The organism is Siccibacter colletis, assembly GCF_000696575.1.
Taxonomy (GTDB): domain Bacteria; phylum Pseudomonadota; class Gammaproteobacteria; order Enterobacterales; family Enterobacteriaceae; genus Siccibacter; species Siccibacter colletis.
The window spans coordinates 111,558-159,543 of record NZ_JMSQ01000015.1 but is presented as its reverse complement, the minus strand read 5'-3'; the positions used below and the strand labels follow the sequence as shown (position 1 = coordinate 159,543).

38 protein-coding genes, 2 tRNA genes and 2 other RNA genes (1 of these 42 running past the window's edge) are annotated in these 47,986 nt (G+C 59.0%); 17 read left to right on the top strand and 25 right to left on the bottom strand.

The features are described from left to right. Positions 1–1,703: iron-containing alcohol dehydrogenase (locus tag ET34_RS0115735; RefSeq protein ID WP_031523650.1), on the top strand; the 1,703-nt coding region annotated here is incomplete at its 5' end. Positions 1,704–1,767: 64 nt separating this feature from the next. Here the strand turns inward: ET34_RS0115735 and tdk are convergent. Further along, the gene (gene tdk / locus ET34_RS0115730) at positions 1,768–2,370 is read right to left on the bottom strand and encodes a thymidine kinase (RefSeq protein ID WP_031523648.1); all 603 of its coding nucleotides are present in this window, start codon (positions 2,368–2,370) and stop codon (positions 1,768–1,770) included. 545 nt (positions 2,371–2,915) lie between these two features. On the opposite strand from tdk, the gene hns reads away from it, so the two are divergent. Next, the gene (hns, locus tag ET34_RS0115725; protein WP_031523647.1) at positions 2,916–3,329 is read left to right on the top strand and encodes a histone-like nucleoid-structuring protein H-NS; all 414 of its coding nucleotides are present in this window, start codon (positions 2,916–2,918) and stop codon (positions 3,327–3,329) included. Between the two features lie 419 nt (positions 3,330–3,748). Here the strand turns inward: hns and ET34_RS0115720 are convergent, their stop codons facing one another. The 3 genes from ET34_RS0115720 to rssB form a co-directional block, all read right to left on the bottom strand. After that, positions 3,749–5,089, bottom strand: coding sequence for a UDP-glucose dehydrogenase family protein (locus tag ET34_RS0115720; protein WP_031523645.1), 1,341 nt, complete (start codon positions 5,087–5,089; stop codon positions 3,749–3,751). A 24-nt stretch (positions 5,090–5,113) separates the two neighbouring features. Continuing rightward, positions 5,114–6,022, bottom strand: coding sequence for a UTP--glucose-1-phosphate uridylyltransferase GalU (gene galU / locus ET34_RS0115715; RefSeq protein ID WP_031523643.1), 909 nt, complete (start codon positions 6,020–6,022; stop codon positions 5,114–5,116). 199 nt (positions 6,023–6,221) lie between these two features. Beyond that, positions 6,222–7,235 (bottom strand): two-component system response regulator RssB, encoded by a 1,014-nt coding sequence (rssB, locus tag ET34_RS0115710; RefSeq protein WP_031523641.1) that lies wholly within the window; start codon positions 7,233–7,235, stop codon positions 6,222–6,224. A 368-nt stretch (positions 7,236–7,603) separates the two neighbouring features. Here rssB and ET34_RS0115705 point away from each other — a divergent pair, with 368 nt between their 5' ends. The 6 genes from ET34_RS0115705 to ET34_RS22020 all read left to right on the top strand — a co-directional run bounded on the left by ET34_RS0115705 (position 7,604) and on the right by ET34_RS22020 (position 9,695). After that, positions 7,604–8,062, top strand: coding sequence for a YchJ family protein (locus ET34_RS0115705; RefSeq protein ID WP_072002045.1), 459 nt, complete (start codon positions 7,604–7,606; stop codon positions 8,060–8,062). A gap of 54 nt (positions 8,063–8,116) precedes the next feature. After that, on the top strand, positions 8,117–8,959 hold the full coding sequence (gene purU, locus ET34_RS0115700; RefSeq protein ID WP_031523638.1) for a formyltetrahydrofolate deformylase: 843 nt from the start codon (positions 8,117–8,119) through the stop codon (positions 8,957–8,959). Positions 8,960–9,120: 161 nt separating this feature from the next. Continuing rightward, positions 9,121–9,205 (top strand) — tRNA-Tyr (locus ET34_RS0115695). Between the two features lie 42 nt (positions 9,206–9,247). Further along, a non-coding RNA gene (locus tag ET34_RS22025) (RtT sRNA) lies at positions 9,248–9,378 on the top strand. Between the two features lie 53 nt (positions 9,379–9,431). Continuing rightward, positions 9,432–9,516, top strand: a tRNA-Tyr gene (locus ET34_RS0115690). A 48-nt stretch (positions 9,517–9,564) separates the two neighbouring features. Continuing rightward, positions 9,565–9,695, top strand: a non-coding RNA gene (locus tag ET34_RS22020) — RtT sRNA. Positions 9,696–9,863: 168 nt separating this feature from the next. Here the strand turns inward: ET34_RS22020 and narI are convergent. The 5 genes from narI to ET34_RS0115665 form a co-directional block, all read right to left on the bottom strand. After that, a complete protein-coding gene (gene narI / locus ET34_RS0115685) occupies positions 9,864–10,541 on the bottom strand; it encodes a respiratory nitrate reductase subunit gamma (protein WP_031523636.1) in 678 nt (225 codons plus the stop codon). Next, positions 10,541–11,251: a nitrate reductase molybdenum cofactor assembly chaperone gene (gene narJ / locus ET34_RS0115680; protein ID WP_031523634.1), complete on the bottom strand. Its 711-nt coding sequence runs from the start codon at positions 11,249–11,251 to the stop codon at positions 10,541–10,543. Before narJ ends, narI begins: the two co-directional genes overlap by 1 nt. Further along, complete coding sequence (gene narH, locus ET34_RS0115675; RefSeq protein WP_031523633.1) at positions 11,248–12,783, bottom strand: nitrate reductase subunit beta; 1,536 nt, start codon at positions 12,781–12,783, stop codon at positions 11,248–11,250. The genes narJ and narH overlap by 4 nt, the downstream gene beginning before the upstream one ends. Then, the gene (locus tag ET34_RS0115670; RefSeq protein WP_031523631.1) at positions 12,780–16,526 is read right to left on the bottom strand and encodes a nitrate reductase subunit alpha; all 3,747 of its coding nucleotides are present in this window, start codon (positions 16,524–16,526) and stop codon (positions 12,780–12,782) included. The genes narH and ET34_RS0115670 overlap by 4 nt, the downstream gene beginning before the upstream one ends. Before the next feature lie 411 nt (positions 16,527–16,937). Further along, positions 16,938–18,326, bottom strand: coding sequence for a NarK family nitrate/nitrite MFS transporter (locus tag ET34_RS0115665; protein WP_031523629.1), 1,389 nt, complete (start codon positions 18,324–18,326; stop codon positions 16,938–16,940). Positions 18,327–18,639: 313 nt separating this feature from the next. On the opposite strand from ET34_RS0115665, the gene narX reads away from it, so the two are divergent. After that, the gene (gene narX / locus ET34_RS0115660; protein WP_031523627.1) at positions 18,640–20,436 is read left to right on the top strand and encodes a nitrate/nitrite two-component system sensor histidine kinase NarX; all 1,797 of its coding nucleotides are present in this window, start codon (positions 18,640–18,642) and stop codon (positions 20,434–20,436) included. Then, the gene (gene narL / locus ET34_RS0115655; protein WP_031523625.1) at positions 20,429–21,079 is read left to right on the top strand and encodes a two-component system response regulator NarL; all 651 of its coding nucleotides are present in this window, start codon (positions 20,429–20,431) and stop codon (positions 21,077–21,079) included. The genes narX and narL overlap by 8 nt, the downstream gene beginning before the upstream one ends. A gap of 1 nt (position 21,080) precedes the next feature. On the opposite strand, the gene ET34_RS0115650 is transcribed toward narL, so the two are convergent. Continuing rightward, a complete protein-coding gene (locus tag ET34_RS0115650) occupies positions 21,081–22,490 on the bottom strand; it encodes a YchO/YchP family invasin (RefSeq protein ID WP_031523623.1) in 1,410 nt (469 codons plus the stop codon). Between the two features lie 178 nt (positions 22,491–22,668). Between ET34_RS0115650 and ET34_RS0115645 the strand changes: the two genes are divergently transcribed. Then, positions 22,669–23,220, top strand: coding sequence for a YbhB/YbcL family Raf kinase inhibitor-like protein (locus ET34_RS0115645; RefSeq protein ID WP_031523622.1), 552 nt, complete (start codon positions 22,669–22,671; stop codon positions 23,218–23,220). Here the strand turns inward: ET34_RS0115645 and ET34_RS0115640 are convergent, their stop codons facing one another. The 8 genes from ET34_RS0115640 to chaB form a co-directional block, all read right to left on the bottom strand. Further along, positions 23,221–25,827, bottom strand: a complete 2,607-nt coding sequence (locus ET34_RS0115640) for a nitrate reductase (protein WP_031523621.1) — start codon at positions 25,825–25,827, stop codon at positions 23,221–23,223. Continuing rightward, positions 25,824–29,882, bottom strand: a complete 4,059-nt coding sequence (nirB, locus tag ET34_RS0115635) for a nitrite reductase large subunit NirB (protein WP_081826946.1) — start codon at positions 29,880–29,882, stop codon at positions 25,824–25,826. The genes ET34_RS0115640 and nirB overlap by 4 nt, the downstream gene beginning before the upstream one ends. A gap of 9 nt (positions 29,883–29,891) precedes the next feature. Next, positions 29,892–30,680 (bottom strand): ABC transporter ATP-binding protein, encoded by a 789-nt coding sequence (locus ET34_RS0115630; RefSeq protein WP_031523619.1) that lies wholly within the window; start codon positions 30,678–30,680, stop codon positions 29,892–29,894. A gap of 10 nt (positions 30,681–30,690) precedes the next feature. Continuing rightward, a complete protein-coding gene (gene ntrB, locus ET34_RS0115625; protein ID WP_051640558.1) occupies positions 30,691–31,575 on the bottom strand; it encodes a nitrate ABC transporter permease in 885 nt (294 codons plus the stop codon). Beyond that, a complete protein-coding gene (locus ET34_RS0115620; protein WP_031523616.1) occupies positions 31,572–32,837 on the bottom strand; it encodes a CmpA/NrtA family ABC transporter substrate-binding protein in 1,266 nt (421 codons plus the stop codon). Before ET34_RS0115620 ends, ntrB begins: the two co-directional genes overlap by 4 nt. A 223-nt stretch (positions 32,838–33,060) precedes the next feature. Then, positions 33,061–34,260 carry a nitrate regulatory protein gene (locus tag ET34_RS0115615; protein ID WP_031523614.1) on the bottom strand — a complete coding sequence of 400 codons (1,200 nt, stop codon included), beginning with the start codon at positions 34,258–34,260 and terminating at the stop codon, positions 33,061–33,063. Between the two features lie 161 nt (positions 34,261–34,421). Beyond that, the gene (locus tag ET34_RS0115610) at positions 34,422–35,081 is read right to left on the bottom strand and encodes a gamma-glutamylcyclotransferase (RefSeq protein WP_031523612.1); all 660 of its coding nucleotides are present in this window, start codon (positions 35,079–35,081) and stop codon (positions 34,422–34,424) included. A gap of 199 nt (positions 35,082–35,280) precedes the next feature. Then, the gene (gene chaB / locus ET34_RS0115605; RefSeq protein WP_031523610.1) at positions 35,281–35,511 is read right to left on the bottom strand and encodes a putative cation transport regulator ChaB; all 231 of its coding nucleotides are present in this window, start codon (positions 35,509–35,511) and stop codon (positions 35,281–35,283) included. 272 nt (positions 35,512–35,783) lie between these two features. Here chaB and chaA point away from each other — a divergent pair, with 272 nt between their 5' ends. Then, entirely contained in the window at positions 35,784–36,878 is a 1,095-nt protein-coding gene (gene chaA, locus ET34_RS0115600; protein WP_031523608.1) for a sodium-potassium/proton antiporter ChaA, read from the top strand. A gap of 50 nt (positions 36,879–36,928) precedes the next feature. Here the strand turns inward: chaA and kdsA are convergent, their stop codons facing one another. From kdsA to hemA, 6 genes are read right to left on the bottom strand one after another with little or no spacing between them, the layout of a single operon-like run. Then, a complete protein-coding gene (kdsA, locus tag ET34_RS0115595; protein ID WP_031523606.1) occupies positions 36,929–37,783 on the bottom strand; it encodes a 3-deoxy-8-phosphooctulonate synthase in 855 nt (284 codons plus the stop codon). Between the two features lie 30 nt (positions 37,784–37,813). Continuing rightward, the gene (sirB1, locus tag ET34_RS0115590; RefSeq protein WP_031523604.1) at positions 37,814–38,623 is read right to left on the bottom strand and encodes an invasion regulator SirB1; all 810 of its coding nucleotides are present in this window, start codon (positions 38,621–38,623) and stop codon (positions 37,814–37,816) included. A gap of 3 nt (positions 38,624–38,626) precedes the next feature. After that, positions 38,627–39,016, bottom strand: coding sequence for a SirB2 family protein (locus ET34_RS0115585; RefSeq protein WP_031523603.1), 390 nt, complete (start codon positions 39,014–39,016; stop codon positions 38,627–38,629). 3 nt (positions 39,017–39,019) lie between these two features. Further along, a complete protein-coding gene (prmC, locus tag ET34_RS0115580) occupies positions 39,020–39,865 on the bottom strand; it encodes a peptide chain release factor N(5)-glutamine methyltransferase (protein ID WP_031523601.1) in 846 nt (281 codons plus the stop codon). Continuing rightward, positions 39,865–40,947: a peptide chain release factor 1 gene (gene prfA / locus ET34_RS0115575; RefSeq protein WP_031523599.1), complete on the bottom strand. Its 1,083-nt coding sequence runs from the start codon at positions 40,945–40,947 to the stop codon at positions 39,865–39,867. The genes prmC and prfA overlap by 1 nt, the downstream gene beginning before the upstream one ends. Positions 40,948–40,991: 44 nt before the next feature. Then, on the bottom strand, positions 40,992–42,248 hold the full coding sequence (gene hemA / locus ET34_RS0115570; RefSeq protein ID WP_031523598.1) for a glutamyl-tRNA reductase: 1,257 nt from the start codon (positions 42,246–42,248) through the stop codon (positions 40,992–40,994). 200 nt (positions 42,249–42,448) lie between these two features. Between hemA and lolB the strand changes: the two genes are divergently transcribed. The 4 genes from lolB to dauA all read left to right on the top strand — a co-directional run bounded on the left by lolB (position 42,449) and on the right by dauA (position 46,814). Next, the gene (lolB, locus tag ET34_RS0115565; RefSeq protein WP_031523596.1) at positions 42,449–43,072 is read left to right on the top strand and encodes a lipoprotein insertase outer membrane protein LolB; all 624 of its coding nucleotides are present in this window, start codon (positions 42,449–42,451) and stop codon (positions 43,070–43,072) included. After that, positions 43,069–43,938, top strand: a complete 870-nt coding sequence (gene ispE, locus ET34_RS0115560; RefSeq protein WP_031523594.1) for a 4-(cytidine 5'-diphospho)-2-C-methyl-D-erythritol kinase — start codon at positions 43,069–43,071, stop codon at positions 43,936–43,938. Before lolB ends, ispE begins: the two co-directional genes overlap by 4 nt. 127 nt (positions 43,939–44,065) lie before the next feature. Then, the gene (prs, locus tag ET34_RS0115555; RefSeq protein ID WP_031523592.1) at positions 44,066–45,013 is read left to right on the top strand and encodes a ribose-phosphate diphosphokinase; all 948 of its coding nucleotides are present in this window, start codon (positions 44,066–44,068) and stop codon (positions 45,011–45,013) included. A gap of 124 nt (positions 45,014–45,137) precedes the next feature. Further along, complete coding sequence (dauA, locus tag ET34_RS0115550; protein WP_031523590.1) at positions 45,138–46,814, top strand: C4-dicarboxylic acid transporter DauA; 1,677 nt, start codon at positions 45,138–45,140, stop codon at positions 46,812–46,814. 136 nt (positions 46,815–46,950) lie between these two features. Here dauA and ychH read toward each other — a convergent pair whose 3' ends face one another. Then, positions 46,951–47,223 (bottom strand): stress-induced protein YchH, encoded by a 273-nt coding sequence (ychH, locus tag ET34_RS0115545; protein ID WP_031523588.1) that lies wholly within the window; start codon positions 47,221–47,223, stop codon positions 46,951–46,953. Between the two features lie 271 nt (positions 47,224–47,494). Between ychH and pth the strand changes: the two genes are divergently transcribed. After that, a protein-coding gene (gene pth / locus ET34_RS0115540) for an aminoacyl-tRNA hydrolase (protein ID WP_031523586.1) crosses the window boundary here: on the top strand, positions 47,495–47,986 show its 5' portion. It continues 93 nt past the right edge of the window; 492 of the gene's 585 nt are visible here — the first part of the coding sequence; it begins with the start codon at positions 47,495–47,497; its stop codon lies off the right edge, out of view.

Genomic DNA, 47,986 nt, shown 5'->3' with positions numbered 1-47,986 from the left:
TGGATGAGAGCGAGCCGTTTGCACACGAAAAACTCTCCCCTACTCTCGCTATGTATCGCGCCAAAGACTTTGATAATGCGGTAGAAAAAGCGGAGAAACTGGTGGCAATGGGCGGTATCGGTCACACATCCTGTCTCTACACTGACCAGGACAACCAGCCGGAACGCGTCGCTTACTTTGGTCAGATGATGAAAACCGCGCGTATTCTCATCAATACTCCGGCGTCTCAGGGCGGTATCGGTGACCTGTATAACTTCAAACTTGCGCCTTCTCTGACTCTGGGTTGTGGTTCATGGGGTGGTAACTCCATCTCTGAAAACGTTGGTCCGAAACACCTGATCAACAAGAAAACCGTTGCTAAGCGAGCTGAGAACATGTTGTGGCATAAACTTCCGAAATCAATCTACTTCCGCCGCGGCTCGCTGCCGATTGCGCTGGATGAAGTGATTACTGATGGTCACAAACGCGCCATCGTCGTCACTGACCGCTTCCTGTTTAACAACGGCTATGCAGACCAGATTACCTCTGTGCTGAAAGCCGCTGGCGTCGAAACAGAAGTGTTCTTCGAAGTCGAAGCTGACCCAACCCTGAGCGTGGTGCGCAAAGGTGCCGAGCTGATGAACGCCTTTAAACCGGACGTGATCATCGCGCTGGGCGGTGGCTCCCCGATGGACGCCGCGAAAATCATGTGGGTCATGTACGAGCATCCGGAAACCCATTTCGAAGAGCTGGCGCTGCGCTTTATGGATATCCGTAAACGTATCTACAAGTTCCCGAAAATGGGCGTGAAAGCGAAAATGATCGCCGTGACCACCACCTCCGGTACCGGTTCAGAAGTCACCCCGTTTGCCGTGGTGACCGACGATGCAACCGGGCAAAAATATCCGCTGGCAGACTATGCGCTGACTCCGGATATGGCGGTGGTTGACGCGAATCTGGTGATGGACATGCCGAAATCGCTGTGCGCCTTCGGTGGTCTGGATGCGGTTACTCACGCTCTGGAAGCTTACGTATCGGTACTGGCCTCTGAATTCTCTGACGGTCAGGCTCTGCAGGCACTGAAACTGCTGAAAGAGAATCTGCCGGCGTCTTACCATGAAGGGTCTAAAAACCCGGTGGCGCGTGAGCGTGTTCACAGTGCAGCGACTATCGCCGGTATCGCGTTTGCTAACGCCTTCCTCGGTGTATGCCACTCAATGGCGCATAAACTTGGCTCCCAGTTCCATATTCCTCACGGTCTGGCGAACGCCCTGCTTATCTCCAACGTGATTCGCTACAACGCTAACGATAACCCGACCAAACAGACGGCATTCAGCCAGTACGACCGTCCGCAGGCACGCCGTCGCTACGCTGAAATCGCAGACCACCTGGGTCTGAGCGCACCCGGCGATCGCACCGCAGCGAAAATCGAGAAGCTGCTGGCATGGCTGGAGAGCATCAAAGCTGAACTGGGTATTCCGAAGTCAATCCGTGAAGCGGGCGTGCAGGAAGCAGACTTCCTGGCCCACGTGGATAAACTTTCTGAAGATGCTTTTGATGACCAGTGCACCGGCGCTAACCCGCGTTATCCGCTGATTGCCGAGCTGAAACAGATCCTGCTCGACAGCTTCTATGGCCGTGAATTCACCGAAGGTGATACCCCGGCTAAACAGGAAGCGCTGCCAGTGGTAAAAGCAGACAAGAAAGCGAAAAAAATGGCATAACCGTAATGCCCGTAAAAAACCCGCCGGAAGGCGGGTTTTTTTATGGCTGGAACATGCCTGTACGTTACGCGTTAATCGCCTGTAGCGAGCCTCTGGCGAGCGCTTCTTTATAGTGTTTACGACACACCGAGACATAGCGTTCATTCCCCCCTATAACTACCTGCTCGCCCTCAGCATAGGGTTTACCCGTCTGGTCAAGCCGCAGCACCATGCTTGCTTTACGGCCGCAGAAACACACGGTTTTTAATTCAACCAGCTTATCCGACCATGCCAGCAAATACTGGCTGCCACTAAACAGTTCCCCACGGAAGTCGGTACGCAGCCCATAGCACAACACCGGGATATCCAGCACATCCACCACTTCTGACAGTTCATGGACCTGCTGACGCGTCAGAAACTGACTCTCATCCACCAGCACGCAATTAATGGGATTACGCTCGTGCTCACAACGAATATCCTCAAACAGCGCGGTATCCGTGTTAAAAAGGCTGGCGGGCGATGACAGCCCGATACGAGAACTTACTTTCCCCGCCCCAAACCTGTCGTCAATTTCCGCGGTGTAGACCAGGGTGCGCATACCCCGCTCCTGATAATTGTACGAAGACTGCAGCAACGCCGTGGATTTACCGGCATTCATTGCGGAGTAATAGAAATATAGTTGCGCCATTTACAGCGTCGCTCCTCGGATATTACGATGCGCGCGATTGTAGCATATACATTGTCATAAACAGCCGCTAATCCCGCGGCGCTGTCAGGGTTTTACGTTAAGCGAGGCCATAAAATATATAGCGCTGGCGCATTACCGGGCGTGCCGCCACGCGGGTTCCCCCGCCACCATTACCGGCGGCAGGCAAAGGGTCTGGTGCCAGTTTTATATAAAATGAAAGCACAGAATGCGTAAAATAATAATCACGCTCACACTTACTCAGGCGGATACAACGCGCTAATACTTAAGGTTGATATTTATCCATACTCACAATATTAGCGGGTCAGTGAGCGCCAGTCGCCAGCTGTTTCAGGATATGAATTTGCCTTGCGGAACGCCTTTTCGGTGTGACAGAGCGCGCTGAAATTAAGAAACGGCTATTTAAAAACGGGTCATTAATTCAGGTATTTTGAATTCCTTACATTCTCAGCTATTGCAGAACGTAAATTAAGACTCTATTATTAGCAGAACAAACCACCCCCAATATAAAGTTTGAGATTACTACAATGAGCGAAGCACTTAAAATTCTGAACAACATCCGTACTCTTCGTGCCCAGGCCAGAGAATGCACTCTCGAAACGCTTGAAGAAATGCTGGAAAAATTAGAAGTTGTTGTTAATGAGCGTCGCGAAGAAGAAAGCGCTGCTGCTGCGGAAATCGAAGAGCGTACTCGCAAACTTCAGCAATACCGTGAAATGCTGATTGCTGACGGCATCGATCCTAACGAACTGCTGAACAGCATGGGTGCAGCTAAAACCGGCGCTAAATCCAAACGCGCTGCTCGCCCGGCTAAATACAGCTACGTTGACGAGAATGGCGAAACTAAAACCTGGACCGGCCAGGGCCGTACTCCGGCTGTCATCAAGAAAGCCATGGATGAGCAGGGTAAACAGCTTGATGATTTCCTGATCAACGAGTAATGCTCTGGCGTTAATTCGTTAACCAAAATCCCGCTCCGGCGGGATTTTTTGTTTCTGTGGTACACCATGTTATAGCCCCTGCTCAGTTCCCCCCGCGTTAAGGTTAATTTTTGCACACCATTGTGTGGGCGCATCAGATGATTTCGCTGCGTTACGATAAATAAACTATATAAAATTAATGTTGGACACCGCACATTTTCGTTATAGCTCTCAGCTGTTGTTATCTCGTATGAAATTTTAGCTGGTGATAATTCTGCCAGCCGTAGCAGGTTTATTTTGTACAGATGTGGATACAGCTTTGTGAGAACTGACTGGCAGCAGGCGGCCATCGTAAGAAATGGAACATCAGCGACAGAGTACTGGCAAAGAAAAAGGGGCAGAAAGCCAGAACGCTTTCTGCCCCTTATTTAAGGGATCAATCAGGCAATATTGAGGGATGCCCCACGGCCAATACCGTAATAGGTGAAGCCGCGTTTACGCAATCTTTCCGGATCGAACAGGTTACGTCCGTCGAAAATTACCGGCTCTCTGAGAACGTTTTTGATGATATCGAAATCAGGCGCTTTAAAGCTCTGCCACTCGGTGCAAATAACCAGCGCATCTGCGCCCTGCATGGCGGCTTCTTTGGTACCCATCAGACGTAAATCAGTGCGGTGACCATAAATACGCTGCGCCTCATCCATCGCTTCCGGATCGTAGGCCTGCACGGAGGCGCCGCGTTTCCACAGCTCTTCCATCAGCACGCGACTGGAAGCTTCACGCATATCATCGGTATTGGGTTTAAATGACAGCCCCCAAAGTGCGAAGGTTTTGCCGTTTAAATCCTCACCGAAATGACGGCGAATGAAATCAGGCAGCTTCATTTTCTGATCGTCGTTGACGTCTTCCACCGCTTTGAGCAGACGCGGCACATAGCCGATATGCTCTGCGGTACGGATCAACGCCTGCACGTCTTTCGGGAAGCACGAGCCGCCATAGCCGCAACCGGGATAGATGAAGCTGTAGCCGATGCGGGAGTCGGAGCCGATGCCCTGACGCACCTTCTCAACATCCGCGCCCAGACGCTCTGCAAGGTTAGCGATTTCATTCATAAAGCTGATTTTGGTCGCCAGCATGCAGTTGGCCGCATATTTGGTCAGCTCTGCGCTGCGGATATCCATCAGGATCATACGGTCGTGATTGCGGTTAAACGGCTCATACAGCTCGCGCAGCAGATCGACCACATCCTCGTTATCAGTACCGACGACAATGCGCTCAGGGCGCATACAGTCGGCCACCGCCGCACCTTCTTTAAGGAATTCCGGGTTGGAAACCACATCGAAGTTCAGCTCCACGCCGCGTTGCTTAAGCGCTTCCAGCATCACGCCGCGCACTTTATCTGCGGTGCCTACTGGTACCGTCGATTTGTCGATAACGACTTTATGCGAAGTCATGTATTTCGCAATGGTCTGCGCCACGGCGACAACATATTTAAGATCGGCGGAACCATCTTCATCCGGCGGCGTGCCAACGGCGATAAACTGCATCACGCCGTGATTAACCCCTTCTTCCGGATTGGTACTGAAATGCAATCGACCCTCTTCATAGTTTTTCTTCACTAAGGGAGTCAGACCAGGTTCATAGATAGGGATGATCCCCTGCTTCAGGTTCTCTACTTTAGCCTCGTCCACGTCGATGCACATTACGTCATGCCCGACTTCCGCAAGCACGGCTGCCTGCACCAGACCTACGTAGCCAATACCAAACACGGTTACTTTCATTGCTTTATCCTGCGATAAATGAGATTACTTTTTGTCGCCTACAGTCTCGTTGAGCCAGGCAGTGAATTCTGCGCCCAGAGTTTTGTGACGAACGCCGTATTCAACAAATGCCTGCATGTAGCCCAGCTTGTTACCGCAGTCGTGGCTCTTGCCTTTCATGTGGTAAGCCTCAACAGTCTCTTTATCCATCAGCATTGCGATGGAGTCAGTCAGCTGGATCTCGTCACCGGCTCCCGGAGGGGTTTTGGCCAGCAGAGGCCAGATATCAGCGCCGAGAACGTAACGGCCTACGACAGCCAGATTGGACGGCGCTACATCAGCTTTAGGTTTCTCAACGATACCGACCATCGGCACACTGTCTCCTGCTTTCAGCTCCACGCCTTTGCAGTCAACCACGCCGTATGCGGTCACGTCTTCTACAGGCTCAACCATGATCTGGCTGTTGCCAGTCTCATCGAAGCGCTTGATCATCTCGGCAAGGTTGTCCTGAGAGAGGTCAGATTCAAACTCATCAAGGATAACGTCAGGCAGGATCACCGCGACCGGCTCGTCACCCACAACCGGGTGGGCACACATCACCGCGTGACCGAGGCCTTTCGCCAGCCCCTGACGCACCTGCATGATGGTCACGTGCGGCGGGCAAATAGACTGAACTTCTTCGAGCAGCTGACGCTTCACGCGTTTTTCCAGCATGGCTTCCAGTTCGAAGCTGGTATCGAAGTGGTTTTCAATGGAGTTTTTTGAAGAGTGGGTAACCAGAACAATTTCGGTAATGCCGGCAGCGATACACTCGTTAACAACATATTGAATTAACGGTTTATCAACCAGTGGCAGCATTTCTTTCGGGATCGCCTTAGTAGCAGGCAACATCCGGGTTCCTAATCCCGCGACAGGGATTACTGCTTTTTTCACTTTCGAATTAATGGCAGCCATGTAAATTCTCCTGGACCTTTCAAGTTTTACACTTGTACGTCAATTAAAAACGCGTTCGAGTATATCAGGTTAGAAATTAAATCCGCGCCCGAATACCCGCCGCAGCGGCAATTTAGGACTAATACGAATAAAGCTGACGAGATATTACCACCGGCTCAGACAGCCCGGAAAAGCTATCTGAGATCCCCGGTTCAAATGCTCATTCCGCAGACAGCATCAGGCGCAGACGCCCGCCAGCGCCCCAGATCTGGCACTGCCAGGAGTCGCTGCGCTGGCTGATTTGGTTTAAGTAAGTATTTCCTAATGTTCCAAGCGGAACACCGTTACTTAACTGAATTTGATGCTCACCAGTATTGAGGGTGGCGTTAAGGCCTGCGGAAACTAATATCAGATTTTTTAACCCGCTATGGTAATAACCAACCAGCAGCGGAAATTGCCCCGGTAAATTTGCCTGGCGCAACAGTTGGTTAACCTGCTTAAGTAAATTACCCAACTCCGGTAAGCGCTGACGCTGGCGTGAAAGCTGCTCCTGTAATAACCCGTTAAATAAAGCGCGCAATAATAAAGCAGCCAGTACGCCATTATCTCCGGCGCGGGTTACATCAAGACAATAAAAGGCTAAATCCTGGTCAGAGAGCGGTGCGATATCCAGCACCAGGCCAGGCTCATCGGCAGCCACCAGCTGGCGATAGTTAATACGACAGCTGGACATCACCTGCTGAACCGGCGGCTGCAGCTCCTGCAACAGCTTTGCCGCGGCGCTCGGGTTGGCGACCAGCGCATCCCAGTCCTGAAACAGCTGGTCCTCTTCTTCAACCCGGGAATTAAACATTGTTGGATAGAGGCAGGCGAACACGGTTTCCCGCAGGCGGGTAAAATCTTTCACGGGTTTAAGCAGCACATCCTGCACCCCGAGACGCAGTGCTTTAGCGATATCCGACATATTATCGGTGCCGGAAATCACCAGAATCGGCGTCTGGTTACCCTCATTCCGAACCTGTTCAACCAGCTTCAGGCCGTTCATACGCGGCATCTCAAGATCGCAGATCATCAGATCCGGTATCCACTCCGCCAGTCTTTCAAGCGCTTCTACGCCATCGAATGCAAGCTGGGTAGTCGCACCCAATGACGTTAACCATGAATCCAGCAGTGAGCGGAAAACGGGCTCGTCCTCAACGATCAATATCTGTTTTCCGGTCAATGGTTGCGTCATTTTCTCTCCCCTGACGTGCGTTATCTCAATAGTGGCATGCTATAGCCGGTAACGCCTGTCAGAATTGGCTGATGTATGGCAAAAAACGGGTGCAAAACCGAGCGATCGCACCAAAAGCTTACTGTTATCGTCGATAGTAACAAAGAAATCTCATTTTTTCAGGGTGTTAACATGATGTTTTACAATAAGCGAAGCGGTAAAACAAAATGATGCGCCCTGACGCGAATAATGCGCCTCACTGCTTTCCTTGTTCATACCCGGAGCCGACCGGTTGGGCGGCGATGTGGCATGGCATCAGTGATGGCGCTCGGTTAACATAAGCGTCTCACATGCATTTGCGCATTCAAAAACATCCTGAGGAGACCGTCGTGTCGCAACCTTGTCCCTGTGGCAGCGCACTGGAGTATAGCTTATGTTGCGGGCCTTACCTGGCCTTTGACCGCATCCCGGCCACCCCTGCGCTGCTGATGCGCTCCCGTTACTGCGCTTTTGCGATGAAAAACGCCGACTATCTGGTGGCTACCTGGCACCCATCCTGCCACGCTGAAACGTTCAAATCTGACATCGCGGCGGGTTTCGCCACCACCCACTGGCTGGGCCTGACAATTTACGAGGAAGCCGACGGCAGCACGCCTGATGAAGGATTCGTCAGCTTTGTTGCACGTTTTCAGGAAAACGACAAAAGTGGTGCTATTATCGAGCGCTCGCGTTTTCTGCGTGACGGCGCCCGTTGGTACTATATCGACGGAACGCGCCCGCAGCCTGGACGTAACGATCCCTGCCCCTGCGGCTCAGGGAAAAAATTTAAAAAGTGTTGCGGCCAGTAACCGGCTTCAGCAACACGCTTATTGCAAACACTGTTCAACAGGATCTGCCCCGAGATGCAATCTCTTCAACGTAAAGTTCTGCGTACCATCTGCCCTGACCAGAAAGGGCTTATTGCACGCATCACCAATATCTGTTACAAGCACGAGCTCAACATCGTGCAGAACAATGAATTCGTCGATCACCGCACCGGCCGCTTTTTCATGCGTACCGAGCTGGAAGGCATTTTTAACGACGCCACGCTGCTTGCCGATCTCGACAGCGCGCTGCCGGAAGGTTCGGTACGCGAGCTCAACCCGGCCGGACGTCGTCGCGTGGTTATTCTGGTGACCAAAGAGGCGCACTGCCTTGGCGATCTGCTGATGAAAGCGAACTACGGCGGGCTGGATGTGGAGATCGCGGCCGTGATCGGCAACCACGACACGCTGCGCACGCTGGTTGAGCGCTTCGACATTCCGTTCCAGCTGGTAAGCCATGAAGGGCATACCCGCGAAGAGCATGACGCGTTAATGGCGCAGGCGATTGAAAGCTACGATCCGGATTACGTGGTGCTGGCCAAATACATGCGCGTACTCACGCCGTCGTTTGTGGCACGTTTCCCGAATAAGATCATCAATATTCACCACTCGTTCCTGCCGGCCTTTATCGGCGCGCGTCCTTATCATCAGGCCTATGAGCGCGGCGTGAAAATCATCGGCGCTACGGCACACTACGTGAATGATAATCTGGATGAAGGCCCGATCATCATGCAGGACGTGATTCACGTTGATCATACTTATACCGCGGAAGACATGATGCGTGCCGGACGTGACGTTGAGAAAAACGTTTTAAGCCGTGCGCTGTATCAGGTGCTGGCGCAACGCGTCTTCGTCTACGGTAACAGAACGATTGTTCTTTAAACTTTTTGGGAATCTGTTGCTTAGCTTTCCGGCGTTACGGGTAAAAAGTACGCAAACAACATAGATTCCCTTAAGGAATGCTTTACAGCGGCGCTTCATTTGATATGATGCGCCCCGCTTCCCACAAGGAAGCAGGCCAATAGCAACATGCATTGCCCCGTGGTGGGGTTCCCGAGCGGCCAAAGGGAGCAGACTGTAAATCTGCCGTCATCGACTTCGAAGGTTCGAATCCTTCCCCCACCACCATTATTAACCACAGCGATGTGGTAACCCTGATAGTCAGACGTGAGGTTTGCACTGTCGGGAAGGGTGAGAACCTTCGTTAAGGTTCGACTTGAGCGAAAGCGAAAGTATATTGCCGAAGGCAATGGCCCGAAGGGTGAGGAGCGAAGCGACGAATAATCCTTCCCCCACCACCATCTTCACGCCTCCGCAGTGAATCGGCGTAAGCCACTACAATATGAATACCCCTGGTGGGGTTCCCGAGCGGCCAAAGGGAGCAGACTGTAAATCTGCCGTCATCGACTTCGAAGGTTCGAATCCTTCCCCCACCACCATCTTCTGCATAATCCGCTAAACTAAAAAGCCATTAACTGTTGCGCCATGATTCTCTGCACAGGGGAAGGATGAGAAGCTTCGATTAAGGTTCGATTCGAGCGTAGCGAGAACGCGTTGCCGCAGGCAACGACCCGAAGGGCGAGTCGCACCACGGCGAGTTATCCTTCCCCCACCACCATCTTCTGAATGACCCACTCACACAAAATCACCAACCGATGCGCCATGATTCAACGTAGGGCGGGTAAGCCTGCGCACCCGCCGCGTTCAAAGCACCGCGTATTACCTACACGCTTACACCCATAAAAAAACCCGGCCAGAGCCGGGTTTTGTCGCCGTACCCGCGCCGTTAACGGCGGGCGCGTACTACCTGATATTTACGGGTGAAATACTCCACCGGCGCGCTCCAGACGTGCACCAGACGGGTGAACGGGAACACCAGGAACAGCGTCATGCCCAGCACGAGGTGCATGCGGAAGATAAACGCCACGCCGTCCAGATGCTCAGCAGCACCGCCGCGGAAGGTCACAACCGACTGCGCCCAGCCCACCAGCTTCATCATCTCTGAACCGTCCATATGCTGCGCCGAGAACGGAATGGTGATCAGCCCCAGGGTGCACTGCGTCATCAGCAGCACCAGGATAAGAATATCCGCCCCGGTAGAGGTAGCGCGTATACGCGGATTAAGCAGGCGACGTTTGAGCAGCAGCAGCCCACCCACCAGCGTCATGGCACCAAACACCCCACCGGCAATCATTGCCAGCTTTTGTTTCATCGCAATCGGCAAAAACGCTTCGTACATCCAGTGCGGGGTTAACATCCCGAACAGGTGGCCGAAGAAAATCCCGAGGATCCCGAAGTGAAACAGGTTGGAAGCCATGTTCATGCCCTTGCGGTCAAGCATCTGGCTTGAGCCCGCGCGCCAGGTGTACTGACCATAGTCATAACGCAGCCAGCTGCCGACCAGGAACACGGTGCCGGCGATGTAGGGATAGATCCCGAAGAAAAACGTATTCAGAAAGTCCATCACTGCTGCCCTCCCGTTGGAATAGTAAGATATTGCGGCGCGACAGCACCGGCAAAACGACGCTGATGGTTACCGATGGCGTTATCACCACACCCCTGCTCGGAGTAGAACTTCACCTGCTCCTCTTCCCACACCGCATCCAGCGCCTGCGGCGTATCGTCACGGGCTTCGTTCGCGATCTTCTCCGCGACCTGTTGGCTGTCCACGGCGGTTTCGCACAGCCCCAGCAGTAGCTCAAACAGTACTGCATACGCGCTTTCACGCTGGTTGAGGCGTGCCGCGAGCAGCGCCAGGATCGGCGCGACGTCCTGCAGACCGGCAATCGCCTCCTGATGCGGCAGCTGGGCCAGGTACTCCAGATAGAGTGGCAGGTGATCCGGCAGTTCGCGGCTGTCGAGCATCAGCCCGGCGCGCTCATACTGCGAGAGCAGATCGACCATCGCCTGACCGCGATCGCGGGATTCGCCGTGCACGTGCTCGAATAACAGCATGGAGGTGGCGCGGCCACGGTCGAACAGTTCACCGTAGCTGGCCTGGGCGTCCAGCAGATCCTGCTGCGTCAGATCGCGAATAAATACGCCAAGCTGATGTGCCTGCTTCAGCGACAGATGCTCTGCCTGCGCGAGGGCTTCAAACAGCTCGCCCTGATGCTGCCACAGGGCAGCATCCGGATACTCCAGCAGGCGGGAGATAATCAACAGTTCAGTCATGGGCGGGGCTCCGTTTTCACCGTCACGTCAATAGCATCGATGCGGCGGCTGTTGAACAGGTTGAACTTGCCGTCTGAACCATGGCAGCCGTCACCGAAGCTGAAACCGCAGCCGTTGCGTTCCGGGAACGCATCCGCAGCCAGTTCGCGATGGCTGGACGGCACCACGAAACGATCTTCGTAGTTGGCGATAGCCAGGTAACGGTACATCTCCTGCGCCTGTGCTTCGCTCAGGCCGACTTCTTCCAGCGCGCGCAGATCGTTGACGCCGTCCACGGTTTCCGCACGTTTGTAGTGGCGCATTGCCAGCATACGTTTCAGCGCCAGCAGCACCGGGGCAGTGTCACCCGCGGTCAGCAGGTTAGCCAGATACTGCACCGGAATACGCAGGCTTTCGACGTCCGGCAGGATCCCGTTGCGACCCAGCTCGCCTGCATCGGCAGCCGACTGGATCGGTGACAGCGGCGGCACGTACCAGACCATCGGCAGGGTGCGGTATTCAGGATGCAGCGGCAGAGCAAGCTTCCAGTCCATCGCCAGTTTCCACACCGGCGACTGCTGTGCGGCGTCGATCACGCTCTGCGGTACGCCATCTTTCAGCGCCTGTTCGATCACTGCCGGATCGTTCGGGTCGAGGAACACGTCCAGCTGGCGCTGATAGAGATCTTTCTCGCTCTCGGTGCTGGCAGCGTTCTCAATCGCGTCCGCGTCATACAGCAACACGCCGAGGTAGCGAATACGTCCAACGCAGGTCTCAGAACACACGGTTGGCATCCCGGCTTCGATACGCGGGTAGCAGAAAATGCACTTCTCAGATTTACCGCTCTTCCAGTTGAAGTAGATTTTTTTGTACGGGCAACCGGTAATGCACATGCGCCAGCCGCGGCATTTGTCCTGATCGATCAGTACGATGCCATCTTCTTCACGCTTGTAGATGGCACCGCTCGGGCAGGTAGCCACGCATGCCGGGTTGAGACAGTGCTCACACAGGCGCGGCAGGTACATCATGAAGGTGTTTTCAAACTGGCCGTACATCGCCTTCTGCATATTGTCGAAGTTTTTATCGTGACCGCGTTTTTCAAACTCGCCGCCGAGGATCTCTTCCCAGTTCGGGCCGGTCTCGATTTTCTTCATGCGCTGACCGGTGATCAGCGAGCGCGGACGCGCAATCGGCTGATGTTTGCCTTCCGGCGCGTTGTGCAGATGCTGATAGTCGTAGTCAAACGGCTCGTAGTAGTCATCGATGCCCGGCAGATGCGGGTTAGCGAAGATTTTACCGAGCAGCATCGCCCGGCCACCCATGCGCGGCTGCAGTTTGCCATTGATTTTACGGATCCAGCCGCCCTTCCATTTCTCCTGGTTCTCCCAGTCGTTGGGGAAGCCGACGCCGGGTTTACTTTCCACGTTATTGAACCACGCGTACTCCATCCCTTCCCGGCTGGTCCACACGTTTTTACAGGTGACTGAGCAGGTGTGGCAGCCGATGCACTTGTCCAGATTCAGCACCATGCCGACTTGTGAACGAATTTTCATTTTGCGCTCTCCTGTACCTGGTCATTGCCTTCGCCATCTAACCAGTCGATATTTTTCATCTTACGTACCACGACGAATTCATCGCGGTTGGACCCGACGGTGCCGTAGTAGTTGAAGCCGTAGGCCTGATGGGCGTAGCCACCGATCATATGGGTCGGTTTCGGGCTGATGCGGGTCACCGAGTTGTGGATCCCGCCGCGCTGGCCGGTGATTTCCGAACCCGGAATATTCACGATGCGTTCCTGAGCGTGATACATCATGGTCATCCCCGCCGGCACGCGCTGGCTGACCACCGCACGGGCTGTGAGCGCGCCATTGGCGTTGAACGCTTCGATCCAGTCGTTATCCTCAATCCCCAGCTCTTTGGCATCCACTTCACTCATCCAGACAATCGGACCGCCGCGCGACAGGGTCAGCATCAGCAGGTTATCGCTGTAGGTGGAGTGAATGCCCCATTTCTGGTGCGGCGTCAGGAAGTTCAGCGCCTTCTCCGGATTGCCGTTCGATTTCTGGCCCATCACCGCTTTAACGGAACGGGTATCAATCGGCGGACGGTACACCAGCAGACTTTCGCCGAAGTCACGCATCCACGGGTGATCCTGATAAATCTGCTGACGGCCGGTCAGGGTGCGCCACGGGATCAGCTCGTGGACGTTGGTGTAACCCGCGTTATAGGAAACGTGCTCATCCTCGAGGCCAGACCAGGTCGGGCTGGAGATGATTTTGCGCGGCTGTGCCTGAATATCGCGGAAGCGGATTTTCTCTTCCTCTTTATTCGTCGCCAGATGGGTATGGTCGCGCCCGGTAAATTCGCTCAGCGCCGCCCATGCTTTCACCGCCACATGCCCGTTGGTTTCCGGCGCGAGGGTGAGGATCATTTCCGCCGCATCGATAGCTGTATTGAGCATCGGCTGGCCTTTGGCCGGACCTTCTGCCTTGGTGTAATTGAGCTTGCGCAGCAGATCCATCTCGGTCTGGGTATTCCAGGCGATGCCCTTGCCCCCGTTGCCGATCTTATCCAGCAGCGGACCGATAGAGGTGAAGCGCTCGTAAGTCGCCGGGTAATCACGTTCCACCACCATAATGTGCGGCGCGGTTTTGCCCGGGATCAGGTCGCATTCGCCTTTTTTCCAGTCTTTCACATCCAGCGGCTGAGCCAGTTCGGCCGCCGAGTCGTGCTGAATCGGCAGGGTCACCACGTCAGTTTCTGTCCCCAGGTGCCCGACGCACACCTCGGAGAATTTCTTCGCGATGCCCTTGTAGATTTCCCAGTCGCTTTTTGATTCCCAAGCCGGGTCTACCGCGGCGGAAAGCGGATGAATAAACGGATGCATATCCGAGGTATTCATGTCGTCTTTCTCATACCAGGTGGCGGTCGGCAGCACGATATCGGAATAGAGACAGGTGCTGGAGAGACGGAAGTCGAGGGTCACGACCAGGTCGAGCTTCCCGTCGAGGCCGTTATCCTGCCATTCAATCTCTTCGGGCTTCACGCCGCCCTGCTGACCCAGATCCTTGCCCTGAATACCATTCTCGGTGCCGAGCAGGTATTTGAGCATGTACTCATGCCCTTTCCCGGAGGAACCAAGCAGGTTGGAGCGCCAGACAAACAGATTACGCGGATGGTTCTTACCGTTTTCCGGCTCTTCTGCCGCGAAACGGATCTCTCCGGACTTCAGCGCCTTGACGGTGTAATCCACCGGATTCATCCCGGCGGCATCGGCCGCAGCCTTGATGCGCAGCGGGTTGGTGCCCAACTGCGGCGCCGACGGCAGCCAGCCCATACGTTCAGCGCGCACGTTGAAGTCAATGAGGTGACCGGTATAGCGCGATTTATCCGCCAGCGGGGAGAGCAGTTCTTGTGCAGTCAGGGATTCATAGCGCCACTGGCTGGAGTGGTTGTAGAAGAAAGAAGTGCTGTTCATGTGGCGCGGCGGACGGCTCCAGTCGAGGCCGAACGCCAGCGGCTGCCAGCCGGTCTGCGGACGCAGTTTTTCCTGGCCCACATAGTGTGCCCAGCCGCCGCCGCTCTGGCCGACGCAACCGCAGAACACCAGCATGTTGATAAGCCCACGGTAGTTCATGTCCATGTGGAACCAGTGGTTCATACCGGCACCGACGATGATCATCGAACGGCCATGGGTTTTATCGGCGTTATCCGCAAATTCACGCGCGGTACGAATAATCTGCGTGCGCGGCACACCGGTGATCTGCTCGGCCCAGGCCGGAGTATAGGCTTTCACTTCGTCATAGCTGGATGCCGCGTTGGCATCCCCCAGCCCGCGCTCAAGACCGTAGTTCGCCAGCGTCAGATCGTAGACCGTGGTCACCAGCGCGGTTTCGCCATTTGCCAGCTGCAGGCGCTTCGCCGGCAGCTTATGCACCAGCACGTTGTCGAGCGCCACGTTGGTGAAGTGCTCGGTGCCGTCGCCGCCGAAGTACGGGAAGCCGACATCGGCGATTTCATCATGGCTGCCGAGCAGGCTCAGGCGCAGTTCGGCTTCTTCACCGCTGGTGCCGTTACGCTGCTCCAGGTTCCACTTGCCCTTCTCGCCCCAGCGGAAGCCAATTGAACCGTTCGGAGCAACCAGCTCGCCGCTGCGGTTATCGCAAGCGATGGTTTTCCACTCGGGATTGTTCTCCTGGCCCAGCGCATCCACCAGATCCGAGGCGCGCAGCATGCGGCCTGCCGCGTACATGCCGTCGCGCTCTTCGAGCATCACCAGCATCGGCATGTCGGTGTAGCGGCGAACGTAATCAGTGAAGTACTGGCTCGGGTTGTCGAGGTGGAATTCGCGCAGCATGACGTGGCCCATCGCCAGCGCCATCGCGCTGTCGGTACCCTGCTTCGGTGCCAGCCAGAGGTCGCACAGCTTGGCGATTTCCGCGTAGTCCGGGGTAACCGCCACGGTTTTGGTGCCTTTGTAGCGTACTTCGGTAAAGAAGTGCGCATCCGGGGTACGGGTCTGCGGAACGTTTGAGCCCCAGGCAATGATGTAACTGGAGTTGTACCAGTCCGCGGATTCCGGGACGTCGGTCTGCTCGCCCCAGGTCATCGGTGAGGCCGGCGGCAGGTCGCAGTACCAGTCGTAGAAGCTCAGGCAGGTGCCGCCGATGAGCGACAGATAACGCGCCCCGGAAGCATAGGACACCATCGACATCGCCGGGATCGGCGAGAAGCCAGCGATACGGTCCGGGCCGTAGGTTTTCGCGGTATAGACGTTAGACGCCGCGATCAGCTCGTTCACTTCCTGCCACGAAGAACGGACAAAGCCGCCGCGACCGCGGGCCTGCTTGAAGCTTTTCGCTTTATCGCTGTCTTCGATAATGGAAGCCCAGGCATCAACCGGATCGCTGTGGCGGGTTTTCGCTTCGCGCCAGAGTTTAATCAGGCGTTTACGCATCAGCGGATATTTCAGGCGGTTAGCGCTGTAGAGATACCAGGAGTAGCTGGCACCGCGTGGGCAGCCGCGTGGCTCATGGTTAGGCATATCCGGCCGGGTGCGCGGATAGTCAGTCTGTTGGGTTTCCCAGGTAACCAGACCGTTTTTGACGTAAATCTTCCAGCTACAGGAGCCGGTGCAGTTTACGCCGTGGGTGGAGCGCACGATTTTGTCGTGCTGCCAGCGCTGGCGGTAACCCTCCTCCCAGTCGCGGTTGGTGTTTAATAACTGGCCGTGCCCCTCGGCAAAGGTTTCGCCCTTCTGCTTGAAGTAGCGGAACCGGTCCAGAAATTTGCTCATCAGCGTTTCTCCTGTATGGAGCCTTCAGGCTCTTCTGGTAAATCGACATTGCTGGAATTGACGGCAAAGTAGCCCTTACGGCAGGAGGGGGAATTGATAACGATCAAGCGGGTAAGCCTTTGAAAAAAGGCTCTTTAGCAGAGGTACCACCAAAGGATAAGATCGCAAATTTGGCTATCACATTGATTTATATGCTTTATTTTTCAAAAAGCCGATAAACGAGCGGTGAAATTTATAGCCCCGACGCATTAGGGGTAGGTAGCCTGCTGATGAGCGCGCTCTCACATTCTGACGCGCTACTTTCTGGAACGGAAATGTACATTTATTAGTATGTTGTAATTAACTCCGGACTAAAAAAAAGCGCGGGCAACCCCGCGCATCAAATAGTGCCGACTTACTTTATCGTTATCATTATTTCGCTTTGCGACCGTACACCAGCCAGGTGACGACCACGCAAATTACATAAAACACTAAAAAGACTTTCATTGCCCCGGCAGGTGAACCGGTTAACGCCAGCGAGGTACCAAAGGCTTTCGGGATGAAGAACCCACCGATAGCGCCGATCGCGGAGATAAAGCCAAGCGCCGCCGCCGTGTCGGTCGCCGCTTCACGCATGGCCTGGGCTTCGCTGCCGCCCTGGGCCTTCACACGATCCATGGTCAGTTTACGGAAGATAACGGAAATCATCTGGAACGATGAACCGCTACCCAGCCCGGCCGTCAGGAACAACATCAGGAATACGCCAAAGAACGCGATGAGATTACCATCGCTGCTTGCTGACGGCAGCGTGGTGAACAGCAGCGCGCTGAAGATCGCCATCATGATGAAGTTCACCAGCGTTACGCGGGTGCCGCCCCAACGGTCAGAGATCGCCCCGCCCGCAGTACGCGCCAGCGCGCCAAACAGCGGCCCGAAGAACGCGTAATGCATGATGTCCACATCCGGGAACTGGGTTTTCGCCAGCATCGCGAAGCCGGCAGAAAAGCCGATGAAGGAACCGAAGGTCGCCAGATAGAGGAAGCTCATGATCCACAGGTGACCCCGCAGCAGCACCGGAAGCTGATCGCGAATGGACGCTTTGCTGGTCGCCAGGTCATTCATGCCAAACCAGGCCGCGAGGGTAAACACCGCCAGCAGCGGCACCCAGATCCAGGCTGCGTTTTCCAGATACAGGCGCGAGCCGTTCTCCTGCACCACGCCGTCACCGCCAAACGCCGCGAAAATCGACATCGAGATAGCCAGCGGCGCCAGCAGCTGCATCACGCTGACACCCAGGTTGCCCATGCCGCCGTTAATGCCCAGCGCGCCGCCCTGCTTCTCTTTCGGGAAAAAGAAGCTGATGTTCGCCATGCTGGAGGCAAAGTTCGCCCCGGCAAAGCCGCACAGCAGTGAAATGATGATGAAGGTGCTGAACGGCGTAGTACTGTCCTGCACGGCAAAGCCCAGCCACAGGCAGGGAATAATCAGGATGCCGGTGCTGAATGCGGTCCAGCGACGTCCACCAAACAGCGGTACCATAAAGGAATACGGGACGCGCAGCAGCGCACCGGAAACCGACGGCAGCGCAGTCAGCATAAACAGCTGATCGGTGGTGAAGTTAAACCCGACCTTATTCAGGTTTACCGCTACGGCACTGAATAACATCCAGACGCAGAAAGCCAGTAGCAGGCTGGGAACGGAGATCCACAGGTTACGGCTGGCGATACGATGCCCTTTCTGCTGCCAGAACGCCGGATCGTCCGGACGCCAGTCAGTAAGAAGCGCGCCTTCAGCGCGCTGCGGGGCGGAAGAGTGACTCATAGACACCTCAGACAGATGAAATAACTGCACTCACCATAGGGTTTAAGGCGTCGGGTAAGTTGATGTAAATCAAAGGATATTGCGACACGAAACTGTGCAAAAAATCATCCTCATCCCAAATGAGTAGCGCACCGGCAGACAAAAGGTGTGGTTTTTCACGGTGCTGAGGGCCATTTACCTCTTATGACCGCGCTTAACCGCTCCGGTGGCAATTGAGGGTTAATCCTTTCGGGGTATGTGTATACTCCTGGTGATACCTGACAATAGCGCAATGTCATTTTCTGGTGCCACCACGCGCGGAGCTTTCCCGTCCATGTTTAAACGCCTGTTTTCACCCCTGACGCTTATCAACCAGCTCACGCTCATCGTGCTGCTGTCGGCGGCTATTGGTATTACAGGCATGGCGGTGGCAGGCTGGCTGGGCCAGGGTATTCAGGGCAGCGCCCACGCGATAAACAAAGCCGGATCGATGCGCATGCAGAGCTATCGTTTGCTGTCGGCGGTGCCGCTGCAGGCCAGCGATACGCGCCTGATTGCTGATATGGAGCGCACCACGTTCAGTCAGGAGCTGGCGCAGGCGGCTCAGCGCGACGGCGAAACGGCACGGCTTGAAGCGCTGCAGCGCTACTGGCGTGAAACGCTCGAACCGGCGCTGCGTCAGGCCCGGCACCCGGATGCAGTGCGGATGAACGTCGAGAATTTTGTTCATCAAATCGATGTGCTGGTCACCGCGTTCGACCACACCACCGAGCTGCGTATCGAACGCATTGTGATGCTGCAGCACGCTCTCGCCGGGCTGATGGGTCTGCTGCTGGTGTTCACCGTTATCTGGCTGCGTCAGCGCCTGCTGAGTCCGTGGCGTCAGCTGATGGCGATGGCAACCGCCGTTGGCCATCGCGATTTTTCCCAGCGCGTCACCATCAGCGGGCGCGATGAAATGGCCACCCTCGGACAGTCGCTCAACAGCATGTCGTCTGAACTGGCTGCCAGCTACAGCGTGCTCGAAGAGCGCGTCGCCGAGAAAACAGCGGTGCTGGCGCATAAAAATGAAATGCTGGCGTTTCTCTGGCAGGCCAGCCGGCGGCTACACTCCTCTGCCCCGCTGTGCGAGCGGCTGGCACCGGTGCTCAATGAACTGCAGCAGTTAACCCTGCTGCGCGAGATCGAACTGCGGGTCTATGAGTTCGACGACGAAGAGAACACGCAGGAGTTTACCTGGCAGGCCAATGCCGCATGCGATGAAAAGGGCTGCCACCTCTGCCCGCGTCAGCCCACGCCGCCCGATGCCAGCTCCACCACCCTGAAATGGCGTCTCACCGATACCCATAACCAGTACGGCCTCATGCTCGCCAAACTGCCGAAGGGCTGCCATCTCAGCCAGGACCAGCAGCAGATGGTGGATACCCTGGTGGAGCAGATCACCGCCTCGCTGGCGATTGACCGTCAGCAGGATCACCAGCAGCAGCTGGTGGTGATGGAGGAGCGTGCCGCCATTGCCCGCGAGTTGCATGATTCTATCGCCCAGTCGCTCTCCTGCCTGAAAATGCAGGTCAGTTGCCTGCAGATGCAGGGCGACACCCTGCCGGAGAGCGTGCGCACGCTGCTTTCCCAGATGCGGAACGAACTCAATTCGTCGTGGGTACAACTGCGCGAGCTGCTCACCACCTTCCGCCTGCAGCTGACCGAGCCGGGCCTGCGTCCGGCGCTGGAAGCCAGCTGCCAGGAATTCAGCGCGCGGCTGGGCTTTCCGGTCGAGCTGAACTACCAGCTGCCGCCGCGGCTGATCCCCCCTCATCAGGCGATTCACGTCCTGCATATCGCCCGCGAAGCGTTAAATAACGCCCAGAAGCACGCCGGGGCCAGCGCCATTCGCGTGAGCGTCACCTGGCACAACCGTCAGGTCACGCTGTCGGTGCAGGATAACGGCCGGGGCGTGGCGGAAAATGCCGAGCGCAGCAATCATTACGGTTTGATTATCATGCGGGATCGCACCCAGAGCCTGCGCGGTGACTGCCAGGTTCGCCGCCGCGAGGCCGGCGGCACCGAGGTTATTGTCACCTTTATTCCCGATACCCCTTCACCTTCACTCCAGGGAGACACCTATGAGTAATCCGGATGCAGCAACTATCTTGCTGATTGATGACCACCCGATGCTGCGCACCGGGGTAAAACAGCTTATCAGTATGGCCCCGGACCTCGCCGTGACGGGCGAAGCGGGCAACGGCGAACAGGGCATTGAGCTGGCCGAAGCGCTGGACCCGGATCTGATCCTGCTCGACCTCAACATGCCGGGGCTTAACGGGCTGGAAACCCTGGACCGTCTGCGTGAGAAATCCCTCTCCGGGCGCATTGTGGTATTCAGCGTCTCGAACCATGAAGAGGATGTGGTAACGGCGTTAAAGCGTGGCGCAGATGGCTATCTGCTTAAAGATATGGAGCCGGAAGATCTGCTGAAGGCGCTGCATCAGGCCGCGGCGGGTGAAATGGTGTTAAGCGAAGCGTTGACCCCGGTGCTGGCGGCGAGCCTGCGCGCCAACCGTGCGCCCTCTGATCGCGACATCACCCAGCTCACCCCGCGCGAGCGCGACATTCTCAAGCTTATCGCCCAGGGCCTGCCGAACAAGATGATTGCCCGCCGCCTCGACATCACCGAGTCCACCGTCAAAGTGCACGTTAAGCACCTGCTCAAAAAGATGAAGCTCAAGTCCCGCGTCGAAGCGGCGGTCTGGGTGCATCAGGAACGCGTGTTTTAACTTACTCCTCCGGCAGCAGCTGGAAGCGCGTATCCCCTTCCGGCATCGCTGCCAGCGGCGCGGTGGCTTCCAGCGTAATTACGTTCGACGTCACACGCTGGCCGCGATTGTCCTCCACCGTGACCGACAGCCGCCAGCTGTTGCTGGCATCGGGGCTGCTGTCCCACGCCGGAACGATCACCGTCCAGCCCTCGGTCGAGTCATTATTCACCGGCGGCGTCAGGCTCAGGGCATGGGTATCTCCCTGCCAGGTCAGGCTGCGGATACCGTTGACGCTGCGCACCTGCAGTTTCAACATCACCGCTTCGCCAGGCTGAAGATCCCAGGGTGGCGTGGCGAGAAACACCGACAGGGTTTTACGCTGGCGGAAGTTCACCTCCGGCACCGCGTTACGCTCAACCCGATCGTAGCGGCTGCCGCGCAGCGAGCTGGTATTTGCCACTTCGGCAGCAGAGAGCTGTTTTGCCAGCGGCACGCCGAAGCGGTAGTTGAGCGTTAAACCGAGGTTGTTCTGGCTCTCCCCGGCCTCCCCTTGCTTGTGCTGCGCGGTCAGGGTGACCAGCGGCACCGGGGTATAATTCAGCCCGAGCTTCACCGCCATCGGGTCGTGATACCCGGTTCCGCTGTCAAACAGATCCACGCTGTCACCAAAATACTGCTCAACGCTCAGGCTGGTGTTGATATGGCGATAAAACGGCAGCCACGCCTGGGCCGTAACGTCATAGCCGCGCGCCAGCCGCTGCTCAACGGTTGCGGACGTACGCTGCCAGTCGCCGAACGGAGAATAGTAGTTGGCTGAAAAACGCAGGTATTCGCCCCAGGCCTCGGCACCAAAGCCGGCGCGCTGCAGATGGTCATCGAAGCGGGTATCGTAGAAGCTGTTGTAGCCGAGCAGCCAGTCACCGGCCACCCAGCGTTGCCCGACTCCGGCATTGCCGACCAGGCCATCATCCTGCTGGCTGACGCCAAACTGCGTCCAGGTCAGGTAGCGATTGTTATCCTGCCACGGGGTAAACAGCGAGCCGCTGCTGCCGGTGAAGTTGCCTTCGTCATCCACCAGCAGATTCATATTCGCCGTACCCAGCGGCGAGAGCAGCGACTGTACCTCATCGCTGACGCGCCCGGTCACCGCATCACGCAGATGGCTGAGGGCAAACACGCGCGCCTGCTCGCCGGCATCCAGATCGTTATCCACCATGCTCTCTTCACCAAAGGCTTTTGCCATCGTGGCGAGATGCTTTTCATAATCATCGTTTTCCGGCGCGATGCCGAGATCCGGCAGGGCGTCACCGTCATTATCAAAGGGATTGGCGGCTTTTTGGGACCAGCTTTGCTGCGCGTTCGCGCCAGCGGCAGACAGCATTAGCGTCAGCAGCAGCAACCGGGATCGGGGGAAAAGAGAACTCAACATCAGTGGGTTAGCGTTATCTCACAGTCAGATAAACCGGCCATGCCGGACGAAAGCAAAAGTATAACATACTCAGTTTTGATTGTTTTTTAACCACATCTGCCGTTTTCAGGAATATCCTCACGCGCGCATGGCCCGGCTACGCTACGCTTTAAACATCCCGTCCCTGTGAGATCACACGATGAATAAAACCCTGTTAGCGGCGCTGTGCGGCCTGTCGGTGCTGGTGACCGGTCAGGTCGCCGCCCAGGAAATCTTTATGCTGCAGTCGCCGGATTTTGCCGACAACGCGATGCTGGAGAAGCGCTTCGCCGGCAATGCGGAAAATAATCCGAATTGTACCGGGGAGAATAACTCTCCTACGCTGGTCTGGAGTCATGCCCCGCAGGGCACCAAAAGCTATGCGCTGGTGATGCACGATCCCGAAGGTGCCAAAGGCCTCGGGGTTACCCATCTGGTGGCCTATAACATTCCGCCCACCCGTACCGGTTTTGCTGCCAACGATCTGCGCGATGGTAAAGGCTACACCGGGGGTAAAAATACCCCCGGCAACATGCGCTATCACGGCCCCTGCCCACCTCCGGGAAGCGGCGCGCACCACTACGTCTACACCCTCATCGCCACCGATTTAACCCCGGATCTGCCGGAAGGCTTAACCCGCGAGGCGCTGATGGAGAAACTGAAGGGCCACGCCCTCGCCGCTACCGGGCTGATAGGCCGCTTCGGGCAGTAGCTACGAGACGCGCTGCGGCAGCAACGCCCGCAGCTCCGGAAGACAGGAGCCGCAGTTGGTACCGCAGCGCAGCGCTTCCCCCAGCGCGGCGGTCGAGTCGCAACCCGCCGTAACCGCCGCGCGGATAGCCGTTTCGCCCACGTTAAAGCAGCTGCAGATAATTTTCCCCTGCACGGGCCCGGTTGACGCCGCCCGGCCTGCCAGCAGCGCATGGCGCGTCGCCGCACATGCCGGAGGATGCGCAAACGCCGCCAGCACGGTCTCCACGTTTACCTCAGGGCAGCGCCTGCCCGCATAAAACGCCAGCTGAAGTGTGCCATCGTGCCAGGCCAGTAAATGGGTAATGCCCGCCCCCTCAGCAAGCTGCAGCTGCCAGCCCTGCGCCGCCGCCCAGGCCTGTATGCCGCTGCTGTCCGGCGTGTCGCTTGCCAGCCGCAGCTGATGAACGCCCGCCTGCGCCACATCCCAGCGCACGACCGCTTCTGGCAGCACGGGCGCGCCCCGGCTGAACAGCCAGCCCTGCCACACCGGCTGCCAGACCGCCAGGCTCACCGCCGTCTGCTTGCTCTCCGGCTGCCCGGAAAGGGGATCGCAGTGCGCTGCCACCAGGCTGTTGACCCCCGAGCGGCTGGCAAACTGGCGGTTCCAGTGCATCGGTGCAAACAGCGTACCGGGTGCCTGATCGCGGGTCAGTCGCGCAAAACCGGTCATCTCTCCGCGCGGTGTGGCCAGCCGGACCAGCGCGCTATCCTCGACGCCATACCGGCGGGCGTCTTCGGGATGCATCTCCACCCGCGGCAACGGGTTGTGCTGCATCAGGCGCGGCACCGTTCCGGTGCGCGTCATGGTGTGCCACTGATCGCGGTAGCGTCCGGTATTGAGCACCAGTCCCGGCTGGTCGGCACTGTGCGGCAGCCGCGGCGTCACCGGCACCATCCTGAGCCGCGCGTCGCGCCCCCAGCCGCGTCCGTCGCTAAGCAGCCGCTCGCAACCCTGGGGATGCGCGGCGTTCACCGGCCACTGGATCGGTGCCAGGCTGTCATACGCCTCCCGGCTGAGCGTCGCAAGGCCGCTGATATCAAACGCGCGCTGGCCGTCATTTTCATAGCCCGACAGCGCGGCGTGCTCGCAGAACACCTCGTGCGGATGCTGCCAGGCAAACGCGTCGCCGTAGCCGAGCGCCCCGGCGACGCGGGCCACAATCCACCAGTCCGGCCGCGCCTCGCCGGGAACGGGCATAAACGGACGCTGACGCGAGATGCGCCGTTCAGAGTTAGTGACGGTGCCGTTCTTCTCCCCCCATGCCTGGGCGGGGAAGCGCACATGGGCATGGCGGCTGGTGTCGGTTCCGGCGCTCACCTCTGAGACAATCACCAGCGGGCACGCGGCCAGCGCCCGGTTCACCCGCTCGCTGTCCGGCAGCGAGACCGCCGGATTGGTGCCCATGATCCAGACCGCTTTTATCTCGCCACGGCCGATAGCGTCGAACAGCTCCACCGCCATCAGACCCGGCGTGGCGGCGATGCGATCGCTGCCCCAGAAACGACCGAGACGGGCGATATCCTCCGGCACAAAGTTCATATGGCAGGCGAGCTGGTTTGCCAGGCCGCCCACTTCACGCCCGCCCATCGCATTCGGCTGACCGGTCAGGGAAAACGGGTCGCAGCCGACGCGCCCCGTCTTGCCGCTCGCCAGATGGACATTGATGATGGCATTGCACTTGTCGCTCCCGGACGTGGACTGGTTGATGCCCATGGTATACAGCGTCATGGCACGCGGGGCGGTGCAGAACAGGTGATAAAATTCCGTGACAACGTCACGACTTAGATCGCAGAACTGCGCCACCTTTTCCGGTGTCCACGCTTCTGCCTGCGCCAGCGCATCCGCCTGACCGCTAAAAGACGCAGCGGCGATCGGCTGATACTCGGCGATAGCGCGCAGCAAGCCGTTATACAGGCCCGCATCGCTTCCCGGCCTGAGGCGCAGATGCAGATCGGCAATATCACAGGTCGCGGTGCGGCGCGGGTCGATGACCACCACCTTCAGCGCCGGGTTGTCCTGTTTCGCCTGCACGATACGCTGATAGAGCACCGGATGGGTCCAGGCGGCGTTGGAGCCGACCAGCACAATCAGATCGGTCTGCTCCAGATCGCGATAGCTGCACGGCACCGCATCGGCACCGAAGGCGCGCTTGTAGCCCACCACCGCCGAAGACATGCAGAGCCGGGAGTTGGTATCGATATTTGCCGCGCCGATAAACCCCTTCATCAGCTTGTTGGCGGCGTAGTAATCCTCGGTCAGCAGCTGGCCCGAAGCATAAAACGCCACAGCCTGCGGGCCGTATTCGTGAATAATCGCCCTGAGGCGTTGCCCGGCGTAGTCTAGCGCCCGGTCCCAGCTGACGCGCTCCCCGTGCAGCTGCGGATGGAGCTGCCGCCACTCAAGCCCCAGCGTCTCGCCGAGCGCTGCGCCCTTAACGCAAATTCGCCCCAGATTCGCGGGATGATGCGGGTCAGCCGCCACGGTGCCCGTGCCGTCCGGCTGTGCAGTGGCGATCAGCCCGCAGCCGACGCCGCAGTAGGGACAGGTGGTCCTGACTGCGTTCATGATGCCACCGCCCGCAGCAGCAGCGCCTGGCTACCCACCAGCACCTGGCCGGCTTCCACCTTCACCGGCCAGGCACGGACCGCCATCTCGCCGCTCTCCGGGTAGCAGCCGTCGCGCAGGCGGATACGCTGTTTGTAGAGCGGGGAGATCACCACCGGTTCGCCCGCCGCATCGCCGAGCAGACCGCGCGACAACACATTGGCCTCGCTGCCGGGTTCGCGGTTATCCAGGGCATAGACCTGTTCGCCAAAGCGGAACAGCGCGATCTGCCGCTCGCCGAGGCGCGCCCCGATCCCGGCATCTCTGGGAATGTCGTTGAGCTGGCACACCGCTTCCCACGGGCGCGGGCTGGCGACCGGCTCGCTCATTGCCCGCGCGGCTACCGGCTGCGGCTGCCCGCGCAGCATCTGACGCTGAACGGCCTCATCCGGCGCCTCGCTGTTAACGTAAGAGCGGAACAGCGCCAGCCGGTCCGGGCTGGCCAGCGTGGTCTGCCACTCGCACTGATACGTCTCCACCACCTGAGCCATCTCCTGCTCCAGCTCGGCATTGATCCCCAGACTGTCGTCGATCACCACCTCGCGCAGGTAATCCAGCCCGCCCTCCAGGTTGTCCATCCAGGTGCTGGTGCGCTGTAAGCGATCGGCGGTGCGGATGTAGAACATCAGGAAGCGGTCGATGTAGCGAATCAGCGTGTCGCTGTCGAGATCGCTGGCAAACAGATCGGCGTGACGCGGTTTCATGCCACCGTTGCCGCACAGGTAAAGGTTCCAGCCGCGATCGGTGGCGATGACGCCGACATCTTTGCCCTGGGCTTCGGCACATTCGCGGGTGCAGCCCGACACCGCCATCTTGATTTTGTGCGGGGCGCGCAGCCCCTTGTAGCGGTTCTCCAGCGTCACCGCCAGCCCGGTGGAGTCCTGCACGCCGTAGCGGCACCAGGTGGAGCCGACGCAGGATTTCACGGTACGCAGCGATTTACCGTAGGCGTGCCCGGTCTCAAACCCGGCAGCCACCAGTTCGGCCCAGATGGCAGGCAACTGCTCCAGCCGCGCGCCAAACAGATCGATGCGCTGCCCGCCGGTGACTTTGCTGTAGAGCTGATAGCGTTTGGCGATCTGGCCGATGGCGATCAGGCCATCCGGCGTGACTTCGCCGGCGGCCATGCGCGGCACGATGGAGTAGGTGCCGTCCTTCTGGATATTGGCGAAATAGCGGTCGTTGGTATCCTGCAGCGGCAGGTGCGCCGGTTTGAGCAGGTATTCGTTCCAGCACGAGGCGAGAATCGATCCCACCAGCGGCTTACAGATTTCACACCCGTGCCCCTGGCCGTAGCGGCTGATGAGCTGGTCAAAGCTGCGGATATGGTTGACGCGCACCAGATGATAGAGCTGCTGGCGCGAGTACGCGAAGTGGTCGCAGACGTCGCGTTTCACCTCCACCCCCTGGGCCGCCAGCTGGTGCTCCATAACCTGTTTTACCAGTGCGCTGCACCCGCCGCAGCCGGTGGCGGCTTTGGTGCACTGCTTGATCGCTGCCATATCCCCCGCCCCGCTGCTGACCGCGCTGCAGATGTCGGCTTTGCTGACGTTGTGGCAGGAGCAGATCTGCGCGCTGTCCGGCAGCGCCGCGACGCCGAGGCCTTTTGGCGCGGCACCGCTGAGTGACGGCAGGATCAGGGTCTCCGGCTGGGCCGGGAGCGGTATGCCGTTGAGCATCATCTGTACCAGGGTGCTGTAGTCGCTGCTGTCGCCGATCAGTACGCCGCCCAGCAGCGTTTTGCCGTCGGCTGCCACCACGATCTTTTTGTAGATCTGCTGCGGGCCGTGGGTCCACTGGTAGCTCTGGCAGCCCGGCGTCGCCCCGTGCGCATCGCCAAACGAGGCCACTTCAACGCCGAGCAGCTTCAGCTTCGTGCTCATGTCCGCGCCGGTGAAACGCAAATCCCCCTGGCTGAGCTGCGCTGCCGCCACGCGCGCCATCTGGTAGCCGGGTGCCACCAGACCGTAAATTTTGCCCTGCCACAGGGCGCATTCGCCAATGGCAAAAATGTGCGGATCGCTGGTCTGACAGCAATCATCAATGACGATCCCGCCGCGCTCTCCCACCGCCAGCCGCGCCTCGCGCGCCAGTGCATCCTGCGGACGGATGCCAGCTGAGAACACCACCAGGTCCGTATCGAGCGTGCCGCCGTCGGCGAAGCGCAGCTGCAATCCTTCTCCTTCGGCGGCTATTTCGCGGGTGGCTTTCGAGGTGTGCACCCCGACGCCAAGATCGGTGATCTTTTCACGCAGCATCGCCGCGCCGGCGGCATCCAGCTGCACCGCCATCAGCGAGGGGGCAAACTCCACCACGTGGGTTTCCAGCCCCAGCTGTTTCAGGGCGTTCGCCGCTTCAAGTCCCAGCAGCCCGCCGCCAATCACTACCCCGCGGGTAGCCCGTTGCGCGCGAGCGCGAATGGCATCCAGATCGTCCAGCGTGCGGTATACAAAGCAGCCCGGCTGGTTATGACCCGGCACCGGCGGTACAAAGGGATACGATCCGGTAGCCAGCACCAGCGAATCCCAGGCGGTCTCCTGGCCGTGGCTGTCGCGCACCACCCGGCGGTCGCGATCGATGGCCTCAATGCGGCTGTCGGTGCGCAGTTCAATCCCGTGTTGGCTGAAGAAATCCCCCGCCACCATCGAGAGCGATTCCGCGCTGCGCCCGGCGAAATACTCCGAGAGATGCACCCGGTCATACGCCGGGTAGCGCTCTTCACCAAAGACAATAATCTGATAGCGCTGATGCAGATCCTGCGCCACGCACTGTTCAAGGAAATGGTGGCCCACCATGCCGTGGCCGACCAGAATAAGTACGGGTTTGGTCATTGTGTTTTCTCCGGAGTCGTCGGACAGCGGCGCATCAAACAGCAGCGCCGGCGCGTTTATCTTGTGGTGCAGGGCATCGAGCCAGGCGCTGGCCGGGGTGACATCACCAAACAGCAGCGCTCCGACCAGTTCGCCGTCGCGCAGCAGCAGGCGGCGGTAGTGGCGGGAAAGTGGATCGAAGGTGGTAAGTGATTCACAGCCGGGATCGCTCTGCACCTGCCCGGCGCTGAACAGGTCGATGCCGGTGACCTTCAGCCGGGTGCCGCGATCGGTATAGTGAAACGGCGGCACGTTTTCCCCGGACAGCCGGGCGGCCAGCACCCCGGCCTGCTGCAGACAGGGAGCAACCAGTCCCCAGGTCTGGCCGTCAATTTCACAGCACTCGCCGAGCGCGCTGACGCCGGGTTCAGCGGTACGCAGCCAGCCATCCACCACCACGCCGCGCTGGCACAGCAGCCCGCTCTGCGCAGCGAGAGCCGCGTTCGGACGCACGCCGGTGGCGATCACCACGCGCCCGGCGGGCAGCTGACGCCCGTCCACCAGCGTGACGTGCTGCGCCTCAATGCCCGTCAGGCCGCTCGCCAGCTCACAGCGAATGCCGCGCGCGCGCAGCGAGTCCGCCAGCAGGCCGCCTGCCTGTTCATCGAGCTGCTGATCCATCAGCCACGGGTGGCGATGCACCAGCGTCACCTCCACACCGCGTAGCCGCAGCGCTGCCGCGGCTTCCACCCCCAGCAGCCCGCCGCCAAGCACCACCGCCGGGCCGTCCAGTGCCAGCATGGTTTCCACGTCACGTAGCGTGCGAAAGCCGATAACGTGCGGCCGATCGCTGCCCGGCAGCGGCGGGAATGCGGGCAGCGAGCCAGTAGCAAACACCAGCTCATCCCAGACCAGCTTACGCTGCGTGGTGCTCAGGGTGCGCCCGGTGAGGTTTACATGCTCCACCCGTTCGCCGGTAAGCAGCGTGACGCCCTGCTGCTGATACCAGTCGGCAGCGTGCAGCTGAATGGCGTGCGCCGGTTTTTCGCCGCTCAGCACCGGGGAGAGCTGAATGCGGTTGTAGGCCGCCTGCGGCTCGTCGCCGATAAGCGTGATGGCGTAGCGCCCGGCGTCACGCGCCAGCAGCTCCTCCACCAGCCGCACCGCGGCGATGCCGTTGCCGATGATCACCAGTCGTTGCGCCATGCTCGCTCCTTACGCCGCCTTCGGCTGTTTTTCGTAGAGGAACCGCAGGATCTGCTGGCGCATCGCGTGGTAGCGGCTGTCGTCCGCCAGCTGTACGCGGCTGCGCGGACGCGGCAGATCGACGGTCAGCACCTCGCCCACCGTTGCCGCCGGGCCGTTGGTCATCATCAGCACCCGGTCGCTGAGCAGTACCGCTTCGTCCACGTCGTGGGTGATGAGCACGATGGTGGTATTCAGCTCCTGCTGGATATGCATTACCGCATCCTGCAGATGGGCGCGGGTCAGCGCGTCCAGCGCGCCAAACGGCTCATCCATCAGCAGCACCCGCGGCTCCATCGCCAGCGCCCGGGCAATGCCGACGCGCTGCTTCATGCCACCGGAGATCTCCGACGGGCGCTTGTCCAGCGCGTGCCCCATCTGCACGCGTTCGAGGTTATGCACGATCCACGCCCGGCGCTCGGCCTTCGACATGCGACGCTTAAACACCTGATCCACCGCCAGCGCCACGTTCTCAAAACAGGTGAGCCACGGCAGCAGGGAGTGGTTCTGGAATACCACTGCCCGCTCCGGCCCTGGGCCGGCAATCTCACGGTTATCGCACAGCAGCCCGCCCTCGCTCGGGGCGGTGATGCCGGCGATCAGGTTGAGCAGCGTCGATTTGCCGCAGCCGGAGTGGCCAATCAGGCTGACGGTCTCCCCGGCGGCGATGTCGAACGAGACGTTGCTGAGGGCGAGAAACTCACCGCCTGCGGTGGTGAAACGCTGACTGACGTTCTGGACCTGAATAATCGGTTTCATGCTGCGCTCCTTAGTTGTCCTGCCAGCTCACACGACGCGCCAGTAACATCAGCGCCTGCTCCAGCAGCAGTCCCACCACGCCAATGATCAGAATGGCGATGATGATGTTTTCCACGTTGAGGTTGTTCCACTCGTTCCAGATCCAGAAGCCGATCCCCAGCCCGCCGGTGAGCATCTCGGCGGCGACGATCACCAGCCAGGCGATCCCCACCGACAGCCGCACCCCGGTAAGCACTGCCGGCAGCACCGCCGGGAACAGAATGCGGCGCATTACCGTCCATTCGGAGAGGCGCAGCACCCGCGCCACGTTGAGATAGTCCTGGGGTACGCGCTTCACGCCGTCGGCGGTGTTGATCACCATCGGCCAGATCGAGCAGATAAAAATGGTCCAGCTGGAGGCCGGTTCCGCCTTCTGAAACAGCAGCAGGCCTATCGGCAGCCAGGCCAGCGGGCTGACCGGGCGCAGCAGCGCGATCAGCGGGTTGAACATGCGGGCGACAAACAGAAAGCGGCCGATCAGAAAGCCCAGTGGAATACCCACCAGCGCCGCCAGACCAAAGCCGATGCCGACACGGGTGAGCGAGGCCAGCACGTTCCAGCCGATGCCCTGGTCGTTCGGCCCTTCGTTGTAGAACGGGTCTGCAAACAGCGTCAGCGCCGACTCCAGAGTGCTGAGCGGCGTCGGGAAGCCTTTGCTGTACATGGCAGCGAACTGCCAGGCAACGCCGAGCAGCAGCAGGCCAAGCAGCGCCGGGATGACGCGCTGGAGTACGCCGTTGAGGCGCGTCTGCCAGCGCGGCGCGCGGCGTCTGACCTTCACGGCGGGGATGGCGATCACCTCTGCGCGGGCAGCGGGCGTGTCGGTGTCAGTCATGATATGCGGGGCCGGGTTCATGCGGTGTCTCCTCGACGGCTAAGGGCGAAGCGGGCGGCGTATTCGGCGGGACGGGTTCCGTCCCAGCGGCTGCCGTCCATCAGAGTGCTGGTGCGCAGCAGGCCGGACGGCGTGGCGATGCCGCCCACGGCGCTCGCCGCCTGCTGCCAGATGTCGTTGCGGTTAATGCGCGCGGCGATGGCCTGATAGTCCGGGTCGGACCTGAGCAATCCCCAGCGGCGAAACTGCGTCAGGAACCACATCCCGTCCGAGTGCCACGGGAAGCTCACCTCGCCGTCGTTGAAGAAACGCATCGGGTGTTGATCCTGCCAGCGCGCGCCGGCCCCGTTGTCGTACTCCCCGAGCATGCGTCCGGTGAGATACTGCTCTTTGGTATTGAGCCAGGCGCGCTTCGCCAGCACGCGGGCGGTTTCCCGGCGGTTCTCCGGGCTGGCATCGATCCAGCGCGCGGCTTCCATCACGGCTGCCACCAGCGCCCTGGCGGTGTGCGGATGCTGCTCCACCCAGGCTGCACGGGTGCCGAGAATTTTTTCCGGATGATCCGGGAACACCGCCTGGGAGGTGGCGGCGGTAAAACCGATGCGGTCGTTGATAGCGCGGGCATTCCACGGCTCGCCGACGCAGAACCCCACCATGTTGCCAATACGCATGTTCATCACCATCTGCGGCGGCGGAACCACCACGGTGCGCACGTCGTTGAACGGATGGATACCCGCTGCCGCCAGCCAGTAGTAGAGCCACATAGCGTGAGTGCCGGTCGGAAAGGTGTGGGCGAAGGTGTGGGTGCCCGGCGCGCTGGACGCGACGTAGCGCGCCAGTCCTTCGGCATCCTTCACCCCCTTGTCCAGCAGATCGGTGGAGAGCGTGATCGCCTGCCCGTTCTGATTGAGGGTCATCAGGTTAGCCATCGGGTGCGTTTTCCCGGCGATACCCAGCTCAAGACCATACAGCATGCCGTACAGCATGTGCGCCGCGTCCAGCTCGCCGGAGACCAGCTTATCGCGCACCGCGGCCCAGCTCGCTTCTTTGCTCGGCACAATGCTGATCCCGTACTTCTTATCGAAGCCTTTGAGCGCCGCCATGATCACCGGTGCACAGTCGGTGAGCGGAATAAAGCCGACCCGCACCGTGGTCAGTTCCGGGGCATCCGATCCGGCAGCCCAGGCGTGGGTGATGGCACCGGGCAGCAGCATCGCGCCGCCCAGCGCCGCGCCAGCCTGTAACAGCCGGCGGCGGGTGAATCCTCGTGGCGAATGGTCCATACAGCCCCCTGAAAACAAAAAAGCGCCCGGCGGTGAAGTTCACCGCAGGACGCCGTTATCCGTTTCTGCGCCCGACCGCCGTTGGCCAGGCGCAGAAATTATGTTGTACAGAGGTAATGCAATGGCTGTGCCAGAATGCGGGCCGCCGTTTATGGCGGGGTGACGGCGGGCTAAGGCCTTCAGTGCACTATCAGCGTTCACGAAATGCCCACTGATTGTGCAACTACTCCTTACGGGGTACGTCGAGCAGCGACCCGACGCTGAGCATCGCGGTGGCGATCTCCACCATGCGCCGGTTCTGGTCCATCGCCAGCTTGCGCAGCTGCTGCCAGGCCTGCTCCTCGCTGACGCCCCGGTGCTGCATCAGCAGGCTTTTGGCTTTGTCGATGGTTTTACGCTCGCTCAGGGTGGCCTCCAGCGAGGCGAGCTGGTGCGACAGCGCCGCAATCTGCCGCGCCTGGTCCCGGACCAGGGCAATCAGGTCGCCGCCCGGCGGGGTCTGCACCTCATCATCGGCGTGCTGCTCCAGCCAGTGCGCGAAGCTCTCCTCCTGCGATTCATCGCGCAGCAGGGCTTCCGTTTCCCGCACCAGTCCGGCAATCAGGGCTTCTTCCCGCTGGCGCAGGCTGTCCAGCCGCTCGGTTTGCAACGCGAACCAGCGCAGCGCCAGATCCGCCGGGTTGTTCCCGCCGGGTAAACGGGTACAGGCAAGACGCCGCAGCCGTTCGGTTTCCCGGGACGCAGTACAGTACGCCTGAAAGGCGCTGGCCTGGCCCGGCGTGGTCAGAGTCAGGAAGGTATCGAAGCAGCGCTGCTGACCGTCAATGCGATCCACCAGCTGCTGGCGCAGGGCATCGTCAAACTCGCCCCGGGTAAAACCAATGGCCCCCAGCGCCCGCTCCTGCCCGGCCAGCTCCTTGCCCTGCATCAGGCTGTAGAGCGCCGTGAGCTGCCGGGCGATCGGCGGGTTATCGACGGTATCGTTGGCCTGTACGATGAAATTGAGCAGGTGGCGGATCACACGGCTGAAGCCAGCCATCGCCGCGGCCGGGGCAATGTCCTGAGTCAGAATACGTTCACGCAGCGCGGGCAGCGTGTCGAGATACCAGAGGGCGCAGGCCAGCGAGGTGCAAAGCACGCTGCTGAACGGCGGCGTATCGTCATTCAGCAGCATGAGAAATGCCTGACGCCGGGTTTCGGTCAGCTCGGCACAAAGGCGGCGCTCCTGCTGGTAGAGCGTTCCGCCGGAGCAGAGCCAGACGTTGGACGCTCCGCGCTCGCGCTGCAGCATGTGCACCAGGTGGCTTATCTGTCCGGACCACTCTGCGACAAGGCGCAGCTGATGCAGCGTGGCGCGTTGCCGCTGGCGGGCAGCATGAAACCAGGCCAGCGCGTCGGTCATCGGGGGTGCCGTATTGGTCATCGTCGGGTCGCTCAGTAGGGATCAGAGCTACAGACAAGCAAAAGGCGTGCCGGGCAGGCTAATTATGAGTGATACGCTGCGGGAAGATCGTGTTTTGGGCAGGGCATTTCGGGTGCAGTGCCGGACGCCCTCTCCGTGACAGAGAGGGCTGGCAGGCGAGATTACGCCTGGTGCAATGCCCGCACGTGGCCGATGAGATCGTCCAGCGAGGCATCCTGCATGCCAAGCTGCCTGAGCGCGGTGTCGAGCGAAAACAGATACTGGGCGTTGGTGCCGAGCGGCCCGCTCGCCGCGGCGATCAGCGGAGCGATAACCTGGGCGCGGGTATCGGCTTCATACTGCGGATGACGCGGGTCCATGATGAACACCAGGGCGTTCACCGTGCGGCCATCGTCGAGTTCCAGCCTGCACCAGGTAGGAAGATAGCAGCCGGTGATCATCTCCCGCTTCCACAGCAGCGTCAGTTCATCCTCCAGCGCGCTTTCCGGGATGCGGTAGGCGATGCCGGTGGTGCGCCCGCCCTCTTTCAGCGCCAGCATGCGCCCGGGCTTGCAGGCAGTACCGCGTCCGGCGGTGAGACGTAAACAGAACGCGCGGTGCCAGCCCACCAGCGTGGCGGTGCAGGAATCGTCGAACTCCAGCGCCGGGTTCCACATCAGCGAGCCGTAACCGAATATCCAGACCGGAGAGCTGTCAGGGCGACAGGCCAGGGTGGCGCTCATTGACGCTGCGCGCTGCTCGGATGACCAGAGCAGGGACTCTTCGATGGCACCAAATGCCGTTTTACAGTCGGCCTTCATTAAAAAATCACGCGTTAACATTTTACACCTCCGCCACTGCGGCTTCCCTGCAATTACCGTAATGCGCCTTCCAGGCTGAGATACCGCACACTGCGCGGTATCTGATGACCTTATGCAATTAACGGGGCGCTGGCAATAAGACCGCCCCCCTCCGTTAGCACTTTTTATCATCACATTTTGCAATGGCTGCATAACGGACGATTACCGCCCGTTTCACTGTCTATTTCTTTTTATGCCACTTGTCGTCGTCGCCTTTTTCATAGTCATGCTTTACCGCCGCCCAGGCGACGCGATGGGCGGTCTCTTCCCGGCTCGCGTCACCACGGCGGTCCTCTTCGTCTTTATACTGGTCCCAGGCGCTGTTAAACGCTTCTTTATAAATTTCCTGGGCATGGGCAGGCAGAACGTGAGTGACATTGTCCGGCAGGTCGCTTTTCGATTTATAGGGCATGACAGCCTCCTTTTGTGGGGTAAAGGTTAAGTGTGGTACAGGAAGCAACGCCCCGCCAACGCAAGTGATTTATGACTGGAATATTATTTTAATATGATGATTTATAATATTAATTTCACTAATACTGACCATTATGCGCCCTTTAAACGAAAACCAAACGTAACCCGTAAAAATCTGTAAATATTAACGGGTAAAATGTGTCAGTTTGCTATTGTAAAGGGGTTTACAGGACTGACTATACTGATTGAAACCTGCGCATATGGAGAAACAGGATGCCAACAACACACGAGGCGGTGAAAACCCGCCATAAGGAGACCACTCTCCTCTTCCCGGTTCTGGCACTGGTGGTGCTGGCGCTGTGGGGTTCCAGCCAGTCACTGCCAGTGGTGATCGGGATTAATATTCTGGCGCTGGTGGCGATTTTGAGCAGCGCCTTCAGCGTGGTGCGCCATGCCGACGTGCTGGCGCATCGTCTGGGTGAGCCTTACGGCTCCCTGATCTTAAGCCTTTCCGTGGTTATTCTTGAGGTCAGCCTCATTTCCGCACTGATGGCGACCGGCGACGCCGCGCCGACGCTGATGCGCGACACCCTCTACTCCATCATCATGATCGTCACCGGCGGTCTGGTAGGCTTCGCCCTGCTGCTCGGCGGGCGTAAGTTTGCGACCCAGTACATGAACCTGTTCGGCATCAAGCAGTACCTGATTGCCCTGTTCCCGCTGGCGATTATTGTGCTGGTGTTCCCGATGGCGCTGCCGGGCGGCAATTTCTCTATGGGCCAGGCGCTGCTGGTAGCGCTCATTTCCGCGGTGATGTACGGCGTGTTCCTGCTGATCCAGACCCGCACCCATCAGAGCCTGTTTGTGTATGAGCATGAGGACGAGGGCGACGACCCGCATCACGGCAAGCCGTCGGCGCACAGCAACCTCTGGCACTCGGCGTGGCTGGTGGTGCATCTGATTGCGGTGATCACCGTGACTAAGATGAATGCGAATCCGCTGGAGTCGCTGCTGGGCTGGGCGAATGCGCCGGTCTCCTTCACCGGTTTCCTGGTGGCGCTGTTAATTCTTTCCCCGGAAGGGCTTGGCGCGCTACGGGCGGTACTGAACAACCAGGTGCAGCGCGCAATGAACCTGTTTTTCGGTTCGGTGCTGGCGACGATCTCCCTCACCGTTCCGGCGGTTACGCTGATTGCGATGATCACCGGCAACGAGCTTATCTTTGCGCTCGGCGCGCCGGAGATGATTGTGATGCTGGCCTCGCTGCTGCTGTGCCACATCTCGTTCTCCACCGGACGCACTAACGTGCTGAACGGGGCGGCACATCTGGCACTGTTTATTGCTTATCTGATGACAATTTTCGCCTGACGGCCATTTCCTGATGCCATAAAAAAACCCCGCCGCAGCGGGGTTTTTTATTACTTCGAGGTATCTAACTCGTCGAAGTTTTTCACCAGATCGTCAATGGCTTTGATCTGCTTCAGGAACGGTTCAAGCTTCGCCAGCGGCAGTGCGGACGGGCCATCGCACATGGCGTTTTCCGGGTCCGGATGCGCTTCGATAAACAGACCGGCCAGGCCGGTTGCCATGCCGGCACGCGCCAGTTCAGTGACCTGCGCACGACGACCGCTGGAAGCAGCGCCAAACGGGTCGCGGCACTGCAGGGCGTGAGTCACGTCGAAAATCACCGGAGAATTGCCAGAGACTTTCTTCATCACGCTGAAGCCCAGCATATCGACGACGAGGTTGTCGTAACCGAAGTTGCTACCGCGATCGCACAGGATCACTTTCTCGTTACCGCCTTCTTTAAACTTATCGACGATATTACCCATCTGGCCAGGGCTCACGAACTGCGGTTTCTTAACGTTGATCACCGCGCCGGTTTTCGCCATCGCTTCCACCAGATCGGTCTGACGCGCAAGGAAGGCCGGGAGCTGGATCACGTCCACCACATCGGCAACCGGCTGCGCCTGCTCGGCAGTGTGCACGTCGGTGATGATTTTCACGCCGAAGGTCTGCTTCAGCTCCTGGAAAATCTTCATCCCCTCTTCGAGGCCCGGGCCACGATAGGAGTGAATGGAGGAGCGGTTGGCTTTATCAAAGGACGCTTTGAATACGTAAGGAATGCCCAGCTTCTGGGTGACGGTAACGTAATGTTCGCAGATGCGCATCGCCAGGTCGCGAGACTCCAGCACGTTCATGCCGCCAAACAGGACGAACGGCAGGTCGTTTGCGACCTTGATGTCGCCAATGCTAACCACTTTCTGTGTCATAAAAATCGCCTTATCAGATGTAACCGGTAATTAATGGAGCGTGACGGACTTATTCGCAATGGTGGTGATCTGCGCCCGAATCATCTCGCTGATCGGGTCTTCCGGGCACTGCTCAATAAAATAGTTCAGATCGTTAATCGCCACATGCTCGCATTCGAGCTGGGCATAAATCAGCCCGCGGTCGCGGATTTCATACGGGTCTTCCGGGTTAAACTGCAGCAGCGCTTCGCTGGCGCGCAGGGCCAGCTCCATCTGCCGCTCTTCCATCAGCGCGGATTTAAGCGTGTCGAGCATTTTGCGGATCACTTCCGCGTTTTCTGCTTCGTCGAGATCTTCATCGTACAGCTGGGCGACCGGGTTGATGTTACCGCGCAGCCACACTTCCAGCGTGTGCTCGTCCAGCGTATCGCCGTTGAACGGGTTGATCAGCCACATCTCACCGTCCATCCAGTCGGCGCGCAGGATCATCTGGGTGGGGAAAATCACCGGCATCAGCGGGATCTCCAGCCGCCCGGCAATCCACAATAAAATAGCGCCCAGCGACACCGCGCTGCCCTGACGGTTTTTCAGCACCTGATCGAGCCACAGCGCGTCGGAGAGGCGGTACACGCCCCGGGCATCCTTGAAGCCCCAGGCGCCGTAAAACAGCGACAGCAGTTTTTCGAGCTGCAGGTCCTGATGCTGCCCTTCGCAGATCTCTTCCCGCGCGAGCTTCACCAGCTTCTCCAGCTCGTCAAAGACCTCATGGGACGGAAAATCCTCCCTGACAAGCTGTGAAATCAGGATCATGCCCTCGCAGAGCGGTGCTTGATTGAATTCGAAATCAGCTAACGACTTCATTACTTACCCCAGTAACGGTATTTGCGTGATGGCGAGTTTAAGGATGATATAGAGCACCACCAGCGCCAGCAGGAAGGCAAACCAGCGCGTCTGCTGGCGGCGTTTGCCTTTGCCAAGTGCAATAAAACCTAAAACGATGTAGATGATAACGCCAAATAGCTTCTCCGTCAGCCATGCGCCGTGCGCAGTGAGCGGGTAGTAGCGGGTCCAGATGACCAGCACCACGCCGGTGAGAAGCAGGATGGTGTCATTGAGGTGCGGCGCGATGCGCACCCAGCGCTGTAAGCGCAGCGGCGAGTCGCGGTACTGCCACCAGTAACGCAACACGAACAGGCTGATGGAGATCGCCACCGTGGCGATATGCAGATATTTTACGGCCAAAAACGTCGACATCACTCAGACTCCCTGTTGATCGGCCCGGCGCCCCGCGCTCAGACGCTCATTCCCGCCGTAATCCCGGCAGGTGACTACTTCATGGTATCCGGCATCGTTAAGCAGCTGCCGCACCGCCGCGCCCTGCTGCCAGCCGTGCTCCAGCAGCAGCCAGCCGCCGGAGGTGAGCATGGCGCGCGCTTCGTCTACCAGCCGCGCCAGATCCGCCAGCCCGTCGTCCTCCGCCACCAGCGCGCTGAGCGGCTCAAAGCGCACGTCGCCCTGTTGCAGATGGGGATCCTGCGCGTCGATATAGGGCGGATTGCTGACGATCATATCAAATCGCTGTGAAAAAAGTGCGCTAAACCAGTCACTTTGCAAAAAGGTGGCATTGGCAATGTGCAGGTTTTCCGCGTTGCGCTGCGCGAGCGCCACCGCCTCCGGAATGCGATCCACGCCGGTAATGGCGCAGTCAGGGCGTTCCGAGGCCAGCGCCAGCGCAATCGCTCCGGTGCCGGTGCCAGCATCAAGAATACGGCAAGGCGTAGCGGGCAGACGCGCCAGCGCCTGCTCAACCAGACATTCGGTATCGGGACGGGGGATCAAGGTTACGGGCGAGACGAACAGCGGCAGTGACCAGAACTCGCGCATGCCGGTCAGGTGCGCCACCGGTTCACCGGTAACGCGCCGCACCAGCAGCGCATTGAGCTGCGTCAGCTGGTCGGCGTCGAGTTCGGTTTCCCCGAAAGCGAGAATAAAGGTGCGCGCCCTGCCGGTAACGAATCCCAGCAAAATTTCGGCATCGCGCTTCGGGCTTTCACCGCCCGCCAGCGCCGCGACCGCGGACTGTAGCCAGCGTTGGTAGTCCATTATTCCTGGTCAGACAGCGCTGCCAGCAGGTCTGCCTGATGCTCCTGCACAATCGGCTCAATCAGCGCATCCAGCTTGCCTTCCATCACTTCATCCAGACGGTAGAGCGTCAGGTTGATGCGGTGGTCGGTAACGCGCCCCTGCGGGAAGTTGTAGGTGCGGTTGCGATCGCTGCGATCGCCGCTGCCCAGCAGATTACGACGGGTAGACGCCTCTTCCTGCTGACGCTTTGCCACTTCAGCGGCGCGAATGCGCGCCCCGAGTACCGCCAGCGCTTTGGCTTTGTTTTTGTGCTGGGAGCGCTCATCCTGACACTCCACCACGATGCCGGTCGGCAGGTGGGTAATACGGATCGCGGAGTCGGTGGTGTTAACGTGCTGCCCACCCGCGCCCGAGGAGCGGAAGGTGTCAATACGCAGGTCCGCCGGGTTAATATCCGGCAGCTCGGCTTCCGGCAGCTCCGGCATCAGCGCCACGGTGCAGGCGGAGGTGTGGATGCGGCCTTGAGATTCGGTCGCCGGCACGCGCTGCACGCGGTGGCCGCCGGATTCAAACTTCAGTCGGCCATAAACGCCTTCGCCGCTGATTTTGGCAATAACTTCTTTATAGCCGCCGTGCTCGCCTTCGTTGGCGCTCATAATCTCGACGCGCCAGCGGCGGGATTCCGCGTAACGGCTGTACATGCGGAACAGATCGCCAGCAAACAGCGCCGCCTCGTCGCCGCCGGTCCCGGCGCGCACTTCGATAAAGGCATTACGCTCGTCGTCGGGATCTTTCGGCAGCAGCAGTACCTGAAGCTGCTGCTCCAGCGCTTCACTTTTTGCTTTCGCATCGCGCAGCTCTTCCTGCGCCATGTCGCGCATTTCCGGATCGTCCAGCAGCATCTGCGCAGTGTCGATGTCTTCCTGGCTCTGACGCCACTGCAGGAAGCAGGCCGATACGTCGCTCAGCTGCGCGTACTCGCGAGAGAGCGAGCGGAAACGATCCTGATCGGCAATCGTGGCGGCATCGCCCAGCAACGCCTGAACTTCTTCATGGCGTTCCTGCAAGGCTTCCAGTTTGGCAACGATAGAAGGCTTCATAGGCGGTAAATCACCCTTGTTATTAGTATGAAAGTGGGAAAGTGCTAATCCAGCCCGAGGCTGTTACGCAGAATGTGCAGGCGTTCGTCGTCGCCGTCGCGGGCGGCTTGCTGCAGCGCTTTGGTTGGGGCATGGATCAGGCGATTGGTCAGTTTACGCGCCAGATCCTGCATAATGGCTTGCGCGTCGCCGCCCTGTTGCAGAGCGGCCAGCGCTTTGGCTGTTAATTCTTCCTGCACCAGGTTCGCGTGGCTGCGATACTCGCGAATGGTGTCGGTGGCGCTCTGGGCGCGAACCCAGGCCATAAACTCGCTCGCTTCCTGCGCAACAATGGTTTCCGCCTGAATCGCGGCGGCTTTGCGCTGGGCAAGGTTATGGGAAATGATCGCCTGCAGGTCATCGACGCTGTAGAGATAGGCGCTGGTCAGCTTGCCGACTTCCGGCTCAACGTCGCGCGGCACGGCGATATCCACCATCAGCATGGGCTGGTTGCGGCGCGCTTTCAGGGCGCGTTCCACCATGCCTTTACCGATGATCGGCAGCGGGCTGGCGGTGGAACTGATAATAATGTCGGCGTCTTTCAGATGCTCGTCGATCTCGCCCAGGCCAATCACGTCGGCCCCCACTTCATCCGCCAGACGCTGAGCGCGCTCGCGGGTGCGGTTGGCGATGATCATACGCTTGACGTTGTGCTCGCGCAGGTGGCGGGCAGCCAACTCAATGGTTTCACCGGCCCCGACCAGCAGCACCGTGACGGTAGAGAGCGATTCGAAAATCTGGCGCGCCAGGGTGCAGGCGGCAAAGGCCACCGAAACCGCGCTGGCCCCGATGTCGGTTTCGGTGCGCACGCGCTTGGCGACGGAGAATGACTTCTGGAACATGCGCTCCAGCTCGCTGGCACCGCTGTGGCCGCGCTGGGAGTCGGCGTAGGCTTTTTTAACCTGGCCCAAAATCTGCGGCTCACCGAGCACCAGGGAATCCAGACCGCTGGCAACGCGCATCAGGTGGCTGACGGCGTCGTTATCGTGATGCCAGTACAGGCTGTTGCGCACATCTTCTTCATCAAGATTGTGATAATCGCACAGCCAGCGCACCAGCTGGTCATGGAGATTATCCTGCTCTTCAACGCTCAGATACAGCTCGGTGCGGTTACAGGTCGACAGCACGACCCCACCCTGCACCATCGGCAGCGCCTGCAGGCTTTCCAGCGCCTGGTCGAGCGTGTCCGGCGAAAACGTCACGCGTTCTCGCAGTGCGACAGGAGCCGTTTTGTGGTTGATACCGAGTGCTAAAAGAGTCATGTGAGCGGGAATAGTACCAGCGTTGATAAGGTTAGACCGGGGCATCATACAGGATGCGTTGCGTCAATAAAAGGTAATCACCCCTTTTGGAGTAATCGTTAATTTAATGATTTAGGACAATGAGAACATAGACGCCCGCCCGGCCGGACGCTAGCATGAAAGGTTACAACCGCAACGTATTTCAAGGATTTGCTGTCATTATGACCATTGCTGATACCCGACTGCTCCGCCTGTTGCCGCTGGCAGCACTTGTGCTTACCGCCTGTACCACCACTGCGCCGAAAGGGCCAGGTCAGAGTCCGGACAGCCCGCAGTGGCGTCAGCACCAGGCTGAGGTGGCGCGCATTTCCCAGTACGATACCCGCGGCGCTTTCGCTTATCTTTCTGACAAGCAAAAGGTGTATGCCCGCTTCAACTGGCAGCAAACCTCGCCGGAGCGCTACCGTCTGCTGCTGACCAACCCGTTGGGCAGCACCGAACTGCAGCTAGATGCCGCGCCGGGCCACGTACAGCTGGTGGACAACAAAGGCCAGCGCTATACCGCTACCGACGCCGAAGAGATGATCGGCAAGCTGACCGGTATGCCGATCCCGATCAACAGCCTGCGCCAGTGGATGCTGGGTCTGCCGGGCGATGCCACGGATTACAAGCTCGATAGTAACTATCGCCTGAGCGAAGTGAACTACACCCAGGGCGGTAAAGACTGGAAGGTGACCTACAGCGACTACAACACCCAGGTTAAGCCGGCCCTGCCATCCAACATGGAACTGCGCCAGGGCGACCAGCGCATCAAGCTGAAGATGGATAACTGGAACGTTAAATGATGACGCGCTGGCCCTCTCCGGCAAAACTGAACCTGTTTCTCTATATCACTGGCCGTCGTGAAGACGGCTATCACAACCTCCAGACGCTGTTTCAGTTTCTCGAATACGGGGACGATATTGATATTGAGCCGCGCGCTGATGGCGTGCTGCAGCTGCTGAATCCGGTGGCCGGAGTAGCAGATGAAGACAATCTCATTGTTCGCGCGGCGCGGCTGTTAATCAGCAAAGGGCGTGAGCGCGGGATAGATACCGGGGCCTGGGGCGCAGACATTGGCATTGAGAAACGCTTGCCGATGGGTGGCGGGCTGGGCGGTGGTTCGTCTAACGCGGCCACGGTGCTGGTAGCGCTCAACCACCTCTGGAAATGCGGTTTTAGCGTCGATGAACTGGCAGCGTTCGGCTTGCGCCTCGGTGCCGACGTACCGGTATTTGTGCGCGGCCATGCCGCCTTTGCGGAAGGGGTAGGTGAAGTGCTAAGCCCGGTTGCGCCGCCGGAAAAATGGTATCTGGTCGCACACCCCGGCGTCAGCATCGCCACACCGCTTATCTTCAACGATCCCGACCTGCCGCGTGACACGCCAATGAGGTCAATCGAAACGTTACTAAATTGTGAATTTGCCAACGATTGCGAGGTTATCGCAAGAAAACGTTTTCGTGAGGTTGATGCCGCGCTTTCCTGGCTGTTAGAATACGCGCCGTCGCGCCTGACCGGCACCGGAGCCTGTGTGTTTGCTGAATTTGACACCGAGTCCGCTGCCCGACAGGTGCTTGAGCAAGTCCCGGAGTGGCTGCAGGGTTTTGTAGCGCGTGGCGTCAACATCTCCCCGCTGCAACAGGCCATTACCGGGTACGCTGAGCTCCGGTGACAACGTCACCCTCGTTTCAGACGTTGCATCGCGCTCTTTAATACATCGCCTGGATGAAGCATTACCCTTGCCCCCGCAAGATGCGGTATCTTCATCCACTACTGGACGCATGCCTGAGGTTCTTCTCGTGCCTGATATGAAGCTTTTTGCTGGTAACGCCACCCCGGAACTAGCACAACGTATTGCCAACCGCCTGTACACTTCACTTGGCGACGCTGCTGTCGGCCGTTTTAGCGACGGTGAAGTCAGCGTACAAATCAATGAAAATGTACGCGGTGGTGATATTTTCATCATCCAGTCAACCTGTGCCCCTACTAACGACAACTTAATGGAACTGGTTGTTATGGTTGATGCGCTGCGTCGTGCTTCCGCAGGCCGTATCACCGCTGTTATCCCCTACTTCGGCTATGCCCGTCAGGACCGCCGCGTGCGCTCCGCGCGTGTGCCAATCACCGCTAAAGTGGTGGCCGACTTCCTGTCCAGCGTTGGCGTTGACCGCGTGTTAACCGTCGATCTGCACGCTGAGCAGATTCAGGGCTTCTTCGACGTCCCGGTGGATAACGTATTCGGCAGCCCGATCCTGCTGGAAGATATGCTTCAACAGAACCTGGACAACCCGATTGTGGTTTCCCCGGATATCGGCGGCGTGGTTCGCGCCCGTGCGATTGCCAAACTGCTGAACGATACCGACATGGCCATCATCGACAAACGTCGTCCGCGTGCGAACGTGTCTCAGGTGATGCACATCATCGGTGACGTCGCGGGCCGCGACTGCGTGCTGGTTGACGACATGATCGATACCGGCGGCACCCTGTGTAAAGCGGCTGAAGCGCTGAAAGAACGCGGCGCGAAGCGTGTGTTTGCCTACGCTACCCACCCGATCTTCTCCGGTAACGCTATCAGCAACCTGCGTAACTCGGTGATTGATGAAGTGGTGGTCTGCGACACCATTCCGCTGGCTGCAGAAATCAAAGCGCTGCCGAACGTGCGTACCCTGACGCTCTCTGGCATGCTGGCCGAAGCGATTCGTCGTATCAGCAACGAAGAATCTATCTCAGCCATGTTCGAACATTAATCGGACTTCGCTTAAAGACCCGCTCCGGCGGGTTTTTTTATGATCCAGCCCCTTTTGTATGACATATATCGCTGTCATCTGTCGCCGTTATCACACAGATGCTGCGAGCTTCGGATGAAACATTGTGAAACGCGCTACTTTTTCCCAGGTTTTGCCTTTTCGCGCCCTCGTTGACGCCTGCTGGCGTGAAAAATATACCCTCTCACGCTTAAGCCGTGATGCCGTTGCCGGGATCACCGTCGGGATTATCGCCATTCCGCTGGCGATGGCACTGGCCATTGCCAGCGGAGTTCCGCCCCAGTACGGTCTCTATACCGCCGCCGTGGCCGGGATCGCGATCGCCCTGAGCGGCGGCTCGCGTTACAGCGTCTCCGGTCCCACCGCCGCGTTTGTGGTGATCCTCTATCCGGTTTCCCAGCAGTTCGGCCTGGCGGGCTTGCTGGTGGCAACGCTGATGTCCGGGGTATTTCTGGTACTGTTCGGCCTCGCCCGCTTCGGACGCCTTATTGAGTACATTCCGCTGCCGGTGACGCTGGGCTTCACTTCCGGTATCGGCATTACCATCGCCACCATGCAGATCAAAGATTTCTTCGGGCTGGAGCTGGCGCAAGTACCGGAGCACTACCTGCCGAAAGTCGCCGCGCTTATCGGCGCGCTGCCTTCTGCACACATCGGCGATGCGCTGATCGGCATTACCACGCTGGCGGTGCTGGTGCTGTGGCCACGGCTCGGCATTCGGCTTCCGGGTCACCTTCCGGCGCTGCTGCTCGGCTGTGGCGTAATGGGACTGGTGATGCTGTGCGACGGCGAGGTCGCGACCATCGGCTCGCGCTTTCACTATCTGCTGGCGGATGGCAGCCAGGGGAACGGTATTCCTCAGCTGCTGCCGCAGTTTGCTCTGCCGTGGGATCTGCCCGGCGCGGCATTCGCCCTGAGCTGGGACAGCCTGAGCGCTCTGCTGCCGGCGGCGTTTTCCATGGCGATGCTCGGGGCCATCGAGTCGCTGCTCTGTGCCGTGGTGCTGGACGGTATGACCGGGACGCGCCATAACGCCAACAGCGAGCTGCTGGGCCAGGGGCTGGGTAACCTCATCGCTCCGTTCTTTGGCGGCATTACGGCCACCGCGGCGATCGCCCGTTCCGCCGCCAACGTGCGTGCCGGAGCCACATCGCCGGTTTCTGCAGTGATCCACGCCCTGCTGGTGCTGCTGGCCCTGCTGGCTCTCGCTCCGCTGCTGTCCTGGCTGCCGCTCTCGGCGATGGCGGCCCTGCTGCTGGTGGTGGCATGGAATATGAGCGAAGCGCACAAAGTGGTCGACCTGCTGCGCCGCGCGCCAAAAGACGACATCATCGTAATGCTGATCTGCATGTCGCTAACGGTGCTGTTCGACATGGTGATTGCCATCAGCGTCGGGATTGTGCTGGCCTCGCTGCTGTTTATGCGCCGTATCGCCCGTATGACCACGCTGGTTGCCCTGCCGGTGGCCCATAACGACGATGTGGCGGTGATGCGCGTCACCGGGCCGCTGTTCTTTGCCGCCGCCGAGCGTATTTTTAGCGAGGTGCTGGCGATGGCGCAGACCACGCGCACCATCGTGCTGGTGTGGGATACGGTTCCGGTGCTGGATGCGGGCGGGCTGGACGCCTTCACCCGCACGATCGATAAACTGCCCGCAGGATGCGAGCTGCGCATCTGCGCCGTGCCGTTCCAGCCGCTGCGCACGCTCGCACGCGCCGGTATCAAGCCCCTGCCAGGGCGTCTCACCTTCTGTCCTGATATCGACAGCGCCCTCAAAGGCTAATAGTTGCGAGATGCAGGCCCTTGCGCCTGCATCTTGTCCCACCCTTACTGACTGCGTGAAGCCTGACGTAACGTCAGGGTCAAGTACAGGATAAAAAAACGGCCCCGTTCGGGAGCCGTCATTTGCGTTTTTGCCGTTAGCTATGATGCTGATTGCGACGGCAGCGTTTATCATAGTGGCGTACCCACCAGTAGCGGTCGCATACCTGCTCATGTCCCCCCACGCGCGCACCGGCCAGCCATAACACGGCCCCGACGAAGATGCTTAATACCGCACCGTGGGCGAAATACTGCGGAAGATCGAGCTGCGGCAGCTGGTTCAGGATGGAATACCCGACCCCCACCACCATTACAAACAGCCCTAACCCCATGAGAAAGTTACCGAGCAACGAAGCGTTTTTGCGTTTCATCTGTTACCTCCGGATCTTTCATACGATGGAGAACGTCCCCATTTCCTGAGGTTAAGTATAGTCCTGGCTTATGGATACCCGGTGCGGGGTCGATCACATTTCCACATCCCGCATCGACAAAAATTTACAAATAAGCTGATGATAAAGCTTAAATTTCGAATGATTGAGGTTCTGAACTATTCACTTTCCGGCCAAAATTCGCAGTGAGCTTTGTCATCTGCCGGGGGGCAACGTACACTACGCGGCAAAATGAGTGATTCAGGAAGTCGTGATGACAATTAAACTGATTGTGGGCCTCGCCAATCCGGGGGCTGAATATGCTGCCACCCGCCACAATGCGGGTGCATGGTATGTGGATCTGCTGGCTGACCGCCAGCGCGCGCCGCTCAAAGAGGAAGCAAAATTTTTTGGCTATACCTCGCGCCTTACGCTGGCAGGCAACGACGTGCGGTTGCTGGTTCCCACCACCTTTATGAACCTGAGCGGTAAAGCCGTGGCGGCGATGGCGACCTTCTACCGCATCGCGCCCGATGAGATCCTGGTGGCGCACGATGAGCTGGATCTCCCGCCAGGGGTAGCAAAATTCAAACTTGGCGGCGGCCACGGCGGCCATAATGGTCTGAAGGACATTATCAGCAAGCTGGGCAATAACCCCAATTTTCACCGTCTGCGGCTCGGGATCGGTCATCCGGGCGATAAAAACAAAGTTGTCGGTTTTGTACTGGGCAAACCGCCCACGTCTGAGCAGAAGCTGATTGACGAT

Excerpts from the sequence above, each read along its gene's own strand:
- lolB (WP_031523596.1), top strand. The coding sequence starts at position 42,449 with ATGACCATTGCTGATACCCGACTGCTCCGCCTGTTGCCGCTGGCAGCA.
- prfA (WP_031523599.1), bottom strand. The coding sequence starts at position 40,947 with ATGAAGCCTTCTATCGTTGCCAAACTGGAAGCCTTGCAGGAACGCCAT.
- ET34_RS0115645 (WP_031523622.1), top strand. The coding sequence starts at position 22,669 with ATGAATAAAACCCTGTTAGCGGCGCTGTGCGGCCTGTCGGTGCTGGTG.
- chaB (WP_031523610.1), bottom strand. The coding sequence starts at position 35,511 with ATGCCCTATAAATCGAAAAGCGACCTGCCGGACAATGTCACTCACGTT.
- narX (WP_031523627.1), top strand. The coding sequence starts at position 18,640 with ATGTTTAAACGCCTGTTTTCACCCCTGACGCTTATCAACCAGCTCACG.
- ispE (WP_031523594.1), top strand. The coding sequence starts at position 43,069 with ATGATGACGCGCTGGCCCTCTCCGGCAAAACTGAACCTGTTTCTCTAT.
- ET34_RS0115620 (WP_031523616.1), bottom strand. The coding sequence starts at position 32,837 with ATGGACCATTCGCCACGAGGATTCACCCGCCGCCGGCTGTTACAGGCT.
- hemA (WP_031523598.1), bottom strand. The coding sequence starts at position 42,248 with ATGACTCTTTTAGCACTCGGTATCAACCACAAAACGGCTCCTGTCGCA.
- ET34_RS0115630 (WP_031523619.1), bottom strand. The coding sequence starts at position 30,680 with ATGAAACCGATTATTCAGGTCCAGAACGTCAGTCAGCGTTTCACCACC.
- ychH (WP_031523588.1), bottom strand. The coding sequence starts at position 47,223 with ATGAAACGCAAAAACGCTTCGTTGCTCGGTAACTTTCTCATGGGGTTA.
- ET34_RS0115585 (WP_031523603.1), bottom strand. The coding sequence starts at position 39,016 with ATGTCGACGTTTTTGGCCGTAAAATATCTGCATATCGCCACGGTGGCG.
- narJ (WP_031523634.1), bottom strand. The coding sequence starts at position 11,251 with ATGACTGAACTGTTGATTATCTCCCGCCTGCTGGAGTATCCGGATGCT.
- sirB1 (WP_031523604.1), bottom strand. The coding sequence starts at position 38,623 with ATGAAGTCGTTAGCTGATTTCGAATTCAATCAAGCACCGCTCTGCGAG.
- ET34_RS0115640 (WP_031523621.1), bottom strand. The coding sequence starts at position 25,827 with ATGAACGCAGTCAGGACCACCTGTCCCTACTGCGGCGTCGGCTGCGGG.
- prmC (WP_031523601.1), bottom strand. The coding sequence starts at position 39,865 with ATGGACTACCAACGCTGGCTACAGTCCGCGGTCGCGGCGCTGGCGGGC.
- narL (WP_031523625.1), top strand. The coding sequence starts at position 20,429 with ATGAGTAATCCGGATGCAGCAACTATCTTGCTGATTGATGACCACCCG.
- ET34_RS0115720 (WP_031523645.1), bottom strand. The coding sequence starts at position 5,089 with ATGAAAGTAACCGTGTTTGGTATTGGCTACGTAGGTCTGGTGCAGGCA.
- ntrB (WP_051640558.1), bottom strand. The coding sequence starts at position 31,575 with ATGAACCCGGCCCCGCATATCATGACTGACACCGACACGCCCGCTGCC.
- ET34_RS0115610 (WP_031523612.1), bottom strand. The coding sequence starts at position 35,081 with ATGTTAACGCGTGATTTTTTAATGAAGGCCGACTGTAAAACGGCATTT.
- purU (WP_031523638.1), top strand. The coding sequence starts at position 8,117 with ATGCAATCTCTTCAACGTAAAGTTCTGCGTACCATCTGCCCTGACCAG.
- ET34_RS0115665 (WP_031523629.1), bottom strand. The coding sequence starts at position 18,326 with ATGAGTCACTCTTCCGCCCCGCAGCGCGCTGAAGGCGCGCTTCTTACT.
- narH (WP_031523633.1), bottom strand. The coding sequence starts at position 12,783 with ATGAAAATTCGTTCACAAGTCGGCATGGTGCTGAATCTGGACAAGTGC.
- ET34_RS0115650 (WP_031523623.1), bottom strand. The coding sequence starts at position 22,490 with ATGTTGAGTTCTCTTTTCCCCCGATCCCGGTTGCTGCTGCTGACGCTA.
- tdk (WP_031523648.1), bottom strand. The coding sequence starts at position 2,370 with ATGGCGCAACTATATTTCTATTACTCCGCAATGAATGCCGGTAAATCC.
- kdsA (WP_031523606.1), bottom strand. The coding sequence starts at position 37,783 with ATGACACAGAAAGTGGTTAGCATTGGCGACATCAAGGTCGCAAACGAC.
- rssB (WP_031523641.1), bottom strand. The coding sequence starts at position 7,235 with ATGACGCAACCATTGACCGGAAAACAGATATTGATCGTTGAGGACGAG.
- ET34_RS0115615 (WP_031523614.1), bottom strand. The coding sequence starts at position 34,260 with ATGACCAATACGGCACCCCCGATGACCGACGCGCTGGCCTGGTTTCAT.
- chaA (WP_031523608.1), top strand. The coding sequence starts at position 35,784 with ATGCCAACAACACACGAGGCGGTGAAAACCCGCCATAAGGAGACCACT.
- ET34_RS0115670 (WP_031523631.1), bottom strand. The coding sequence starts at position 16,526 with ATGAGCAAATTTCTGGACCGGTTCCGCTACTTCAAGCAGAAGGGCGAA.
- nirB (WP_081826946.1), bottom strand. The coding sequence starts at position 29,882 with ATGGCGCAACGACTGGTGATCATCGGCAACGGCATCGCCGCGGTGCGG.
- hns (WP_031523647.1), top strand. The coding sequence starts at position 2,916 with ATGAGCGAAGCACTTAAAATTCTGAACAACATCCGTACTCTTCGTGCC.
- galU (WP_031523643.1), bottom strand. The coding sequence starts at position 6,022 with ATGGCTGCCATTAATTCGAAAGTGAAAAAAGCAGTAATCCCTGTCGCG.
- narI (WP_031523636.1), bottom strand. The coding sequence starts at position 10,541 with ATGGACTTTCTGAATACGTTTTTCTTCGGGATCTATCCCTACATCGCC.